This window comes from Acinetobacter sp. CWB-G5, assembly GCF_019209785.1.
GTDB lineage: Bacteria > Pseudomonadota > Gammaproteobacteria > Pseudomonadales > Moraxellaceae > Acinetobacter > Acinetobacter johnsonii.
On the sequence record NZ_JAHUTF010000002.1, the window covers coordinates 403,701 to 461,371 of the forward strand.

The following is a 57,671-nucleotide window of genomic DNA, read 5'->3' on the forward strand; positions in this document are numbered from 1 at the left end:
CATTAAAAATGTGACAAAGCCTGTCGTTTTAGATGCGGTGTTAAATAAACAAGGTGAGCACCCAATGACCAAAGCACAGTCAATTGGTTTTAACGCAACCACTTCATTTGACCGTTCTGCTTTTGGTGTAGGCGCATACGTGCCTAACGTGGGTGATAAAATCACTGTGAATATCACCACTGAAGCATCAGTTCCACAGCCTAAAGCTGCTGCGAAATAAGCGATACCTCCAAAAAAGCACCTTCATAGAGGTGCTTTTTTATGTCTGCTGTAAACTTAAAATTTAGAGCAATAGACCCGCCGAACGGAGTAAGGCTGAATTATTAAACCAGTGCTTTTAAATACGCTGCCAAAACTTGTCCAGAGACATGCTCTAGTTGAGCTGCAAAGCGTTGATTGTCTGCACGCAGTGCTGGAATGTTGATGTTCGCTTGACGAAGTTCAGCAGTATGCCCAATTAGCCATTTTTCTAAACCATCCGCTGCGACTTCAGGATGGAACTGTAAGCCTAGAATATTTTTGCCTACACGAAAAGCTTGGTTGGGATAAGCTTCTGAGCTGGCCAACAGTTCAGCTTGAGCAGGAAGTTCAAAGGTGTCGCCATGCCAATGTAGCACTTCAGTTCCTACCAGTGCTTGTAGTGGGTTCTGTTCAACGGTATTGAGCTGTAACTGACTCCAGCCAATTTCTTTGCTATGACCTGCATATACTTTTGCACCGAGTGCATGTGCAATCAACTGTGCACCTAAGCAAATGCCTAAAGTAGGTAAATTCTTTTCTAAACGAACTTTGAGTAAGTCTATTTCTTGTTGTAAGAAAGGGTAGTCTTCAGTTTCGTATACTCCAATCGGTCCACCTAAAATGACGGTTAGACCTGTGTAGTTCAATGCTTTAGCTAAGTCATTTTTGCCTGCTTCAAAATATCGTACCCGATAACCCAATTGATATAACACATCTTCCCATGCACCCAAATCTTCAAAAGCAAGATGCTGAATCGCGTAAATGGTATCGGGTAGTGTCGTCATAGTTGGCTCGTTCACAGGGGTTAAAGGAGTGTAAAAATGTACAGGGAAATGCGTAGAAGTTGAAGGCAATAAATCAGAAAATATGTATAAAAAAACTATAAATTCAATCCAAGATTTTACTTGAGCTGTAGCATGTTCTTAATCATCCATTTGCTGGAGCTTAAAATTTCTCTTTGTAGATGTTCATCCGCCATGCTGCGCGCCATGACGATTGCACCGACCAGTTGACACAGTACCGCCCAAGCTTGTGTTTCATTGCCTAGATGTTGTGTAAAGAGTGCGTGACCACGAAGCATTTCCTGTTGAAAACACAGTTTTGTTGTTTCACTACTACGTGCTACTTCGGCTGCAAGTGAGGGAATAACACAGCCTTGATCTGGACGTTGCACATGAGACAGCGCTAAATAACGTTCAAGTTCGAAGTCAATCCACTCTTCGAGGTTGTCATGCGGATTGGCTTGCCATGCTTGAAAGCTGTGTTGTAACTCGGACTCGATCAGTGCTTCAAACAATTCATGTTTTGATGAAAAATGCGAATAAAAAGCACCGCTGGTCATTTGAGCCGCTTTCATAAAACCGTCGACGCCAGTATTGGCAAAGCCTTGCTTCTTGGCCAGTTGAGCACTGATTTTAAGCAGCTCTTGACGTTTTTCTTCTTTATAGCCTGTTTTATAGCGCATAGGAGTTTCATCAAAATAAAATTGACTGATGTTGAAAACTATAACATAGTGATCGTTATGATAACGATCGTTATTTTATAAAGGGAGTGTATTTATGGATGGATTACAGCCAGAACAGCAGTTGCAAAAGACTGCTTCTAAAAAGAAAGTCGCGTTAGTGATTGGCGCAGGAGATGCCACAGGGGGCGAAATCGCGAAACGTTTTGCACGCGGTGGATACATCGCCTGCATGACGCGAAGAAATGCCGAAAAACTCCAGCCTTTAATTGCAGAGATAGAAGCTGAAGGTGGCTTTGCATATGGCTTTGCATCTGATGCACGTAAAGAAGATCAAGTCATCGCTTTGGTAGAAGAAATTGAAGCCAATATTGGTGAAATCGATGTTTTAGTGTTTAACATTGGAGCGAATGTGCCATGTAGTATTTTAGAAGAAACTGCACGTAAGTATTTTAAAATTTGGGAGATGGCATGTTTCGGTGCATTTTTGACAGGGCGTGAAGTGGCAAAGCGTATGGTCATGCGTGAACACGGCAGCATTATTTTCACGGGTGCAACCGCAGGCATAAGAGGTGCAGCAAACTTTGCCGCTTTTGCAGGGGCGAAACATGCACTGCGTGCCTTAGCGCAAAGTATGGCACGTGAGCTCGGTCCGAAAAATATTCATGTGGCACACGTGGTGGTGGATGGGGCAATTGATACCGATTTTATTAAAGACACTTTTCCTGAAATGTACGCGCGCAAAGAACAGGATGGCATATTAAATCCCGTGCATATTGCAGAAAATTATTGGCATTTGTCGCAGCAACCGCGCGATGCATGGACGCATGAGTTAGATTTAAGACCTTGGATGGAAACGTGGTAAAAGGACAAAGCATGAAAAGCGTAGAATTTTATTTTGATTTGGGCAGCCCATATAGCTATTTGGCCTACTATCGTTTACTACAAATAGCAGAGCGGCAAGAGATTCAGATTGTGTATAAGCCTATTTTATTGGGCGGGGTGTTTAAAGCAACAGGCAATCGTAGTCCGATTGAGATTCCTGTCAAAGGGGTTTATTCAATCTTAGATATGCAGCGCTGGGCGGAGTATTACCATATTCCAATGCACATGAATCCGCATTTTCCAATGAATACTTTAACCCTAATGAGGATTTTGACAGGCGTTCAATTGTTGCATCTAGAAAAGTTTGAGCAAGTTTTGAAACTGTTATTCGATGCGATGTTTGGTACACTACAAAATCTGAATGAATCTACTGTCTTGGCAGAAGTGCTAAAACCAAGTGGTTTTTCTGTAGAAGATATTATGAGTATGGTTCAGGCGGATGTTGTGAAACAAAAACTGATCACTGAAACAGAACAGGCCATTCAACGTGGCATTTTTGGCGCACCGACATTCTTTGTGGGTGATGAAATGTATTGGGGCCAAGATCGCCTACATTTTGTAGAACAAGCGCTGAATAAAGCGAGCTAAAAAACCTAAGTTAACAGAACGCGCTATTTAGGATCAGCCGTAAAATTACGGCTGATCTGCTTCAATTTAAAATAAACGCTTAGGCGTATGTTCCGTGTCTAGGCTGACCATTTCATGTTCATCTTTTAAGTCTACACCTGAGTAGCCGAGTTTTTTAGAGCCACGCATCAGAGACATTAGTCGTTGTACTGCAACAAGAATACTTAAGCCTGCAGGTCGAACATTTGAAATACAGTTCCGTTTAGCATCCAACATGCCTGAGGCTGCTTTCCATGTATAGTAAATACCCATACTATCAGGTGAGCTTAGGCCAGGCCTTTCGCCAATCAGCATCACGAGCATAGTCGCCTGTAGGCACTCTGCAACTGGATCACCCAAAGCGACTCGGCTTCCAGTAGCAATCACCATCGGTGTAATGCTCCAGCGCTCAGCGTGCAGATGTGAGATCAAATGCTGAATAAAAGGCACTGCATTTTCTTCAATCGCCCGTGCGGATAGTCCATCACCAATTACAATACAGACATCATAGTTTTGCGGGTTACTGGATTTAAAAACCTCTAAGCCATGTTGTGAAGCTGGACTTAACAGGCGACCTAAGTCAGGACGTTTTAAGTATTCTTTTTTGTTTTCAGCTTGACTGTGTACCGTTAGACTATCTAAACCTAGTGTATTAAAACTTGCAACTAAGTGTTCGACATCTAAAGCTTGATGTACCGCATCTTGCGCTTCCGCATGCGCCAGTTGAAATTTCAGCAGTTCATGGGTCGGAATACTACAGCCAGCGCGACCAATGGCGATACGAGCATCGGTAAATTGCTTTAAGTTTTCCCAAACATCCTGATGCTGTTCAGATTGATAGTTTTCTAGAGGAACAAGTGACATAAGTTGCTCCTTATATATGCAAAAGTTTTTCAAATTGCGGCGGGATATGTTCTGGCCAGAGAATGTGCTGCTGCTGTTGTTTAAAGATGCCTTGTTCCGCCAACCACAGATCAAATTCAGGTGCGGCTTTTAAGCCCAAAAGTTGCCTTAAATACAGCGCATCATGAAATGACGTGGTTTGATAGTTCAGCATGACGTCATCCGAACCTGGAATGCCCATAATAAAGTTCAGACCTGCTGCACCGAATAGGGTGAGTAGTACATCCATGTCGTTTTGGTCGGCATCGGCATGGTTGGTATAGCAAATGTCACAGCCCATAGGTAAGCCTAGGAGCTTTCCACAAAAATGGTCTTCCAAGCCTGCACGAATAATTTGTTTGCCATTGTATAAATACTCTGGCCCAATAAACCCAACTACAGTGTTCACCAGTAGTGGGTTAAATTTACGAGCCACAGCATAGGCACGGACTTCTAAGGTTTGCTGATCTACGCCGTGATGCGCATTACTAGATAAAGCACTACCTTGACCTGTTTCAAAATACATCACATTTTGTCCCACAGTCCCACGCTTGAGAGCCAGTGTCGCTTCATAGCCTTCACGCAGTAATTCAAGGTTAATGCCGAAACCTTCATTGGCGCGCTGAGTGCCTGCAATCGACTGAAACATTAAATCAATCGGCACATTTTTCTCTGCCAATTGAATCCCCGAACTGATATGCGTCAGCACACAGGACTGGGTTGGAATATGATGCTCTTGGATCACATGATCGAGTAGTTTGAGTAGCTCCGATAAATTTTGTAGGTTATCGGTTGCAGGGTTAATCCCAATGACGGCATCACCATTGCCATACATCAAGCCATCCAAAATACTGGCCGATATTCCCAAGAGATCATCAGTGGGATGATTGGGTTGTAAACGGGTCGAGAGATGACCTTTCAATCCGATGGTGTTGCGAAATTGGGTGATGACTTCACATTTACTTGCAACCAAGATGAGGTCTTGGTTGCGCATAATCTTACTCACCGCAGCCACCATTTCAGGGGTTAAACCGAGCGCAAGTTGTTGTAATTTCTGCGTAGTCGCATCTTCACTGAGTAGCCAGTTACGAAAGTCTCCTACGGTAAAATGTGAAATTGGTGCAAATAAATCACTACGGTGCTCATCGATAATCAGGCGGGTTATTTCATCCTGTTCATAGCTGATCAGCGCTTCAGTTAAAAACTGCTTCAATGGAACATCGGCCAATGCCATTTGTGCGGCAACACGTTCAGTGGCATTTTCCGCCGCAACACCTGCAAGTTGATCACCTGAGCGCAGCGGGGTTGCTTTTGCCATTAAAGTTTTTAAATCATTAAACACATAGTGCTGATGTCCAATCAACGTTTTATAAGCCATGTCATAGGTCCTTCTATAAGTCTTGTTCGGCCTTACGAATACTTTCAAACTCTTCTTCAGGTGTACCTTGAACGAGTCGATGGCGACTATGGAAAATAAAGTAGGCAATAAAGACCGCATAAATAGCGGCAGCCATAAACCAAACTTTAGGATCCACTACAAAACCAGCTATCACCGCAATACTGGCTAAAATCAAAGCAATTGATGAGGTGACAATCCCACCTGGGGTTTTATAGGGACGATGCAACTCTGGACGGCTGATGCGCAGTTTAATGTGAGAAAGCATCATCAAGACATAAGAAATAGTCGCACCAAATACCGCCATCAGGATGAGCAGATCACCTTCACCTGTTAGGGACAATAAAAAACCAATGATGCCGGGAATAATAATCGCTAAATAGGGCGCTTTGTTTTTATTGGTCAGGGATAACGAGGTTGGTAAATAACCCGCACGGGATAAGGCGAAAATTTGACGTGAATAGGCATAGATGATGGAGAAGAAACTCGCAATTAAACCTGCCAGACCGACAAAATTGACAAAGCTGCCTAACCAGCTGTTTTGACCATAGACGGCTACTAGTGCATCAACTAAGGGTGCGCCTGATTCTTTAAGTTGTTCTGCACCAGCAGCACCAGCACCTAAGAACAGAATAAGTAGGGCAAAAGCGGCCAAAATCAGCATCGAACCGATCAAACCACGCGGTAATGATTTAGATGGATCTTTAGCTTCTTCTGCTGCCAGTGGAACACCTTCTACCGCTAAAAAGAACCAAATGGCATAGGGCACTGCCGCCCAAATGCCGATATAACCCATCGGGAGCAAGCTACTTGCACCGATATTTTCAGTCGGTGCAATGTTAAATAAGTTGGCGCTGTTAAAATGTGGTGCCATTGCGATGATAAAGACAAAAAGAGCTACGGCTGCAATGGCGGTAATGACAAACATAATCTTGAGGGCTTCACCTGCACCTTTAAGATGAATGCCCATAAAAACCAGATAGCAGATGAGATAAATGATCCATCCACCGACACCAAATAAGGACTCGCAGTAGGCACCAATAAAGCATGCGATAGCCGCAGGGGCGATGGCATATTCAATTAGAATCGCCGTGCCTGTGAGATAGCCACCAAATGGGCCAAATGCGGTACGTGCAAAGCTATAGCCACCTCCTGCAGTGGGCAGCATGGTGGCCATTTCAGACATCGACAGGCACATGCATAAGTACATGATGGCTACAACAACCGTTGCGATAAACATACCGCCCCAGCCACCTTGCGCGAGGCCGAAGTTCCAGCCAGCAAAGTCGCCTGAAATGACATACGCTACGCCTAAACCGACTAATAATAGCCAGCCTACAGCACCTTGTTTCAGTTGCCTTTTTTCAAAATAGTCGTCAGATGTGCTTACCGTTGAAGTAGAGAGCGGAGTTGTTGGGCTGTTAATGGGAGAATCGGTCATGTGAAGCTCCATATCTTGAGTTTTTATAGATGGCTTGATGGATGCAATATTTATGCAATTTCAGTACCAAGCGATTAGACGTCCTGTCTAATGTTTATATGACACAGTTTTGAATTATTGTTTTGATGGTTGATGGTTGATGGTTGATGGTTGATGGTTGATGGTTGATGGTTGATGGTTGATGGTTGATGGTGAGAGTGTTCAGGGTAACGAATCACCCTAAACACATAGAGAACTGTATACGAATAAGCTAAGTGCTTAGAAGAAGCCCATAGGCTTGGTTGCATAGCTCACAAGTAAGTTTTTAGTTTGTTGGTAATGATCGAGCATCATTTTGTGGTTTTCACGACCAATCCCTGACTTTTTATAACCACCGAAAGCGGCATGCGCAGGGTAGATATGGTAACAGTTGGTCCAAACGCGACCCGCTTGAATTGCACGACCTGCGCGGTAAGACGTATGTGCTGAACGTGACCATACACCAGCGCCTAAACCATAAATGGTGTCGTTGGCAATTTTAATGGCATCGTCAAAGTCTTTGAATGTTGCCACTGAAAGTACAGGCCCAAAAATTTCTTCTTGGAAAATTTTCATGTCATTGGTGCCTTTGAAGATGGTTGGTTCAATATAGAAACCAGAACCTACTTCATTACGCTCACTACCGCCTGTCAGTACTTGTGCACCTTCACCGCGACCTGTTGCGATACAGCCCAAGATTTTCTCTTGTTGTTCCAGTGAAGCTTGCGCACCAATCATCGTTTCTGTATCGAGCGGGTGACCCGTTTTAATGCGTTTCACACGTTCAACTGCCATTTCAAGGAATTTATCCGCAATACTTTCTTGAACTAAAGCGCGTGATGGACACGTACAAATTTCACCTTGGTTAAGGGCAAACATGGCAAAACCTTCAAGGGCTTTGTCTAAGAACTCATCGTCTTGATCCATAATGTCTTCAAAGAAGATGTTTGGAGACTTACCACCTAATTCCAAAGTCACAGGAATTACGTTTTCAGTGGCATATTGCATGATCATTTGACCCACAGCAGTAGAGCCAGTGAATGCAATTTTAGCAATACGTGGATTGGTTGCGAGTGGACGACCCACTTCAACACCATAACCGTTGACGATGTTTAAAATACCGGGTGGTAGTAAGTCTTGAATGAGTTCAATTAAAACCAAAATACTCGCAGGCGTTTGTTCAGCAGGTTTTAAAACAATACAGTTCCCAGCAGCTAGTGCAGGAGCAATTTTCCATGTCGCCATCAAAATTGGGAAGTTCCATGGAATGATTTGCCCTACCACACCCAATGGTTCGTGGAAGTGATAGGCAATGGTATCTTCATCAATTTCAGAAATGCCACCTTCTTGCGCACGGATACAGCCTGCGAAATAGCGGAAATGGTCAATGGCTAAAGGAATGTCCGCTGCGAGCGTTTCACGAATCGGTTTACCGTTATCCCATGTTTCAGCCACAGCCAATTTTTCTAGATTCTGTTCTAGACGATCTGCAATTTTAAGGAGTAAATTTGAACGTGTAGTAGGAGAAGATTTGTTCCATTGTTCTTTGGCTTTGTGCGCAGCATCCAGTGCAAGTTCGATGTCTTCGACAGATGAGCGAGGGACTTTTGTAAAAACTTTACCGTCGACAGGGGAGATATTTTCAAAGTATTCACCTTTTACTGGAGCAACCCACTCGCCACCAATAAAGTTGTCATACTGTGCTTTAAATTCTACTTTAGAACCAGATTGGTTAGGGTCTACATAGCGCATATTGAAGTTCCTTTGCTTATTGATTTTTTAAAAGCATCTACAGCTTTGGTATAAGGTACATCTGTACAATATTTAAGTAGCATAACTAATATAAGGTTGGAAAAAGGTTGGAAGGAAGGAGGTTTACAAGCCTTTGACAAATGTTTACAACCAAGTAATACAGTGGACGTATATCAGGAATTGTTTTGAGAATAAGGAATGATGGCAATGCAACATTTAATACAGAAAAGACAAGAAATAGAAAAGCTTAGAACCAGTAGCAGTATTTCGACGGTACAAGCTGAACAATTGGGAAAAAGTATTGCAAGTTCATGGCAGCGCTCTAACTCAGCAGAAATTCCAAAGGATCGCTTTGCTGCGCCCATTTCTGAAGGTTCTATGTCACAAGGTTCAGCGCTACAGCACGCTTTAAGTTATTGTGCAGATGAACTAAGACATATTGCACAGCAGTCGTCTATGGTTGTCGCTGTAGGCGATATTGGTAGTACCATTATTTGGAGTGCATCCAGTAGACAAATGCGTAATGCGGCAGAAAGTGTACATTTTGTTGAAGGTGGACAGTGGCGTGAGGAATTGGTGGGAACCAATGCATTGGCCTTGTCCTTAAAAACGCAACAGTCAAGTTGTGTCTTTTCAAATGAGCACTACATGAGCTCCATCCATGATTGGGTCTGTTATGCTGCGCCGATCATCGACCCTTACTCAAAACACGTCCTTGGGGTGATTGATTTATCCACCACATGGAAAAACCACAATAGCCTTGGTCTACTCGCAGCAGAGCGCTGTGCATCTATCATTCAAACGGCACTGTTAGAATACCAGCGTCAACAATTATATATCCGTGCTTTTGGTGTGCCACAAGTACATTTCAATGGCAAAGTGATGGTCCTCACACCGCGACAAATTGAAATTTTGACCATCTTGGCGTTGTGCCCACAGGGTATGACTTTAGATACTTTGCATCAGGCCTTATATGGTGAGCGCAAGGTGAGTGTGGGAACACTTAAGGCCGAAATGTCACAATTGCGTGACTTGCTCGGTGGAATGTTGGGATCTCGTCCCTATCGGATTTTGGCGCATATTGAGGCCGATTTTTTACAAGCCGAGCAGGCCTTAGATGCTGCCTATATCGAGACTGCATTAAAACTTTGTTCAGGGGTTTTACTGCCTAAAACGGAAAGTCCATTTCTATGCGCATGGCGCGACTGTTTGGAGTCACGTTTAAGCAGTGCGATTTTTAAAGCCAATGAAACCGATATGTTGTTTAAACATGTCGCACGTTACCCAGAAGCGATTGATGCCGTTGAGCGACTCATTGAGCTGACTCCGGATGGACATCCTGCGCATCAGCTACTTGAGAAATATAAAATTTAAAGATTATGAATTGTGTTAGAAAGGTGTAGTTACACTATTTTTTGCTCGAGCCACTGGAACAGCTCAGCATAGACTTCGGCACGAACTTCAGGTGCGGAGAGGACTAAGTCGTGTAAACCATTTTGAATGGTCACGACACTGACGTCACCTTGTAAATTTTTGGCCTGCTTTTCAATGTCTTTAACATCTAAAATCACATCACTGGTTTGCGCGGCTGCGCCCCATTTCTTTGGGTTGAGCGTTTGATGTGAATGCATGATGAGTGCAGGAACAGAGAGCTTTAAACCACCGCGATGAATTTCTTTCTGTGCTTCATGGATTGCACGTACAAAGCTGATCCGAACCATAGAATAGCTTGGTTGTTTCCACTCCAAATCAAAGTTCCATTCACCATGCTCGTTTTGATGCAGGCTCGGTACATACCATTTATTCAGTTCACTTGGAAACTTGAGGTCAGGAAAACGCTTTGCGAGTCGACTGAGCTGCGGCACGCCAAGTTTGCGCTTAATAGGATGCATATTAAAATCATAAAAAGGGCTATTGGCCCAAAGTGCTTTGATCAGCGGATGCTTAGGATTGTGCGCAGCGTATAAAGTCGTGATTAAGCCACCCGTAGAGTGCCCTGCAAGTAGCACAGCAGTATGGCCTTCATTGCCAATGATCTCTAAGGCTTGGGTAATTTCAGCATCGTATTCGCTGAGATCACGGACGTTGTAATATTTTTGATGGCTCAAGTGAGAACGACCATATTTTCTTAAATCGAGCGCATAAAAATCATAACCATGCTGATTAAATTGTTCAGCCATTTCGGTTTGGAAAAAGTAGTCAATAAAGCCGTGGATATACAACACAGCTTTTTGAGTATTTTGTGAGGCTTTTTTGCGCACGAGGGTTGCGCAGACTGCACCTTCATAATCGTCTGGAAAACTGAGTTTTAATTGTTCATAACCTTCGCCGAGGACATCAGGTTGATAAGCAGGATGAGTTTGATTTGCTGACATAATTTGCTCTGGTTGTTATTGTCATGAGTTTTCTTATCCTTGATGAACTGCAAAACTTTGTCAACCACAAATAAAAAAAGACAATTTAAGTGCACAGGTAAGCAAGGATTAGGCTTACCAGAATGAAACAGTATGGACGTCTGTTTCATTCCACTTAAATTGTCAAAGCAAACAAAAAGTTAAGGAGAGAACTTAGACCGCTGCTTTAAAATCGACCACTGAAGCACTTGACTTGAGTGCAGCTTTGAAGATGTCGACCACTTGAGCATGGTTTGCTTTACGTGGATTCGTCAGCATGCAGGCATCTTTTTGCGCATTTTCAGACATAACACCCAAATCTTGCTCTTTCACACCCAGTTCAGACAAGCTCGATGGAATACCAATCGATGCAGATAATTCACGAATCGCGTCAATGGCAGCATATCCAGCTTCTGTCACAGTTAAACCTGTGATGTTAACTCCCATCAGTTCGGCAATACGTGCATAACGGTCAGGGCAGGCAATTAAGTTGAACTCGCAGACGTGTGGAAGTAGAACTGCATTACATACGCCGTGAGGTAGGTTATAGAAGCCACCGAGTTGGTGAGCCATAGCATGGACATAACCTAGAGATGCATTATTAAATGCCATACCTGCTAAATATTGTGCATAACTCATGGCATCACGTGCTTCTAAGTTTTCGCCGTTCGCAACTGCTGGACTTAACCATTCGCTAATCATTGAAATGGCTTTTTCAGCACAGGCATCAGTGATTGGGTTTGCGGCTGTTGAAACATAGGCTTCTACCGCATGGGTTAATGCATCCATACCTGTTGCTGCCGTTAAACTTGCAGGTTTTGCAATCATCAGTTTAGGGTCATCAATAGCAATTAGTGGAGTGCAGCGCCAGTCTACAATTGCCATTTTTACATGGGTATCTGTATTGGTAATAATACAGAAGCGTGTCATTTCTGATGCTGTACCTGCCGTGGTGTTGATGGCAATAAGAGGAGTCATTGGAACCGTACTTTTATCAATTCCTTCGTAGTCACGAATATGACCACCACCCGCAGTCACGAGTCCAATACCTTTAGCGCAGTCATGCGAAGAACCACCACCTAAGGAAACAATAAAGTCACAACCTTGTTCGTTATAGGCAGTCACGCCGTTGTGGACATTGATGTCAGTTGGGTTCGGTTCTGCACCTGGGAAGATGTGGCTATCAACACCTGCATCTTTGAGATATCCTGCAATGGTGTCGGCTACGCCAAATTTAAATAAACCTGCGTCGGTCACAATCAGTGCTTTCTTTGCACCGAGGTTTTGTGCTTTACCACCAATTTCTTTGGCACAGCCTGGGCCAAAAAGTGAAACACAAGGGATATAAAAACCGTTCGTTTGATCTGCAATATTTTTAAAAGCCATGGTGCGATTCCTTTTACCATTATTTATGTTGTTATCGGTGCTCATTACCGTTTTTAGAGTATTGAATGATTCAAAAAACTTGTGTACCTACCAAATACCTACCATGAGTAAGGGAATGATGAGAAATGGCTTCAACGAACAGAATAGCTATCGATAAAAGGCATAGCCTGTGGTTCAGGATTTGTTTATATTGGTTTTGAAGTTGTGGTGAAAATAGCCAAATTCAAAGAGGAAAAGCCGTGGAGCAAAATGATAAGGTTAAGCAATATCAAAGTCTTGCTATACAGTTAAGACAAGTTGTTCCAAGTATTCAGCAGCTTTATCACGAGCAATTCGCTTTTCTTTCCACACTCAATGTGCAAAACGTTTTAAGTGTCGACGTAAAAACACAACGGATCCAAATTTTAAATCATTGTTTTCATATTCAGTTTTATGCGCCAGCTGAACAGATGGAGCTGTGTGTTCCACAGTTTATCTATCAAGGGCACTATGCGGAAGCGCTCGAAGAGTTTTGTTTACACGACATTGTGTTTTTAGTGGGTGATCAGTCCCCACAACATTCTTTGTATTTGCGCAATAAAGTTAAACAGTTGCGGCAGTTGATTCTACAACAGGTGTTTGTTTTGTTCGATGGGCCGAGTCGCGTGCAAACGATTTTGACTGAAATACGGGAAACGCAATCAGAACTCTTTCAACAGTTATGCCAGCAAGTTGAATTCAATGCAGCTGATCCAGCTTCTGAGCGAAGTTTGCTGGCCGAGTTGCAGTGCTTATGCTGCTTAGATGCAGATCAGGCTGAAGATATTTTACCCTTACAGTCTTTGATGAATAGTTATGATGAGCTGTGTTGCAGTGCTAGTCAACTCTTAGATCCGTATGTTTATCGCATTGTGCAAACGGCATTTCCTGAACGATTTTCGCTACAAGAGTTGATGGATCATACGCACGACATTCACTTGTTATATCCGCATGCTAAAGAGCAGTCCCATATGCTCGGCTTTGTGCGGCTTATGCATCGGGATCTTTGGACATCGCGTGATTTGTTGTCAAAGCAGCATTTTTTAAAAACTGAAACCAAGCTATGGCAAAAGAAGGTCGCCAAGCTCCCGATTTTTGATGAAAGCCGTACCGTAAACTGGTTATTCAAACAAAAAGCGGTGGTGACAGACTGGGTTAGTCAAAATATTCAGCACAGTAGTATACGCGTTGCCGTAACGGCCTTGAGTTATCTCGATACGCAGTCTTATCATCCTGAAATTATTGTGACCACCTTAAAGTACTTCCAACATGTGGCGGCTCGCTTATTTATACAAAGTTGCTATGAACATGCCTTACAACAGCATTGGTTTGAGCTGGAGGCCAACCAGCATGTGGTCTTAAAAAATAGACGCCAAGATATGGATGATCAGCGGATAGCGATCAGTCCGTCTATTTTGTATTTAGATGAATGGCTCGAACTGCTACGCCGTGTGGTCGAACAACAGCCTGAATGGGGGAAAAGGGTCTACACAAAATTGAGTCGTGTAATGCAGGCCTATATTCAGCATTTAGATAAAATTGCGCAGGAACTTCCTGAAGACTTAGTGATTTATTTTAGCGAAGATAAGCAACAACACCGTGATTTTTATCTTCAGTTAAAGCAACATAAACTGCATATTGAAAGCTTTCGACAGTTGTTTTATTTAAATCGGCCTCCTTTACGAATTTCGGTGTTTGATGCTTATGTGCGAGATTATTTGCCTGAACATTTTGAGACGCAAAAGGAAGTTTTAAAAAATGTCACATGGAAGAGCCTATTTCATCAGGCTACGCAGTGGCATGATCAGTTGCATAGCCAAGAGCTACTTGCGGAACTGAAACGAAAGCTTGGTTATGTCTCATGGCAACCGATCAGCCATGAAGCTTATTATTTTATTGAGAGTTGGGTGCTTGAGGAGCTCAAAGATATTGATCGCATCATTGCTGAATCACGTCGCTTTCAACATTGTTTAGCAGCCAGTTTTGCTGAGCGAATCATTGTACGTGAATATGCTGCATTTCATATGAGTCATACCGACGCACAGCGGCACTTGACGCTCGGTTGTCACTATATTGCAGGGCAACTGTTATTTGATCAGCTTGAATATCCAAATAACCAAAAAGCGCTACCTGATGATGTTGTCGTCGCTGAACAATTCATTGCCATGCTGAATCAAACCCAATAACCAAGCTCTTAAAAATTAAACAACAATGGACCTAATTTGTCGCACATCATTTACTGTATGACGAGATCTGCTTAACTTTTTAGCAAAAACTCGGTAGGCTATAGCCGTTCATCAATGGTATAGGTCTTATGAAGCAAGAAACTGCACTCAAACTCTTAAAAGCGGGCGAAAATGTCTTTTTAACCGGTTCCGCTGGTGCAGGAAAAACCTATACGCTGAACCAATACATTAACTATTTAAAAGCCCGTAAAGTGCCTGTGGCGATTACTGCTTCCACAGGTATTGCCGCGACGCATATGAATGGGATGACCATTCATACTTGGGCTGGCATTGGAATTAAAGATGCGTTGGGGGAAGATGAACTCAAACGCATGAAAGAACGTAAATACTTAAAAGAGCATTTAGAAAATGCCCAAGTCTTAATCATTGATGAAATTTCGATGTTACATGCTAAGCAACTCAATTTGGTCAATAAAGTTCTTAAGTTCTTTAAAGAAAGTGAAGAGCCATTTGGCGGAATTCAAGTGATTGTTGCAGGTGATTTCTTCCAGTTACCGCCAGTTGGTAAAAATGAAGAACGCAATCGCGATAAATTCTGTTTTATGTCTGATGCTTGGGTCGAAGCCAAGTTTCGTGTGTGTTATTTGACTGAGCAGCACCGTCAGGGCAATGATTATCTCAATGATATTTTAAATGCCATCCGCAGTCAGAGTATTAACGCTCAGCACTTGCAGGCTTTACAAGCCACACGTCAGCAAGATATTGGAGAAATCTTTACACGTTTATATACGCACAATATGGATGTGGACACCATCAACTTTAAACATTTGAATGAAATTGAAAATGAAGGCCGACAGTTTGAGGCGGTGTGTGATGGCAATGACAAGCTTATTGAAACCTTAAAGTCTTCTGTGCGCGCACCTGAAAACCTAACCCTCAAGAAAAATGCCAAAGTGATGTTTGTAAAGAACAACTTTGATGTGGGGTATATCAACGGTAGCTTAGGCGAAGTGGTGGGCTTTGAAGAAGATGATGACTTTGGAATCTTGCCGAAAGTGAAATTGACTGATGGCACGGTACTGGTGGTTGAGCCTGAAACTTGGTCAGTGGACAATGATGCAGGCAAAACCATTGCCAGTTTTCAGCAAATTCCATTGCGTTTGGCATGGGCCATTACCATTCATAAGTCGCAAGGGATGACTTTAGCGGCAGCGGAAATTAACCTCAGCCATACTTTTGAAAAAGGACAGGGCTATGTGGCTTTGTCGCGCTTAAAGACTTTGGATGGTTTAAGGCTACTGGGTTTTAATGAACAAGCTTTGGAGTTAGATAGTCTTGCCATTAAGGCAGACCGCCGCTTCCAAGAACTCTCCGATGAAGCCGAAACACATTTTGAGGCCATTGATCTTGAGCCACAGCACAAGGCCTTTATTCGTCACTGTGGTGGAACGCTCAATGAAGTTGAGATTGAGCGTAATGAAAAGAAAATTGCCCGTAATGCAGGTAAAGCCAACTATGCTTCTGCAACACTTGATGAAACACGTGAGTTGTTTGAAGGTGGTTATGAAATTGCAGATATCGCACAAGAGCGCGGTTTGACAGCTGCAACCATTATCAACCATTTGGCAAAGTTGCATAAAGAGCAAGGCTTAGATATTTCCGTGGCACATCCTGGAGAAGAAGTAGTTGAGCAAGTGCGGAAAATTTATAAACGTTTAATGAAGCGTCAGCAAACAGAACATTTTAGTGAGGATGGTGCGATTAAGCTTCGTCCTATTGTGGAGCTGACTAATCCACGTATGGGCTATGACCAAGTTCGTTTAGCGCTGTTATATATTGAATAACATCTTAAAACTAGGGCATTTCGCGCAGAAATTTCTTACTTACTTTGCCCGGAACTTCAGTTAAACTGAATTTTAAGGGATAAGAATAACTTAGAATCGTAATGAAATTGACAGCTTGGTACACGCTACGCAAATTTGTTTATAACAATTTGCATAATGAAGATTATGAGACGCCCTTAAGTCGAGGGTTGAACTATTTTCTCATTGCACTGATTATGAGTAATGCTGCTGCGGTCTTGCTGGAGTCGGTGCAAAAGTACTATGTGTTGTATCAAGACTTTTTCTATTATTTTGAAATCTTTTCTATTATCGTTTTTAGCGTCGAATATCTTTTACGTTTTTGGTCAATTGCTGAATCTAATAGTTTTGAGTCGGATTGGAAAAACCGTCTAAATTGGGTCAAAAGTGGTGGGGCGATTATCGACCTTTTGGCTATTCTACCTGCGTATTTAAACTTCTTTGTTCAGTTCGACTTACGATTCTTAAGAATTGTTCGTTTGCTCCGACTTCTCAAGCTCACCCGCTACTTTGTCTCTCTACAAATTTTATTACGTGTCATTGAGCGCGAAAAAGGCTCATTTCAAGCGGTTATTTTCATCTTAATGATTATGATCATTATGGCGGCTGCAGGGGTGTATTTGATTGAAAGTCAGGCACAACCTGAAGTTTTCAGCTCCATTCCAGCTTCAATGTGGTGGGCCGTGGTTACACTGACCACCGTCGGTTATGGTGATGTGACACCTATCACGCCGTTAGGACGCTTTCTTGGTGCGATTATTACCATTTTAGGGGTTGGTTTAGCCGCATTACCTGCGGGTATTTTGGCGAATGGTTTGGCCAATGAACTTGAGCAGCGTAAAGAAAAACTTGAACTTAGATTTCGAGAATTAATCCAAAATAGCGATATTGATTTTGTCTTGGAGACAGAAAAAATTGAAGAAGTTCGTAAAGAAGTTGGGCTGACCAAAGAGCAAACACACGATATTATTTTACAGCTCATTCGTGAACAAAAAGAAGAATCTTTAAGGCAAGAGCGTGAGCAATATGCTTATTGTCCACACTGCGGGAAGAAACTACCTGAATGATTATGCCAGTCAATTAAGGAGTTTCGTATTGAACTTCTTAATGCGGATGACGTTATCGCATATCGAATAAAACCTAGAGTTTAAAAAAATACCAGTAAGATTCTTAACGGCCTGATATTAATCTGAATGATGGATTGTAAAAGCGTGCATAACAATACGATTGAATTTTTATGCACGCTTATTGTTTTTAGATAAAAGTCATTTATACGGGGTTAACAAGTCTGATTTGCATCGCTTTTACATGCGGATATCGACTTTTTCTCATGCTGAAAAGCCATCAGCAAAATAATTAGTCCACCTAAACTTAGTAGAACCCCGACCCAGATTGGAGCTAACCAACCTAAACCTTGGCTAATTAACCAGCCGCCCAGGAAAGCACCAAAAGCATTGGCAATATTAAATGCAGAGTGATTGAGTGAAGCTGCTAAGCCTTGTGCATTGCCAGCAACATCCATTAATCGGGTTTGTAGTAAAGGTCCCAAACCTGCAATACTGAAGCTGACTAAGAAGAGTGCAATAAAAGCAGTGGCAAGGTGATCCATAGACAGGGCACAAAGTACATAAGAGCAGGCATTGGAAACTAAGACCCAAATAATTGCCTTGTTTAAATTTTTATCGGCAAAGTGTCCTGCGACAACACCACCAATGACCAACCCGAGCCCAATACATGCCAGTGCAAACGGAATGACTTGAATGCTGGCATGGGTATATTCAGTCAAAATAGGCGATACATAACTATAGACAGAAAACAGCCCACCAAATCCAATTGCACCGACAGCAAGCGTGATCCACATTTGTGTGTTTTTAAGGCCACGCAGTTCATTTTGAATGCTGGCTGTGTGATCCAGCTGCATTTTAGGTAGGCCAAAACAAATCGCGACCACGGTCAAAAATGCGATAGATGCAGAAAACTCAAAACCTGCACGCCAACCATACAGCTGACCCAGCCATGTCGCAAAAGGTACACCAATCACGGTCGCGACATTCAGCCCCATCATGAGCATGGCGACTGCCGAAGCACGCTTTTGTTTTCCAGCAAAATCGGCAACCACCAAAGCGGCAATACCAAAGTAAGCGCCGTGAGGGAAACCTGCAATAAAACGCGATATCAGCATAGACTCATAGCTGTTTGCGAGAGCTGTACTGGCATTGGCGATACCATAAAATAGCATGAGACCAATTAAGAGCGTTTTACGCGGAACCTTTGCGGCCAGAATGGCAATTACAGGCGCGCCAATAGTCACACCTAAAGCATAGGCACTAATAAAATGCCCTGTGACAGGAATGCTGAGATTGAAACTTTGTGAGATCTCTTGGATGAGTCCCATCGCAACGAACTCAGTAGTTCCAATACAAAAACCACCGAGTGCCAATGCCAAAATAATGACAGATAAGTGGTGGGTTGGCGGGGTGCTATTTTCTTGAGAGGACATAAATAGACGAGAAAATGAAAAGTATTATACGTTCTTTATCACATTAAAATTTGGTTGTTCAAAAAAGTTATAAGTGAACTAAGCAAGCGTATATTCATATGAACTCTGAAGGTTCTACACGATGAATATTTATTCATAGCGCTATATTGAGTGGACTTTCTATAAAAAGAAGTCAAATTTAAAGGCAGCAAATACAGATTAATCTGACCTAGTTTGAGAGTTTGGATTTGTTAGGCTAGGGCTGTCCTGTACCAATGATTAGGGTAAGTAACCCAGCCGCAATGAGTGGACCGACTGGAACGCCACGTAGTAAAGCCACTCCTGCAACGGTTCCGACTAGTAAGCCTGCAACAACATCGGGTTGGTTTGACATCAGTTTTACGCCGCGCCCGCCTAGCCATGCAACCAAAACACCAATGGCGATAGCAAGTAACGATTTAACACTTAAAAAAGATTTAAAAATACTTTCACCGCTAATTCTACCACTTGCAATAGGCACTAAAACTGCAATGGTTAAAATGATAATCCCGATATTCAATCCATGTTGTTGAATTAGTGGAAAGTATTCATTCAGTGGTGTCATCCGCAAAATAATGAGGACTGCAGCAGCAATGGTTACCGCAGAATTGTGACTAAAAATACCGCAAGCCAGTAGGATCAGGAGGACGATCAGATTCAAATCTAAGTTCGGCATAGGGGAGAGACTGGTCAAAAAAACATGTGCATTGTAACGTTTTTTTAGCCACTCTGCTGAATGATCCGAGTCCTTTGATTGATGTTCCTGTATTTCAGTATAAAATGAGCCTTTATTTAAAAATGTGGTGTGCTGATGCTGTTGGAAAAAATGTTGCAGTCGCAAGGATTTGGTTCGCGAAAGCATTGCCAACAGTTGATTAAAAATGCAGCCATTGAAATTGATGGGCAGATCATTACTGACCCTAAACATAAACTCAAATTGGATGCGCTGCACTACAAGGTACACGGCAAGAGCTTTGAATACCGTGAAAAAGTTTATATTGCCTTGAACAAACCTCAAGGCTATGAATGTTCACATCAGGCGACGCATCATTTTAGTGTTTTTGATTTGTTTGACGATGTGCTCTTGAATCGTGGTATTCAGTGTGTGGGTCGTCTAGATCAAGACACCACAGGTTTATTGTTACTCACCGATGATGGTCAGTTTTTACAAGCGCTGACACACCCTAAAAAGCATGTGGCAAAGGTGTATCGCATGCAAACGGTCGACCCTGTTACAGATGAACAAGTTCAACAGCTGGAGCAAGGGGTTGAACTGCGAAATGAAAAAGGGAGTTTTGCTGCAACAGATGTAAAACGCTTAGCTGAATGTGAACTGCAAATGACCGTGCATCAAGGGGTATATCATCAAGTGAAACGTATGCTTGCGGCAGTGGGAAATAAAGTTGAGAGCTTGCATCGTCAGCAAATTGGAGCGCTCGACTTAACGGGGATACCAGATTTAGTCGAGGGACGTTGGACCTATTTAAATGCTGAACAAGTGGCTTTAGCCAAGACACGCAATGATCTTGAGAGTGAAGGTCTTTAGACGCTGAATGCTATAGAAAGCAATGATAGGTCTTAAATTCATTATCCGCTACAAAGCCCATGGCTTCATATAAGCTGTGGGATTGATAATTATTTTTTTGCGTTTCAAGTGTAATACGAATGGCTTTTTCGTGTCGCGCAAACAAAATCGCGGTATCGATCAATTGTTTTGCTGAACCATGGCGACGGTGCGGTGGAGAAACGTAAACATCATCTAAAATATAGTAAGTTGCACAGGCCACAGAAGAAAAGCCTAAATACAGCAGCACAAAACCTGTAATCACATCGTCTTTGACATGAATGAAGATGACGCTTTGTTCGTTTTCAAGGCGAAGTTTAAGGAACTTTTGAGAAAGGGCTAAGTTGGAAGATGCACCATAAAATTGGCGATATTCATCAAATAATACAGCAAGTTTTTCTAAGTCTTCTAAAGTGGCACGTCTAACGATCATGTATTACTCCATGCTGTATTTATAATGTTTACATGAAGCATACCTAAGTTTTGAAAGGGATATTTCTAAAATTTGTTTAGAAATGCAACACTGTTAAGTTTTGTCACTTTCTCCCAAGATTGCAGCTAATTCCTCAAATAGATCAATATGTTCATCGTCTGCAAATAAATCATTGGTTGCAGTTGAGTCTGCGCTGGTGATGTGTTCAACCGCTTTTTGTTCTTGCTTAAGCTTACGTAGTTTAATCAGCTGTTCAAGATTGATGTTCTGGTTTTCGATTGAGAAAGGGATGGATTTGGTTAAAACCACTTGTTTGAAGAACAAACGAACGGCTTGTGCAGGTGTAATTCCCAGTTGTTTAAACACTGCAAAAGCTTGTTTCTTTTCTTGGGAATCGAGTCGAATTTGATAGACTTCTGTTTTTCTCATGATTTTTTAAATAATTTGAACGACTTAAGGGTAGAAGTTATTTTAATCAATTCCATTGTAATTTCAATATTCATACAATGGAATTTTAAATTATTTTGTAATGACAAGTAGATTACAGTGTCAATTCAAAATTGGAGATAAACTGCATAAGCTGTTGAGTTATTGGGTCTTTAAATGAAAGATGCTTGGCTAAGAGCTGTAAAGGCTGACTAAAATCATCGTCGGCTTTATGTACAACTTTAGGATAGAACGGATCATTTTTAATCGGCAGGCCTAAGAAGTTAAGGTGTACACGGAGTTGATGTTGCTTCCCTGTCTCGGGTTTAAGCTCATATTTTGCCCATGTTGCATCATGCTCTAAAAGCATGATTTCAGTTTCACTGTTCGGTGCTTTGTCCAAAACCTGCATGGTGTAGAACGGCTCACCTTTTTGCATATGCAACTTTACAGTATGTGGAAAGTTGAGTTCGCGATGAAAAGGAGCAATTGCATGGTAGGTTTTTTGAACCTGTCGATCTGCAAACATCTGCTGATACATCCCTCGACTGTGAATGCATTTGGAAAACATCACTAAGCCAGCGGTTTCACGGTCAAGGCGGTGGATGGGCGTTAAATGCTCAATGCCTGTTTGTTTTTTCAGGCGCACCAATAGGGTTTGTTGAACATATTGCCCCGTGGGACTGATGGTCAGAAAGTGCGGCTTATCCACCACTAAGAAATGATCGTTTTCAAATAAAATGTCATGCTGAAATGGCACTTCAATTTCATACGCTAAAAAGCGGTAATAAAACACATGCTGATTTTCAAGATATGCCGAATCTGTATGGAGGATATTACCTACAGCGTCATAGACCAAACCATCATGAAAGCGTTGCTGCCACTCAGTTGCTTCAATATGCGGAAATTGGTCAGATAAGTATGCCAATACGGTGTGTGGTGCTGGCTTTAATTTAGGCAGAAACACTTTACTTGCACTCACGCCATTGAGCATGGGAGGGCAAAATTCAGCAGGTTTTATGTTGAGCATGATGTGCAGGCAATATCTAATCGGTTGGCGCAGTTAAATACGAGATTTCAAGCTTGTGGCTTGGGCATTTTGTGAGTCCAGTGCTATCATAATTGTTCTTTTGTCACTTGTCGTGAGTATTATGCAGTATTCATTTAATTTAACGCTCAATAATGAACAAGATACCCAAAATTTAGCGCAAATTTTGGCACAGCATTTTACGACGGGTGTAGTGTATTTAATTGGCGATTTGGGGGCAGGTAAAACCACCTTAACGCGTCATTATTTACAGCATTTAGGCCATCAGGGTTCCGTAAAAAGTCCAACCTATACTTTGGTTGAGCCGTATCAAATTCAAGGACGTGATATTTTTCATTTTGACTTGTATCGTTTAAACGATCCGTATGAGTTGGAATTAATGGGCATCCGTGACTATTTGGAAACGCCCAATGCACTGTTTTTGTTTGAATGGCCGTCTAAAGGGGGCGATGAGATCCCTGAGGCGGACTTAATTATTGATATCCAAAAATCGGAAGATGAAATGACACGGTCTGCTACCTTAAGTTTCCATTCAGTAGCATTATTACAAGCATTAGAGAGCCAATTAAACAATGCATGATGATTTAAAGATACGTCGTATTCATACTTTGAATCCTGCTCTAGCCAACCAAATTGCAGCAGGTGAAGTCATTGAGCGTCCAGCGTCTGTGGTCAAAGAGTTACTTGAAAACTCGATTGACGCAGGTGCGACAGAGCTGATTATTCGGGTAGAGCAAGGCGGCAGTACTTTAATTGAAATCATGGACAATGGTCGAGGGATTCACGCTGAAGATCTCCCTTTGGCGGTGATGCGACATGCGACCAGTAAAATCCAAACCGCTGAAGATTTACATGCAATTGTCAGTTTAGGCTTTCGCGGAGAGGCTTTGGCTTCTATTGCAGCGGTGTCGCGTTTAACCTTGACCAGTAGTCAAGCGGATGATGGAATTGGCTATCAAGTTGAAGTCAATGGAACTGCATTTGACCGTCAAGAGATTCAGGCTGTAGCTGCGCCTAAAGGTACGCATATTCGGGTACAAGATTTATTTTTTAATGTGCCTGCACGTCGAAAATTCCTCAAAAAACCTGGCACAGAGTTTGGTCATATTGAGGAAATCGTCCGACGTTTAGCGCTGACGCATTTCGATATTCGTTTTGTGCTTGAACATAATCAAAGCATCAAATTGAATTTGCCGATTGCAGATAGTGGTGAGCTACGTTTTCAGCGCGTACAGCAATTGCTAGGGCGCGCATTTACCGAAAATGCTTATTGGATGGATGCAGATAGCATCAACATGCGTTTAACAGGTTGGTTGGGACATCCCTCGGATGCGCGGGCTCAGGCTGACTTACAGTATGTTTATGTGAATGGTCGAATTGTTAAAGATAAAACCATCTCTCATGCGCTGCGTATGGCTTATGATGGTATTTTGCATGGGCATCAGCATGCGGGTTATTTGCTTTTTCTGGAAGTAGACCCTGAAAATATTGATGTCAATGTACATCCGACCAAACATGAAATTCGTTTTTTGAATCAACGTGAAGTACATGAATTTGTACGTCACTATGCCAAAGAGACTTTATCGCAGTTTCAAACGGCAACCGCAGATTTATCTGATGCAATGAAAATTGCAGAGAATCAAGCTTTGATGTCTGTGCAGCCTCGCTATCAAGAGCCTTTGCAGTTGCATCGTCATGTTGAGTCTGCACAAACTGGTGAGCAAGCCCCATCGGATGTGCTCACTGACTTTAGTTCAGGTCAACCACAAGGTGTCCATTATTCGGCGCAATCTTCACGCTATCAGGGCTCACAACAACTCAATAATGCCTTGCAAAGCTATTTAGCACCTCTGCGTGATACTTCATCTGCTATTGATCAAGCTCAGCCTTTGGCTGATGTTACAGTGCAAAGCCCTAAAGTCGATGAACATCCGTTGGGGATTGCAATTGCACAATTGCATGGTATTTATGTGCTGGCTCAAAATACAGAAGGGCTGATTATTGTTGATATGCATGCAGCGCATGAGCGTATTCTGCTACAGCAAATGAAGTCCGCATGGGATAAACCAGAGTTTTGGACTTCTCAGCAGTTACTTATTCCCAAAGTGATTAATATCACGCGGATGCAAGCTACACGCGTGGAAGAGCTCAAAGATCAATTGGCGCGTTTAGGTCTTGAAATTGATCAATATGGCGATGAGCAGGTCATTGTTCGTGGTGTGCCTGCGATTTTACATAAAGCCAATTTTGAGGCGCTGGTACCTGAATTACTGAACGATTTGGATCCAAATGATGAAGCGCAGGGCTTACTGCAAAAGCGTGATCAAATTTTAGCGGGTATGGCCTGTCATGGTGCTGTTCGCGCGCATCGCATTTTAGGTCTTTCTGAAATGAATGCTTTGCTTCGTCAAATGGAACAAACTGAATTTGCCAGCCAATGTAACCATGGTCGCCCAACTTGGCGTGCGTTTCCATTGGCTCAACTAGATAAGCTTTTTGCTCGAGGAGAGTAGTTGTACATGTCAACTCAATTGCCGGTCATCAATTTAATGGGGCCAACTGCAAGTGGTAAAACTGCTTTGGCATGTCAGCTCTATGAGCAAGGAAATTTTGAACTGATATCTGTAGATTCAGCATTGGTCTTTAAGCATATGGATATTGGTACAGCAAAGCCGACCAAAGAAGAGTTACTGCAATATCCACATCACCTTATCGATATTATTAGCCCATTAGAAGTCTACTCGGCTGCAAACTTTGTTGAAGATGCATGTGGTCTAATTGATGATATGCATGCACGAGGTAAAACCCCGATTTTGGTGGGTGGAACCATGCTCTATTTCAAGGCACTTTTAGAAGGTCTTTCAAGCAATTTACCGAGCGCAGATTATACTGTTCGTGCTGACATAGAAGCCAAAGGTGAAAGTGAGGGGTGGTCTGCGGTCTATGCTGAATTATGTAGCGTGGATCCACTGGCGGGCGAAAAATTTAAAGTGAGTGATAAACAACGGATTATTCGCGCTTTAGAAGTTTACAAATTGACAGGGCAGCCTATTACTAAACTTCAAGCTGAGCAACCTAAAAACGTGCCTTATCGCTATAATTTTCATAATTATGCTTTGATGCCAGACCGTGCCGAATTGCACCAAAGAATTGCACAACGCTTGAAAATTATGTGGGACATCGGATTTTTGAATGAAGTGGAAGCACTTATGAAAAAATACGATTTAGACGAAAATTTACCCTCTATGCGCTCAGTTGGGTATCGACAAGCACTCGAATTTTTACAAAAAGGAGATAAAACTGTCGAAAAACAACGTGAAATGGAGGATAAAGCACTTTTTGCGACACGACAACTTGCCAAACGTCAATACACTTGGTTAAGATCTTTGCAAGAGGCACATAAATTTACAACGTATTCTACTATCACGCAGGCACAAGAAGACTTGCGAAACTGCTACGGATAAAGCAAAATTTAGCTACTATCTTTTTTATAATTTTTAATTGAAAAATAAAGATAGTTTTTTGCGCTGATTTTTAAATTTTTTTGGAGTTATAACATGTCTAAAGGTCAAACTTTGCAAGATCCGTTCTTAAATTCTCTCCGTAAAGAACGTATTCCTGTCTCTATCTTCCTTGTAAACGGTATTAAGTTACAAGGTCATATTGAATCTTTCGACCAATATGTTGTTTTATTAAAAAATACAGTAAGCCAAATGGTTTACAAGCATGCAATTTCTACAGTTGTTCCTGCACGTAACCCACGTCCTGCTGGTGCACCTGCCGGTGCTGGTCAACAAGGCGGCTTTGGCGGTCAACAAGGCGGCTTTGGCGGTCAACAAGGCGGCTTTGGCGGTCAACAAGGCGGTTTTGGTGGTCAACAAGGCGGTTTTGGTGGTCAACAAGGTGGCTTTGGTGGTCAAGGTGGTTTCGGTGGTCAAGGTGGTTTCGGTGGTCAAGGTGGCTTTGGCAGTCAAGGTGGCTTCGGCGGTCAAGGTGGCTTCGGCGGTCAATCGACTGGTTTTGATGGCGAATCAAAATTTGAAGACACTCAAGATGACGAAAATAATCGTTAATTGATTGTTTAAAAAAGCCTCTCACATGAGAGGCTTTTTTTATACCTAATTTTTAGTTTTCATCCAAGTGGAAAATAAAAGACCAGCATAAATGCTGGTCTTTTATGTGTTCAAACTTATGACTTATTATTCTTACGGTCTAAGTTTGGATCTTTGATTTCGACAAAAGCTCTGTTGCGTGTTTCACGTAACCAGCTATCAAGCTCTGCATCAAATTGACGCTCACCTAAAATTTGACGTGCCATACGTTCTTGATATTCAGCAGTCATGTCTTGTTGACGTGTTTCAGTCACTTGAAGAATATGCCAGCCAAATTGGGTTTGGAAAGGTTTACTGGTTTGACCTACCGGTGTATTTTTCATGGTTTCTTCAAACTGAGGAACCATCACACCTGGGCTGACCCAACCCAAGCTTCCGCCATCACGTGCTGAACCTGTGTCATTAGAGTAGGTGGAAGCTAAGACTGCAAAGTCTTCACCTTTTTGAACGCGGTTATACAGGCTTTCGATCATTTGTTTAGCATTTTCAGGGCTAACCACTTCAGACGGTTGGATCAAAATATGGCGTGCTTTGTATTGGGGCACAATCGCTTTTTGCTCAGCACCTTTGCGTTCAACTAACTTTAAAAGATGCACACCATCTCGTACTGTAATTAAATCTGTGATTTGTCCCACTTGGAGTGGACTCACACGTGCTGCAAGCTCGCTAGGGATGTCAGAAAGTGCTCTAAAGCCCATATCTGCACCTTCAACTTTAGTGCCAGCAGTACTGAACTTTTTAGCAATTGCAGCGACATCGTTGTCGTTTGCTAGTACCGCTTTAACTTGCTTCGCCACAGCGTCAGCATTGTCACCTGAAACACGCACATGTAGCACATGCACTTGGTTTCCAAGTGCTGCTTGACCTTGTGGGGTATTTAAAAAGTTTTTAACGTCTTGATCTGAAATCTGGATACGAGAGGTAACGATTTGCTGACGCAAACGATTGATGGCTAAATCTTCAGCAACGCGACTACGCAAAGAAGCATAGGTTCCTGGTGCCATTTTATCGAGCTTTTGTTGGAATGTTTCTAGGCTTGTGCTACCAGATTGTTTTGCAACATTTAAAACCGCTTCATTCAAGCTTTTTTCATCAGGTTGAATGTTGTAACGCTTCACTTGTTCAAGCTGAGTCTGACGAATAATCAGTTGCTCTAATGCTTGTTGTGCCAAATATTGCTCTGGTGGGACTTGTTTCTTTTGGCTCTCAAGTTGATGTTTGAGCTCAGCCATGCTTGCTTCTAAGTCACTCTTCAAAATGACACTGTTATCGACTACAGCAACAACTTCATCCGACGCATGTACAAAAGTTGGAATAGCGGTTGCGAGAGCTAAAGCCAAAGCACTCGCTTTAAAAAATTGTTTGAACTGTTTTGTCTTCATTAACGGTCTGTCCAAGTCTGATTAATATTGTTAAAGCCTAGAATACGATTTTCTAGTAATGATGAAAGTTTACTGTTGAGTCCGCCTAAGCCTTTAAGTGTAATTTCGGCCATAATTGCACGTTTAGGTTCTATACCTGCAGCATTGACGTCATCCAAGTCGTTATAGTACTCACGACCATAAACGGAGATCCCCCAACAGCAAGACTCGTAATTGACACCAAGGAGGTATTCACGAGCGACATTGTTGTCTAAGTCATATTGAGCGTGGCCCATAATACGCCAGTTGTTATGGATAGGTTGTACAAAAGATGCAACCACTTGGTCGTAATGTTCTTGGCGGTCTGCAATTTCTTTACGGTAGAAATAGCCAACGTTATAGAGGTTGCCTTTATCACCCGTAAAGTAAAGCTGTAAGTCACGTTGCGCATTATCGCCATTCGCCATCCATGCTGAGTTTGCACCGAGGGTAAAGTTTTGCGAGAGCTGGCTAGATACGCTGACAATCGGACCAGAGTGATTTTCTCTGTCAAAGACATCTGCTGTTTGGTCAAGCGTTACGCGGCGGTCTTCGAAATAATAGCTTTGACCCACACTGGCTTTTAAGCGCTCTAGACCCACCGTATCAAATAGGCTATAGCTTAAGCCCAGTGATAAGAAGTTATTGTCTTCTAGACGGTCATGGCCATAGAAGCGATTTGCACTAAATAACTGATCATAGTTGATCGATGCTGTTGCAGAGTCAAAGTTTGGTGCGCCATCTTGATTTTTATAGGGTGCGTAGGCATAGAACATGCGTGGACTTAAGGTCTGTAAGAAAGTGCCTTCTTTTTCAAAGGTTAAACCTGCATCAAAAGTCACCTGTGGCACGACATAAGATTTGTCGTTCGATGAGCGGTTGGTGTTGTCAAACTCATTGATGGTATCTTGATCGTAGAATGTGTTTACATTACGAATAGAGACTTCAGGAATGGCGAAAGCCCACGGTGTACGGTAGTTATAGCGTACAGAAAAGTCATTATAGACACGGGTGCCGCTTGGTTCAAAGCTATCGTTGGTATCGCCGTCGATAGTCCCAAAGTCCTTTTTAAAGTAAGCCGTATCGTTGTTGAACTCGTATTCTAAGCCCAGTGCATTACCCGCTTTATAGTTGAGTAAGAACTGTGGTAAACGCGCATACGGACGGTCAACGTAGGGTGTGGTTTCGTCTAGTGTTTGGAAGTCTTCAACTTTCAGTTGGGCTTTTAGACCAGGAATTCCATTTTTATAGTTTAACTCCCACGCACGACGCAGGTTTAAGTCCGTTTTGGTGTTTGGGTTGTTGCTTAGGTCAGTAAAGTAGTCTTTGTCTGATGCATAGTTATATTCAAGGTTGGTTGAGAACTGTTCATTGATTTGCCAGTTATGTAAAAAGTGCAAATCTTTACGGTCTTCATCGTCATATTTTCGGTCACCAGCTAAGTACCCCCCCCAAATTTGACCAGAACCAAAGTTTTCGGTCAAATAGCGAAACTCACCCTCAAACATTGGGCCGCGGTCGCTGATATAGCGTGGCGTAACGGTCGCATCGTAGTTAGGTGCTAAGTTGAGATAAACAGGCACTGCAAGCTCGACACCACCATCATTGGTGAAGCCAAAACTTGGTGTCAAAATACCGGTAGTACGACGGTCATCAATTGGGAAGTTGAAATAAGGAACAGCGAGAACGGGTACATCTTTAACATAAAGTTTTGTACCACGTGTTTCACCACGTCCAGTTTCTTGATTTAACTTAATTTCGTCGGCTTGGATTTTCCATGTTGGCGATTGCTCTGGTGGGCAGGTGCTATAAGTTGCATTTTTTAGCGTGGTGGTCGTTTGTGACTCACGTAGGATTTGGTCAGCCCGCCCATGCGCATGTTGTTCTTCTGAAATATAGAAGCTGTTTTTCAGATCGCCTTGTTGAGTTTTTAGGTTGTAATTGATTTGGTCGCTTTGCGCTAATAAACCACTTTGCGCCATTTGCACGCGTCCTTCAGCATTGGCAAAAGTCTGAGTCTGGTCAATGGTGATTTTATCGGCACGAATTTGACGACCTTCTTGATCAATCAGGACATTACCTTCAAGAACAGAGTCACCTTGTGGGTTGTAGTGACCATAGTCCGCTGTAATGGTAGATGTCGCATTGGCTGCGTCAGCGGCTTTGGTTTCAGGGCTTACTGGGGTTAGCCATGTGCCTTGGCAATACGCGGAGCTTAAGTAACGACCTTGGCGCTGTTGAGCTTCAGGAGATGACTTATCGACATAGTATTGTTCGAAGAACTTTTGCCCAGGATAGCTTTCTTGTAGTGCTTGTTTTAGCGATTGTTGTTCGTCTGAAATAGACGTGGTTGGTGTTGCAGCATAGCTTGTGATTGAGCTACCACAAAGAAGGGTAAATATCGCAGTCGCTAAAGGATTAAATTTAAACTGATGCTTCATGTGTCTCATTTACCAAGTATGCTTAAAACGCAATTAATTATTGTCGCATCATAGAGAAAAAGTTGATAAGTGGCTACACTTAGCACTTTAAAAACTCAGCCTGTATTAGAATTTATCGCAAATGAATACACAACGTGAACAATTGATACAAACATGGATTTCATCTGTACTTGGTTCAGATCAATTTGAAATTAACTTTTTAGCAGGCGATGCAAGTTTCCGTCGTTATGCACGAATCAAGTTGAATAATAAAACATTTATGCTGATGGATGCACCACCAGAAAAAGAAGATTGTGTGCCTTTTGTGACGATTGATGAATTTTTTGATACGAACGGTGTTCGTGTACCACATATTGTGGCGAAAGATTTGGAGCAAGGCTTCTTATTGCTTGAAGATTTTGGTGATGTGCTGCTGTCTACACAGCTCGATGACAGGACTGTCGATGCACATTATGAGCAAAGTTTTAAGCAGTTGATTCAATTGCAATCTATTAATGGTGAAGGTCATTTCCCAGCTTATTCTTATGAAAAGTTAATGACCGAAATGTCGTTGTTGACAGATTGGTTATTGCCAAGTTTACAGATTCAACTTTCTGATGATGAGTCTGCACTGATTAAGCGTACATTTGCAATTTTAGCCAATGCTGCTTTGGCTCAGCCTCAAGTGATTGTACATCGTGATTTCCATAGTCGTAATCTCATGCTTTTGGCAGATGAGCAAGAGCAAGGCGTAATTGACTTTCAGGATGCTGTGATAGGTGCAGATACTTATGATCTGATCTCAATTACACGTGATGCGTATGTGCAATGGAATCCTGAGCGCGTTTATCATTGGTTTAAAGTGTTTTATGACTTATTGCCAGCTTCTGCTAAAGAAGGGCGTGACTTTGAGCAGTTTAAGCAAGACGCTGACCTGATGGCAATTCAACGTCATATCAAAATTCTAGGCATTTTTGTGCGTTTATTTGAACGTGACGGAAAATCAGGTTATCTGAAAGATTTACCACGTGTGATGTGGTATTTACTCGAAGAAAGCAAACCATATGCAGAACTACAACCTTTCATGCAATTTATTTGCGATAAAGTGATGCCGAAATTTGAAGCAAAATATGGCAAATATGAGGTTGTTGCAGCATGAAAGCAATGATTTTGGCCGCGGGGCTTGGCAACCGTATGCGTCCTTTAACACTCTATAAACCGAAACCTCTGCTTGAAGTGGGTGGCAAACCACTGATCGTTTGGCATATTGAAAAACTTAAGCAGATTGGGGTCACAGAAATTGTGATCAATTCTGCTTGGTTGGCCGATGTGTTGATTGGTGCGCTTGGGGATGGTTCACAGTTTGGTGTGACTATTCGTTGGACGCGTGAAGTAGAAGGGCTTGAAACAGCAGGTGGTATTATTAATGCTCTACCACTTTTGGGCACAGACCCGTTTATTTTAGTGAATGGCGATGTTTGGACCACTTTTGATTTTGCATCTTTACTTGATGTGCAATTGGACGCCGATTTTGCGCATCTCGTATTTGTACCCAACCCGACACAACATCCCAAAGGCGACTTTATCTTAAATCAAGGGCGTGCTTATACCTTTGAACAAGAGCAGTCAGGCGAAGCACTGACTTATAGTGGTGTTGCAGTTATACATCCACAGATGTTTAAGGGTTTAGAAGCAGGTAAACGTCCACTGGCTCCATTGCTAAAAGAAGCGATGTCTGTTGGAAAAGTTTCTGCTGAGAAAATGCAAGCCGCATGGGTGGATGTTGGCACACCTGAGCGATTAAGTGATCTAGATCTACAGATTCGTCAAGGTATGTACGTTTAAGTGCATAATCACTAAGCGTTAGCTACTGTTCCACGGCTGAGAAATCGGTATACTTCAGTTTAATTTTATTGAGATGTCTTCTTTATGCATCCATTTTTTCAAGACTTAAAGCAAGGTAGTCAAAAGCTTGGCTTAGATTTGAGTGAAGAAGCATTAAATTTATTGCTGAAGTATCAAGACGCACTTGTGCTGTGGAACAAAGCTTACAATTTAACAGCGATTCGCGATCCTAAAGAAATGCTGGTGAAGCATTTATTAGATAGTTTAAGTATTTTAAAAGATTTGCCGAAAGGTCGTTTGCTGGATATTGGTACAGGCGGTGGTATGCCGGGCATGATTATTGCTCTATGCCAACCTGAGCGCCAATGTGTTTTGCTTGATTCCAATGGCAAAAAAATTCGGTTTTTAAAACAGTTTATTGCAGACTTAAAATTAACCAATGTAATTGCAGTTCAAACGCGTGTTGAGAATGAAGATAGCATCCATGATTTGGGTCAGTTTGATGTGATTACCAGTCGTGCATTTGCTTCGTTAACCGATTTTATCAATGCATCGAAGCCTTATATGCACCAAGACAGCATTATTGCGTCGATGAAAGGTTTGGTTCCACATGACGAAGTTGAAGCGTTCAAAAACGAATTTAGTTGTGACATTATTGCGTTAAAAGTTCCACGTTTGGACGAACAACGACACTTACTTTTATTAAAACGTATCTAAAAGAATTCAAAGGATTGGGCGGGTCATGGCACAAATTATTGCGATTGCGAACCAAAAAGGTGGTGTAGGTAAAACCACAACCGCAGTAAATTTGGCTGCATCTTTAGCAGTACTTAAAAAGCGGGTTTTATTGGTTGATATGGATTCGCAAGGCAATGCGACCATGGGTTCAGGCATTCAAAAAAATGACCTACTGTATTCAGTGACCGATGTTTTACTGGGTGAAGTGCCTATAGAGACTGCGATTACCAAGGCGGAAGTGGGTTATAAGGTCTTGGGTGCAAACCGTGATTTGGCGGGAGTTGAACTTGCGATTGCTGAGCAAGAAGGGCGTGAGTTTATTCTGCGTGATGCGTTGCAAGAAATTGAACAAGCATATGATTACATCATTGTGGACTGTGCGCCAAGCTTAAGCTTGATCACGGTTAATGCATTGGCAGCGGTGGATGGTGTGATGATTCCAATGCAGTGTGAATACTATGCTTTGGAAGGCTTGGCAGATTTAACACAGACCATTGATCGCATTCAACAAGCATTGAATCCTGAGTTAAAAATTATTGGTGTTCTACGCACCATGTATGATGCACGTAACGCGCTGACACGTGATGTGTCTGAAGAATTAGAACAATACTTTGGCAAAAAACTCTATGACACGGTCATTCCACGTAATGTGCGTCTAGCTGAAGCACCTGCGCATGGTTTGCCTGTGATTTATTTTGAAAAAAGCTCGAAGGGTGCAGTTGCTTATTTACATTTAGCAGCTGAAATGATTAAGAAAAGCAAAGTGAAAAAAGGAAGTAACGCATGACCGTTAAAAAACGTGGACTGGCAAAAGGTCGTGGTTTAGATGCCTTACTCGGTTCCATTCAAAAAGAGAAATTACAACTTGAAGCACAAGCTCTTGATCACGGTCAGCTAAAACAAATTGATGTACATTTATTACAACGTGGTGAATATCAGCCACGTCGTTTTATTAATGAGCAAGACTTACAAGAGTTAGCGGCATCGATTGAAAAACACGGTGTAATGCAGCCGATTGTGATTCGTCCAATTGATAATGAAAAGCACCCCTATGAAATTATTGCAGGTGAGCGTCGTTGGCGTGCGGCTCAACTTGCTGGGTTAACGCAAGTTCCAGCCATTGTTCGCGATTTAACAGATCAAGTTGCAATTGCACTGGCGTTGATTGAGAACATTCAACGTCAAGATCTCAATCCGATTGATCAGGCGATGGCTTTACAGCGTTTTCATGAAGAGTTTGGTTTAAGTCATCAAGAAATTGCAGATACTGTAGGCAAAGCGCGTACCACGGTGAGTAATTTATTACGTTTATTAAGTCTAGCTGAGCAAGTTAAAGACTTTATGCAACAAGGTTTACTGGACATGGGACATGCTCGTGCCATTTTGACTTTGAAAGGGAAAGATCAACTGAAAGTCGCAGAATTGGTGATAGAGAAGAGTTTATCTGTTCGCCAAACTGAACAATATGTTCGTGATCTCAATGCGCCGAAACAAGAAAAATACAAAACGGAAATTGCACCAGATCTTCAACAATTGACACAGCGCTTAACAGATCGTTTTAGTGCAAATGTCAAAATTGATCATAATAAACAAGGGAAAGGCAAGCTCACGATTCATTATCATTCACTCGACGAGTTGGATGGTATTTTGAATATTTGCTTAGCTGAATAATTTTATTTTCTATTTTTAAATACTTGGGGAAGTGTTATGTGGGAATTGGTAAAAGCAGGTGGGTGGCTTATGCTGCCCCTTGTACTCTGTTCGATTTTTACTGTTGCGATTAGCTTAGAGCGTTTTATTCGCTTGAAGAAATCCACTATTTTGCCGAAAGATTTGCTATTAAATCCAGCACAAAGCGTACAAATGGTTTTGCCTAAACTTAAACAAAATCAGGATTTACAGGCAACGACATTAGGTCGTATTTTGGAAGCTGGTTACCAAAGTAAGGCACAAGGTGAACAGTTTGCACGTGCGCAGATGGAAGCAACGGCTTCTCAAGAAATTGGTTATCTTGAAAAAAATATCAATTTTTTAGGAACATTGAGCGCTGTCGCGCCTCTTTTAGGATTGTTGGGGACTGTATTAGGTATTATCGAGTCATTTTTAATGATTGATATTGGGAATAGTAGTAATCCAACACTGATGATTCCAGGGATTTCTAAAGCACTGATTACAACTGCAGCAGGAATGTTCATTGCGATTCCTGCATTATTTGCTTATCGTTATTTTCAGCGTTTGGTTCAAGAGTACGTTGCTGAATTAGAGCAGCAATCGACTTTGTTTCATGCGGCTTTATTTTATAAGAAAACAGAAACTGTGCTTGAAAACCATGATGATGTTGTTGTGAAACAAGCGAGCTAAGGTGAAGTATGAAATTCAAACGCTCGCAAGTTGAAGATGTTCATATTAACCTTACACCAATGATTGATTGCTTATTATTTATTTTGGTGTTTTTATTGCTGACCACTACATTCAATCAATTTAGTCGTATGAATTTAACCTTGCCTGATGCGCAAGGGGTTCCGCCGAAAACATTTGATCATAAAATCGAAGTGGTGGTAGATTCCACAGGGCATTATTCAATTAATGGTCAGTCTATCGCATCGAAAGATGTTTCAGAATTAAATACCGCAATTAAACAGATTTCCAATGACCGTCGTGATCTAATGTTTGTGATTGCTGCGGATGCAAAAGCAACCCATCAGGATGTGATCCGTGTGATGGATGTGGCCGGTCAGTTGGGATTTGTAAATATCAATATTAGTACCAAAGTGCCTTCTCGAGGTTATTAGTGAAACACGATTTTAAAGTTTATCTACGTCTACTGAGCTATTTAAAACCTTATTGGGGCGTAGCAATTCTTGTGGTGGTCGGTTTTGCTATAAATGCCGCGACAGAAGTTTCTGTTGCTAAATTACTTGAAAAAATTATTGAAGCGATTCAACACCGTGATCAAGGTTTTACAACCTTGTTCCCAATTTTGGTTGTTGTGGTAATGTTTTTCCGTGGGCTGGGTTTGTTCATGGGGGGGTATTTTACGGCTGTCATTTCTAGAAACCTGGTCTTTAATATTCGCCAAGAAGTTTTTGCAAAATTATTGCGTCTTCCTGCACAGTATTATCTGGATAATAACAGTGGTCATATCACTGCGAAGATCATGTTTAATGTGGAGCAGCTTACCGCTGCATCCTCAGAATCATTAAAAACTATTGTTCAACAAGGTCTAATCACCATTGCACTGTTGGGGTACCTGATTTATAGCAATTGGCGTCTGACCTTGTGTATTTTGATTTTTGCACCGTTGATTGGTTTACTTATCCGTAAAGCGGCAAAGCGCATGCGTAAGCTTTCTATTCAAGTCCAAGATACCATGGGTGATGTCAATCACGTGGTACAAGAGACGGTCAATGGTCACTTGGTGGTAAAAGGTTTTGGTGGACAGGCTTATGAACAACAACGCTTTAGAGATACATCTTTAGAGAATTTACGTCGTGGCCTGAAAATGGTGGTTGTGCAACAGCTGAACAGTCCTGTTGTCCAATTAATCATGTCCATTGCTTTGAGCATCGTCATGTGGATCGCACTACGCCCAGAGATTTTACAGGATACGAGTGCAGGTCAATTTGTGGCTTACATTACTGCAGCGGGTATGTTGAGTAAGCCAATTAAAGCGTTGACTGACGTGAATGAAAAGATTCAACGGGGTATGGCTGCAGCACATTCAGTTTTTGAAATTTTAGATTTACCAGAAGAAAAAAATACTGGGGCTTTAACTCCTGTACTGAAAGGTAATATTGACTTTAAACATGTAAATCTGGTTTATACCGATGGCCATCACGCATTGCATGATTTTAATCTGAGTGTAAAAGAAGGTGAAACAGTCGCTTTAGTAGGGCGTTCTGGTGCTGGTAAAACATCTTTAGTAAATTTATTGGTGCGTTTTCAAGATACGACCTCGGGCCAAATTCTCTTTGATGGTATTGATATTCATGATATTGAAATCAATAGCTTGCGTACTCAAGTGGCAATGGTTAATCAGCAAGTGGTTTTATTTAATCGCACTGTACGTGACAATATTGCGTATGGTCAGCTTGAAAATGCCTCGGATGAAGAGGTGATTGCAGCGGCAAAAGCAGCTTATGCACATGACTTCATTATGGCTTTACCACAAGGCTACAATACCAAGTTGGGTGCACAAGGTCTCAATTTATCGGGCGGTCAACGCCAACGTATAGCCATTGCTCGTGCGATTTTGAAAAATGCGCCTGTACTGATATTAGATGAAGCCACCAGCGCGCTTGATAATGAATCAGAGTACTTTATTCAGCGTGCCTTCGACGCTGCAATGCGAGATCGGACCACAATTGTAATTGCGCATCGTTTATCCACTATTGAGAATGCGGACCGTATTGTGGTGATGGATAAAGGGCGTATAGTAGAGCAAGGTACACACGCTGAACTTATTGCAAAGCAGGGTGCTTACTATCAGCTACATCAGCGTAATTTTGAGGAAAACTAAGTCATGTCAGGTGCGCAGTTTATTCAGGATGCTTGGAACTCACAGGCAAAGTGGTTAATTGTGCTTCGTCCGCTGTCTTGGTTATATCGAGGTGGTTTTCTTCTAAACCGTAAGTTGTATCGGTGCAATATTAAAAAAGCCTATACGGCTCCTGTACCTGTCATGGTGATTGGTAATATTACTGTGGGTGGGAGTGGTAAAACCCCTCTGCTCATTCACTTGGTGAGTTATCTGCAAAGTAAGAATATTCGAGTGGGTGTGATCAGTCGTGGTTATGGTGCCAAAGGCCCATTTCCGACTATGGTGGATCTCAACTCATTGCCTGAAAATGTAGGTGATGAGCCAACTCTCATCGTGCAATCCACTGATGTACCGATGGCAGTGGGTCCAAATCGCCAAGAAAGTATTGAACTGCTTTTATCTCACTATCCCATTGATTTGATCATTAGCGATGATGGGCTTCAGCATTGGGCATTGAATCGCCAAATTGAATGGATTGTCCTAGATAATAATCGTGGACTAGGCAATGAAAAGTTATTGCCCGAAGGTTATTTACGAGAGCCAAAGTCTAGACTGGATCAAGGCATAGTGATCGAACATGCAGATCATCCTACACGTAGTATGCACATGCACTTAGAAGTTGCAGAGCCTTACTTGTTGAATAGTACTGAGGCAAAAGCTTTCAATCCGCAAGATGATTTTTATGCGGTCGTGGGGATAGGTTTTCCGCAACGCTTTTATCGGACTTTAGAGCGTATGGGAGTGCAGCAGTTCCAGTGTCATGAGTTTGCTGATCATTATGAATATGAGTTAGAGGATTTGGTCTTTGATGATGCCAATCCCATCATTACCACTGAAAAAGATGCAGTGAAAATTTTAGCGCTGCTCAAACAAAACCCTAGTTTTGCCCGCGATATTTGGGTTGTTCCTGTCGATGCGGTGTTATCGACGGCGTGTTATGACACCTTACATCAACAGCTCGCCGCTGTAGGTATTGAAATTTCTTAAGGTCTATTATGAAGCATATTGTTATCCCTGCGCGTTTTGCGAGCACACGTTTATCTGGAAAACCACTCCTTAAAATTCATGGCCGTGAAATGATTTTACGGGTCGTTGATCAGGCGAAGAAAGTGGAAGGTTTTGATGATCTCTGCGTCGCAACGGATGATCAGCGAATTTATGATCTTTGCATGGCTGAAGGCGTGGATGTAGTGTTGACCTCAGCGGATCATCCTTCGGGAACAGACCGCCTAAGTGAGGTGGCGAAAATTAAGGGTTGGGCCAGCGAAGATATCATTGTTAATGTTCAAGGTGATGAGCCGTTATTGCCAGCGGCTTTGGTCAAGCAAGTCGCGCAACTTTTAGAGTCACAAGCAGATTGTTCAATGTCGACCTTGTGTGAACCAATTCAGCATTTAGATGAATTTAAACGTGATAGCATTGTTAAAGTGGTGATGTCGAAGTACAAGCAAGCACTTTACTTTAGTCGTGCTACTATTCCATATGACCGAGATGCTGCAAAACAAGTGGAGCAAACGTTGCATGAACAAGCCTTCCGTCATTTGGGTTTGTATGCTTACCGCGTGAAATTACTTCAAGAATATGTGACATGGGATATGGGTACACTCGAAAAGCTCGAAAGCCTAGAGCAACTACGTGTTTTGGAAAATGGACATCGTATTGCCATTGATATCGCAGAAGCGAACTTGCCGCCAGGTGTGGATACACAAGAAGATTTAGATCGTTTAAATGCCATGGATGTGGCTCATTTTGCATAATAGAACTTAGGTTGTATACATGAAGCAAACGCTGCCTGAGCAAATTTATCCGTGGCATCAAAATGTTTGGGAAACTTTAACCACACGCTTTCCTAACATTGGTCATGGCTTATTGTTTTATGGTAAAAAAGGTTGTGGTAAAGAGACTTTTGCTGAGCAGTTTCTTGCTTGGGTCTTATGTGCTAAGCGGCAGCCAAATCATTTGGCCTGTGGGGAGTGTGGAAGTTGTCAGTGGTTAAAGGCGGATACACACCCCAATTATGTGCACATCACTACCGATGAAGACAATAAGAAACAAAATGCTAAGATCAAAATTGAGAAAATTCGTGATCTGCTGCCTTTTGTACAGCAAACGGTAGATGGTTGGCGCGTCATCATTATTGAACCAGCCGAAGCTTTAAATACAGCTTCAGCCAATGCTTTATTGAAAACGCTTGAAGAACCAGGTGATCGTGTTGTTATCATTTTATTGGCAGATCATTATTTAAAACTGCCTGCAACCATTCGCAGTCGTTTGCAACATTTTGCTTTGGATCGCATAAATGAACAGCAAGCAGAGCAATTTTTAAATCAGCATTTGTCCCATAGCGATTTGGCACAGCAACATTTGTTGATGAATTTGTCCAATCATATGCCGTTGCAGGCAATTACATTGTCCGAGAGTGAATGGATTCCTCAACGTGCTGAATTTTTAAAAGATTGGCAAAAGTTGGTGATGGATAAAAATATGCCGATGGTAATTGCTACCAAGTGGAATAAAGCGCTGACATTTAGTGATTTTAGTCAAATGTTTGAGTACTTGTTGTCAGATTTGATTTGTGTCAAGCTAAATCAGCAATTAAAAAACACTGACTTGGATTTCAGTGTGCTGGCAGAACGGTATTCACTTGAAACTTTGTTTTCAATTTATGCTGATTTGCAACAGTCAAAACAATATATTGAACAAAACGTACAAACTAATTTAGTGCTCGACCAATTGTGTATTCGGTTGATGGATGTTTAAAACAGGGGAATTTTATGCAACCACGTATGGGCGGAATCATTCAAGCCAATATTCCAGATAAAGCAACGTTATATGCAAGCTACATGCCTTTTGTAGTTGGTGGTGGTTTATTTATTCCATCCAAACAACCTGTAAAGATGGGAGAGGAGGTCTTTGTTTTGGCAACATTGCCAGAGCAAGCACAGAAAATTCCTCTAACAGGCAAAGTGATTTGGATTTCGCAAAAGCAAAATGGAATCAAACTCCAAGGATTTGGTATTCAACTTTCTGGGGAGAAAGGGGTTTATTACAAATCAGAAGCGGAAAAGTTGCTAGCAGGTCTTAAGTCTGAAGGGCGAACTAGTTACACTATGTAATTAAGTATATCAAGTAGGAAACGCCTGTGTTTGTAGATACGCACTGCCATTTAACCATGCTAGATTTAACGCCTTATGATGGGGATTTGGATTTAGCATTAGCGCAAGCACGTGCAGCGGGCGTTCACCGCTTTATGAGTATCTCAGTTGATCTTGATGATTATATTGAGCTAGCAAAAATTGCGGCAAGGCATGACGATGTGGGCTATAGCGTCGGGGTGCATCCTTGTGAAGATCCTGAAACCATGGCCCGCGCGACCACAGACTATTTAATTGAGTTGGCACAGCCTGAAAAAGTTTGGGCAATTGGTGAGACTGGGCTCGATTATTTTCATAGTACAGATTTCATCGCTGAGCAAAAAGACTGTTTTGCACGACATATTCATGCTTCACAAGCTGTAAAAAAACCAGTTGTTGTGCATACCCGTTCTGCCAAGCACGATACTGTCGATATTATTCGCGCCGAAAAATCGACCCATGGAATTTTGCATTGCTTTACAGAAGACTGGGAAACGGCCAAAGCTGTTTTAGACTGCGGTTATTATGTGTCATTTTCAGGGATTGTATCTTTTAAAAATGCGCAAGACCTGCGTGATGTGGCGAAGCAAGTTCCTTTAGATCGCTTATTAATTGAGACAGATAGTCCTTATTTGGCACCGATGCCGTATAGAGGAAAGTCTAATGAGCCAAAGTACGTTCCTTATGTAGCCAAAGCCTTGGCAGATGTATATGATAAGTCCTTGGAAGAGATGGCTTTCATCACAACACAGAACTTTGAAAACCTTCTCAACATGAAGTAAATAAATTGAAACGATAAAAGCGTATAAGAGAGTACTAGGGTGAAAATGGATCGTCAGGCTCAGTTTCGAGCAAGAGAAGCGTTAATTTTCCAAGTGGCTGAACAGTTGCTTTTAGAAAATGGCGAAGCAGGGATGACCCTTGATGCATTGGCTGCAGAATTAGATCTAGCAAAAGGTACGCTTTATAAACATTTTCAAAGTAAAGATGAACTCTATATGTTGCTCATTATTCGTAATGAGCAAATGTTGCTTGAAATGATTAAAGATACAGATAAACAGTTCCCTGAACATCTTGCTTTTTTTATGTTACATCATTTGCATCACCCTGAGCGCACGGTGTTGTTTCATCAAATAGAAGAGCGATTATCGACCACGGGTGTTGGGATCTATCATTTATTTACTGAACTTTATCAAATTCGAAAGCAACGTCTACGTTTAATTATTCGTATGACCGAGCGGTATTTGGAGTCGATAGAGAGTCAAATGACAGTTCGTGATTATTTGGCATCTATTTGGTCTTTGACGCATGGTGCCGCAGCGATTTTGAACTCTAGTTTTTATCAACGATATTTGGGTTCGCGTGATACTTTGCGTGTGGCCTACATTGACCAAGCTCTGGCGATGCCTAAACAAACGGGCGCAGCAGGATACCTTGCTTAGCGGATAGGATGTATGAAACAGAAACCACCTTCAAGGATTCAAGGATTTACACTGGTTGAATTGATGGTGGTTATTGTTATTATGGCCATTATGGCATCATTGGTGATGTTGAATATCAATGGTGTCGACCAACGTAAAGCAGCGCAAGCCCGTGATTTTTTTATCATGGATGTACAGAAAATTGCACGTGAGGCAAATGACCAAGCACGTGTTTTGGCACTAGAGGTTCAGCCTGCGACCGATGTGGCTGATTTTTCTTATGCTGTTGTTGAATATAAAAATCCTCAATTTACCATACCCACAGAACAACAAAATAATGCAATGCTGAATCAACAAAAATGGAAAAAATATAATGAGTTCCCACAGCAAGTGTTAGCTAAAAATGTTTCTTTTGCTGTGCAATCCTTAGACTATGATGTTTCCCAAGCCCGAAACGAGGATTTAATCCAAGAGAATGCGCCTAAACTGATTTGGTTGGGGAATGGCGAAGCAAAACCTGTTCGTATTCAATTTTATTATGCCAATGAGCCCGTGGGTGCCGAAATTGAAATTGATCATTTGGGTAAAATAAATGCGAGCTAAAGATTTAAAGAATAGTCTGCCGTCTTGTGCTCGAATGAAATGCTATTTCATTAATCCTCGCTCAGGATTTACGTTGCTGGAAGTGATGGTGGCATTGGCTATTTTTGCCACGGCAGCGGTCGCTTTAACTAAAGTAGGTATGCAATATACTCAATCTACTGCACATGCCATCTTGCGTACCAAGGCACAATTTGTTGCCTTGAATGAAATTTCTATGATGGAAATCAATCGTGATTGGCTACAAGGCACGGCCTCTAAACAAATCACCCAGCAAGGTGAAACTTGGCAAATTGATAAATCAGCGCAAGCAACGATTAGTGCTAATGTGCAACGCGTCAATGTACAGGTGAGCTTGGTGAATACTGAAACTGGAAAAGTAGATTCAGGTGTTACGAGTTTAGTTTTTTTTAACCATCGTGATGGAAGCCAACCATGACAAAACGCTCAGGCTTTACTTTGGTTGAGTTATTGGTGGCAATAGCGATTTTTGCTGTGCTTTCAGCTTTGGGTTGGAAGGTTTTTGATTATCTGATCAAGATTAAAGAGCGTAATACCCAACATGAACAGCGCTTAGGTCAGCTACAAGAAGCATATCAACAAGTGTTACGTGACACGGTGCAAATTGTACCAGTTACTGCGAATGTTGCGGGGCAGGTTCAACCCGCAGTCATGTTGCAAAATGGTCAGTTGACCTTTAGTAAAACTGGCGTGACTGATCCTTTAATGCAAGGCATACCGCCTGAAGAGCGAGTTGAATATATTTACAAAGCAGATGAAAAAAAACTGTACCGTTATAAATATAAAAATTTAAATCAAACAGGTAATGATCAACCTGAAACCAGTGTTCTACTTGATTCAGTTGATCAATTTCAAATTATGTTACTCAATCCCAATGAAATGGCACAATGGCCTGAGGTGGCATTGAGTGAAAATGATGTAACTCAGGCAAAAATACTACCGCGCGGTTTAAAAATAAACCTCACTGTCAATGAAGTGAGTTATGAATGGGTGTTTAGTTTATTAAATACAGACTTTTTAAAACAAAAAAATTAAGTTGCAGGATATGAAACTCACGGACTCTATGCAAAACCATTTTTCCTTAAATGTATTCGTTGTAAATAGGTGGGTGTTTTGAAGCGCTCTCAGCATGGCATTGCATTGATCACCATTTTGGTGATGGTGGCTTTAGCAACTATCCTTGCTGCTACGATTGCGAAACATCAGCGCAATACCGCAGAGAGTACGGCTTATTTAATGCGACAAAACCAAGCTCTGTTATACGCAAAAAGTGCTGAAGCTTTTTTTTCTGAGCTGTTGGTGGATGATGCTCAAAATGCAGCAGAAGTCGATCATCTACAAGAAACCTGGGCGAAGCCCATGCCTGCTTTTCCAGTGGAAGATGGTTTTGTTTCTGGGCGTTTAGAAGATGAATCGGGTAAATTTAATTTAAATGCTTTAGTTAAGTCGGATAAAAAGCCGAATGAGGCTGCAAAACTTTGGTTTGAAAAGCTGTTGGTACGTGTGGGGTTGCCTGCGCAACTTTCAGAAGCAGTGATTGATTGGCAAGATGAAGATGATGAAGTCAGTGGGCCGATGGGTGCTGAATCTGCTTATTATCAAAGTTTAGCTCAGGGTTACTTGGCGCCAAATCGTGCTTTTTATAATGTTGAACAGTTGAAGTTGGTACGGGGTTTTGAGGGGCGCAACTATCAACTGATTGCACCTTATGTGAGTGCTTTGCCGAGCAATGAGTTAAAGGTGAATATCAACACTGCACCTGCGCTGGTGTTGGCCAGCATTGATCCCAAGTTGGATGTATCTGCTATTCAAAATTTACAAAAGCAAAGACAGGCCAATTTGGAACATTTTTCCAATATGAATGAACTGTGGGAAGTTGATCCATTTAAGCAAGTGGACGAGGCTCAGCGGGCTGCTGTTAATGATTTTCTCGGAGTTCAATCGAACTATTTTAAAGCCAGAATTGAAGTGTTGCTGAGTGAGCGTAAGCGTCAGTTTAGTAGTGATTTGGTGCGAAAAGATCAAGCGGTATATGTGGCTTATCGGAGCATGTCACCGTTTTAAAGGGTAAATATAAGACTGATATGATTTACCAATTGGATTGAACAATAAAATAAATGAGCATAGGTTAACTTTTGCTTTATAATTAAAGTCAATTCTCAGAAAGTTTGATTGCATTACGGCATATGTTAATTCGTAAGTTATTTAAGTTTGAAAATGCCCATATTGTACGCAACTGTACATCGGATCGTTGTAAACGCTCCATTCATGGTCATAGTTATAAAGTTGAATTACTCCTCAAAGCATCGAAATTAGATCATGGTCAAATGGTTTATGACTTTGGCTTGCTGAAAGGGGTGATTAAAGACCTTTATGACTCTTTTGATCATGCGATTTGTTTTTGGCAAAACGATGATCCAGAATATATCCTAGCATGTAAAACCTTTAGTGCACGTTGGGTGTCGTTACCTGTTTCGCCATCGGCTGAACAATTTTCACGTATTTTCTTTTATCTTGCACAGCAAGTACTTGCGTCGACCGTGACTCAAAACGGTGAAGGCGATGTGGAAGTGTACTCGGTGATTGTGCATGAGACCGATACGGGCTATGCGCAGAGTTTTATTGAAGATATTGAAAATACACAGATGGGGCTTTTAGATTTAAGCCAGATTGAGTTTTCAGAACAAATCCAAGCGGAATGGGCGGACACTGAAATGTATACCAAATTAAAAGAAGGTATCCAATTTCACAATCCGAATGTAGAATTACAAGTCAAACTGTGAAATTTGTCACGGAATATACAGTAAGGGAATAAGGCGCAAGTATGTCTTTAACAGAACAACAGCAAACCAAGCTTGATAAAATTCAGCTGGATGCCAGTTGGAAGCATGGATTAAGTGACTTTTTGCTTAGTACTAAGATGGATGCGTTAAAGCAGTTTCTTGTTACAGAAATAAAAGCGAATAAAGTGATTTATCCGCCAAATGCGCTGATTTTTAATGCATTTAATACGACGCCTTTGGCGAATGTAAAAGTGGTAATACTCGGACAAGACCCATATCATGGGCCGAATCAGGCACATGGGCTCAGTTTTTCTGTGCAAAAGGGGCTTGCTTTACCACCATCTTTACGTAATATTTTTCATGAGTTAAATAAAGATTTAGGAATTGATATTCCTAAACATGGGGATTTAACTCGTTGGGCGCAGCAAGGTGTTTTGCTGTTGAACAGTGTATTAACCGTTGAAGCTGGTCAACCCACATCACATCAAAAACAAGGTTGGGAAGATTTTACCGATCATGTGATTGATGTTTTAAATGAACAGCGCGAGCATATTGTTTTTATTCTTTGGGGAGCATATGCGCAGCGGAAAGGACAACGGATTGATCAAGAAAAGCATTTGGTGTTAAAGGCGGCACATCCGTCACCTTTAGCAGCAAACCGTGGTGGATTCTTCGGTTGTAAAGTTTTTTCAAAATCCAATAATTATCTTAAACAACATGGCATTGAGCCTATAGATTGGCAGCTGGACGCATGACATATTCTCCCGTTTCTAAAAACTACCATCCAGATTTGATTGTAGAAGAAGCAAAAAATGGTTGGCGCATTGTTCGTCTGAATAGACCAAAATCACTTCACGCTTTAGATGAAACGATTGTTTCAGCTTTATTTGAAGTGTTTCAAGATTTTCATAGCGATGACGCAGTAAAAGCCATTTGGTTGGATTCAACCACACCAAAAGCATTCTGTGCGGGTGGTGATGTACGTAAACTTCGTCAACTGGTGATTAACGATGAAGTTGAAACAGCCAATCAGTTCTTTGAGCAAGAATATGCTTTAGATTTATTACTACACAACTATGCTAAGCCTGTCTTGGTCTGGGGTGAAGGTTATGTCATGGGCGGTGGTTTAGGTCTGTTTATGGCCGCGCCATTTCGTTTGGTGACACCGCATTCACGTTTAGCGATGCCTGAAATTAATATTGGTTTGTACCCAGATGTGGGTGCAACGCGTTTCTTGGCGGATCGTGGAGCAATTGGTTTGTTCACGGGCTTAACGGGTTCAATCATGACGGCTGCGGGCGCATATGGTATTGGTTGGGCAACACACATCTGTGATGCGCAGCGTAATACGGTGCTTGAGAAAGTTATTAATATCGACTGGAGTCATTATCCAGCAGGTGATTTTAGAGCCATTGATGACACATTAAACAGTATGCATCGTCCGGTAGGTCCAGGCCCATTACAGAACTCTTTGGATGTCATTCATAGTGTATGTCGTGGTGTGAACTTCGAGCATGATTATGATGCTATTGTTGGTTTAAGTGATGCGCGTAGCGATTGGCTTCGTCAAGCCAGTGAGAACTTACAAAAAGGCTCACCAACAACGGCTGCATTAACATGGTTGCTATGGCAGTGGGGCAAGCAGGTTCATTCTTGGAATGAAGTGTTTGAGCTTGAAACGCAAATTTCGGACTGGAAAATTCGTCATGCAGACTTTGTTGAGGGTGTGCGTGCGCGTTTAGTGGATAAAGACTTGTCACCAGCATGGAAACAAGGGGCTAGTAATAGCTTAAAGGGTATTTTCGCTGGTAATCCACCAACAACGAGCATTGAAAGCTGGAATGAACTCCTTAAACATTACGATGTAATCTAATCTTTATGACTGATGTTTTAAAAATAGATAGTGAATGGATGCAGCTTGCTTTAGAGCAGGCTGCTATTGCAGCGTCAAAAGGTGAAGTCCCGGTCGGGGCAGTCATTGTGAGTCAAAATAAAATTATTGGTTCGGGCTTTAATGCGCCTATTACGCTAAATGACCCTACCGCGCATGCTGAGGTTCAAGCACTTCGCGATGCTTGCCAAAATACACAAAATTATCGTTTACCTGATGATGCGGTCATGTATGTGACGCTTGAGCCTTGTACCATGTGTGTAGGTGCTTTGGTGCATGCACGCGTTTCAAAAGTAGTATTTGGTGCGACAGAGCCGAAAGCGGGCTCTCTTATAAGTGCACGTAAATTATTTGAAACGGGCTATTATAATCATCAGTTCTTGGTTGAGTCGGGTTGTTTACATGAGCAATGCTCACAGCAGCTCAGTCACTTTTTTAAAATGCGCCGCGAACAAAAGCGACTATCCCGTCTACAAGAAAAGGGATGAATGAATTCGTAAAATAATAATTTCATGTAAAATGAAATGACAATAATTATTGTCAAATAAGGCGTTGGAACCACCATGAATAATATTCAGATTAAAAAAGAATTTAATGCACCCGTAGAGCAGGTATTTGATTTACTTTCTAAACACTCAACCTATAACGTCGCTTTTGCACCAGTTCAAGTGGTGCGAGTGAAAGATTCAGCAGATCCAGAACGTCCGGATGGACTTGGTTCTGTACGTCGTATGGGTTTTGGTCCAATTAAACCGTTGCAAGAGCAAATTACATTAATGAATGTGAATGAGCGTATTGAATACAAGATTATTAAAAATCCACTCATCAAACATCATTTGGGTATTATTGAGTTTGAGCCGATTGACTCGAATAAAACGTTAGTGACCTATACGATTGAATTACAGGCACGTGCACCTTTTGTAAGTAAATTAATCCTTGCACAGCTTAAATCTGCGATTAAACTAGGTTTTTCAAAACTCGCTAAATCTGTATAACAAACTTTGGGTAAGCAATGACAGTTCAAATAATCACAATTGATGGTCCAAGTGGTTCGGGTAAGGGCACACTGGCTGCAAAAATAGCAGCCCATTATCAATTTCATTTACTTGATTCGGGAGCGTTATATCGCTTGTTGGGCCTGTCATTGCATCAACAAGATTTGTTGGATGCTTTGTCAAGCGAACTGAGTCAGTGTGTCGAAATTGCTAAACATTTAGACATACAATTTTTAAGTTCCGCACAAGGCACACAAGTCTTGCTTAATGGTGAGGATGTTAGTCAAACCATTCGAACTGAGCGGGTTGGTGAGTTTGCATCAAAAGTTGCAACAATTCCTGAGCTTAGAACTGCGCTGGTCGATCGCCAGCATGCTTTTGCACAAGCGCCAGGCTTGGTTGCAGATGGCCGAGACATGGCCACATCCATCTTTCCAGAGGCTCAAGCCAAGATTTATTTAACCGCTTCAGCCCAATCTCGTGCTGAACGCAGAGTAAAGCAGTTGCAGGGTATGGGGCTGGATGCTAAAATAAACGATATTTTAGCTAATATTGAGGCGCGTGATAAACGTGACATGGAGCGTGAAGTTGCTCCACTCAAACCAGCAGCTGATGCCTACATCATTGATAGTTCTGAATTGAACATTGATGAGGTATTTCAGCTTATGACGGCTTATGTCGATAAGCAATTAGCAAACTAACGAATTTTTATATTCAGCAGAAGCATAGCTTGATCAGTTCAAAATGGACTATGTAGACGCTTAACTAAACCGGCCTTGTCTGATCCAAGACCGCTGACTTTATCAGGTATATCATGACCGAATCTTTTGCAGCCCTCTTTGAAGAAAGCGAATTAAACCTCAACGTTGAAAAGGGTGCTGTCATCCAAGGCGTTGTAGTAAACATCGATTCTGATTGGGTAACAGTTGACACTGGCCTTAAATCAGAAGGTATTGTTGACCGCGCTGAATTCTTAAATGAACAACGCGAACTTGAAGTTCAAGTTGGCGACACTGTTGATGTTGTTGTTGAAGCGCTTGACAACGGCATGGGTCAAACAGTTTTATCACGTGAAAAAGCGAAACGTGCTGAAACTTGGACTAAACTTGAAAAAATCTTTGAAGACGGCGAAATCGTTACTGGTGTTATCTCTGGTAAAGTTAAAGGCGGTTTCACTGTTGACATCGGTCCAGTTCGTGCGTTCCTTCCAGGTTCTTTAGTTGATACTCGTCCTATTCGTGATACTACTCACTTAGAAGGCAAAGAGTTAGAATTTAAAGTAATCAAACTTGATGCTAAACGTAACAACGTTGTTGTATCTCGTCGTGCTGTTATGGAAGCTGAATCTTCAGCTGACCGTGAAGCTCTTCTTGCTCAGCTTGAAGAAGGTCAAACAGTTACTGGTACTATCAAAAATCTTACTGACTACGGCGCATTCGTTGACCTTGGCGGTATTGATGGTCTTCTTCACATCACTGACATGGCTTGGAAGCGTATCAAGCACCCATCAGAAGTTGTTGAAGTTGGTCAAGAAGTTACTGTTAAAGTACTTAAGTTTGACAAAGAACGTAACCGCGTATCTTTAGGTCTTAAGCAATTAGGCGAAGATCCATGGTTAGCGATCATGAACCGTTATCCTAAAGGTTCAATCGTTAAAGCTCGCGTAACTAACTTAACTGACTACGGCTGTTTCGCAGAAATCGCTGAAGGCGTTGAAGGTTTAGTACACGTTTCTGAAATGGACCACACGAACAAAAACATCCACCCATCTAAAGTTGTTCAGATTGGTGATGAAGTTGATGTTATGGTTCTTGAAGTTGACGAAGAGCGTCGTCGTATTTCTCTTGGTATCAAACAAACTCGTGCTAACCCATGGGAAGAGTTTGCTAAGAACCACGACAAAGGTGAAAAAGTTTCAGGTACTATCAAGTCAATCACTGACTTCGGTATCTTCATCGGTTTACCAGGCGGTATCGATGGTCTAGTTCACTTGTCTGACATTTCTTGGAACGAACAAGGCGAAGAAGCTATCCGTCGTTACAAGAAGGGTGACACAGTTGAAGCGGTTATCTTGTCTGTAGACGCTGAAGGCAACCGTATCAGCCTTGGCATTAAGCAAATGAACAGCGATCCGTTCAACGATTTCTTAGCTGCTAACGAACGCGGTGCACTTGTAAAAGGTACTGTAACTGCTGTTGACGCTCGTGGCGCAACACTTAAGTTAGCTGACGAAGTTGAAGCGACTCTTAAAGCATCTGAAATCAACCGCGACCGCGTTGAAGATGCAACTAAGTTCCTTGAAGTTGGTCAAGAAGTTGAAGCGAAAATCATCAACGTAGATCGTAAATCTCGCTCTATCAACTTGTCTATCAAAGCGAAAGACGAAGCTGAAGAGAAAGAAGCAGTTGCTAACTTGAAGACAGCAACTACTGGTCAAGACAATGGTCCTAAGACTATTGGTGATTTGATCAAAGCTCAAATGGGCAACTAAGTAGATGTTTGAATTGTATTGTTAATGTAAGTTAACTAATACTTTTTACACAAATACAATAAACGGTAGCGTAGTATTCACTTATTACGCTACCGTTTTGTATTTAAACAGGTTATTATCAATCTATCTACAAGGTAGCTTGATAATTAAAGAGGTCGCAGATGACTACTGAAGCACTTAATAAGTCTGACTTAATAGAGCGTATTTCTCTTAAAAACCCGCACTTAGCAGAGCCATTAGTGGAAGAAGCTGTTAAGATTATGATTGATCAAATGATTGCATCTTTGTCTTCTGATAATCGTATTGAAATTCGTGGTTTTGGTAGTTTTGCACTCCATCATCGTGAGCCTCGTGTTGGGCGTAATCCTAAAACGGGTAAGTCGGTAGAAGTGGCTGCTAAAGCTGTTCCACATTTCAAACCAGGTAAAGCATTACGCGATGCAGTAAACGAGACTGCAGGCGAATAAAATTTATTGGGGTGCTTATGCGTTACGTATTATTCGCATTATTAATTGTACTGTTTGGCTACTGCCTAGCTTTGGTACTACAAAACGGAACTGAGTTAACCGTTGATCTGTTGTTTATACAGGTTCCAGCAATGCGTTTAGGTCTATTGTTATTATTGACAATGGCTTTAGGGATTGTGTTGGGTTTGTTAATTGGTGTTCAGGTATTTCGTGTATTCCAGAAAGGTTGGGAAATTAAGCGACTACGTAAAGACATTGATCACCTTCGTAAAGAGCAGATTCAATCCGCTCAGTTGGCTGCTGCAGAAGCTGCAGCACATACAAGACATGAAAAAACGGTGTTAGATATCAATCCTAATGATCGTCCATCTACACCGCTTTAAGCCACAATACTTGTTAAGATTTTTATCTTACCAAGTATTGAAGCAAGTTTGATTTAAACGCCTTTGGATATATAACCAAAGGCGTTTTTTATTGTGCTTTAAAATATTGATAACTATATAAAAAGTATATGAATAAAGAACTTAGTTTGAATTTTAAATAGTTTTTAGAAAAATAGTCTTGGTCGTTTTAGGCTTAATCCGTATAATGCCATAATTTTGTGAGTTTGAAGGGTCTCCCCATGAGTATTATTGTTGCCTTAGATGCAAAAAGTCATTATGACGCAATGACGATTGCTGGGCAATTAGACCCTCAATTATGCCGTGTAAAAGTCGGTAAAGAATTATTTACCCATGAAGGCTCATCTATTGTTAAAGCTTTACATGGTGAAGGCTTTGAAGTCTTTTTAGATCTAAAATTTCACGATATCCCAAATACGACTGCGCAAGCGGTATGTGCTGCTGCAGATATGGGGGTTTGGATGGTAAACGTCCATGCTTCAGGTGGCCGTAAAATGATGGAAACCTGCGTTGAGCGCTTAAAGGCTGGCAATTATAATACTCAACTAATTGCAGTAACGGTGTTAACCTCGATGGGCCGTGAAGATTTAGCCGATATTGGTCTGGATATTGAACCATTTGAACAAGTCAAACGTTTAGCAAAATTGACTAAAGACAGTGGTTTAGATGGTGTGGTATGTTCAGCGCAAGAAGCAAAAATGCTGCGTGAGACTTTAGGTTCAGAGTTTGCATTGGTGACACCGGGCATCCGCCCTGAGGGTTCAAGTGCGGATGACCAAAAGCGTATTGTAACGCCAAAACAAGCAATGTTAGACGGTGCAACACATCTAGTGATTGGTCGACCAATTACACAGTCTGTAAACCCGTGTCAGATGCTCAAAGATATTTTAGCGACGCTTTAAGCGACCAGAAATCTAAAAAGCCTTTCATTCGAAAGGCTTTTTTATGGATTAAATTTTAAAAAGAATTGTTGGTGAGCGAAGTGGCAATAGCAAAATAAAAAGACGGCATCGAATAGAGCGCTATGCTTTACAGAGCAGCCAAGACACTCACAACAATCGGCGCCAAAACTGACAGGATGAAACCACTCACCATGGCATGTGGAATAAAGTCATTCCCACATGCTTGTTTGACCATCGGTAGAGTGACATCCATTGCTGTAGCTCCTGCGGATGAAATTGCAGAGCGAGGGTAACGCCAGCCAATGATGTACATAAATACAATCGCAAAAATTTCTCTGAACAAATCATTCATCAGTGCAATACTGCCTAAATGTGCATTCTTTAACTCCGTGACCACAATGCCAGTCATAGAGTAGAAACCATAACCTTGAGACAACATAATCAGGTCTTTTAATTGAATGCTCGGTACAAAATAGGCCGTTACAAACGCCCCAATAATTGAACCCAGAATACAACCAAGTGGAACGAGTAGGATTTGCCAGTTCAACCATGAGTGATCTAGTGGGGAATAGGCTAAATCAAGCCCGATCAGGAACATGAAAACCAGTAACAAGTTCCATGTGCTGATATGAAGGGTATAGCCGAAACCTGAAGATAGTTCCGCCAAACCATAACCCAAGGCCAGTGCGATAAATGCATAACTGATATTGATTAATGATTTGCTCACAAGGCTCATGGACACTTTGCCATGACTCGGTTGATAGCCCAAAAGTTTAAATAATATGTAACAACAGACAAAAGCACCGATACTGGTCATAACTGCTAAAAGCGCTGCATGATTGAGTATTTGCCAAGGCTGGGCAATGCTATGCAAAGTCGTTGAAAACTCAATCGCAATTGCAATTAAGAGAATATAAGTAAAATAGGGCAGGATTTGAAAGGCAAGTCGTTCAAGCCATTTGGGTAAACGACGCGCCAAAACAAATCCAAGTGCTAAACAAATAAGAAGCTGAAAAATCAACCAAAATGATTGCATGTCAAATAAAGTGTGAATAAATACTAACTTATTATGACCGTGATCTTAATTTATTGCTTGACTATCTTGCTTAGAGTTTAAAAAACGATAGTCTGCTGGATTGGCTTTTCGTGTTTTTAGCCAATACTTCCATGTATAGCTGGGCCATAAAGAGAAATTTTTCCCGTCCGCTTGTTGATACCAGCTGACACAGCCAGATTGCCAAATGGTATCTGTAAATTGACTTTGTACATGGTGATTAAATTGGTCTTGAGTATCTGCTTTCACAACGATTGCTTGAGATTGGGTTTTTTCTGTCATCTCGATGAGCTGTAGAATGTAATTTACTTGTGACTCAATCATAAAAATAACCGAGTTATGACCTAAGACTGTATTGGGCCCTAAAAGCTGAAATAAGTTTGGGAAACCTTTGGTGCTAATTCCATAGTAACTTTCGGCCCCATCTTGCCATGCGTCTGTAAGCTCGACATGATTCAGTCCTGTACAGCTAAAGGATTTAAGATAAATACGTGGGTCAGTCACAAAACCTGTGCCATAGATGAGGCAGTCAATTTTACGCTTTTTCCCATCTTTGGTGATGATACTGTCCTCAGTCAATTCCAAAATATCATCGGTAATCAACTCCAAATTTTTACGGTTGAAGCTTGGATAATATTTGTTGGAGACCAAAATGCGTTTACAACCCATAATATAGTTGGGAATCAGCTTATCTGCGGTTACAGGATCTTTGACTTGATGGCGAATATAGGCTTCTGCTAGTTTTTGTGCATATTTCATGACCTGTGGTTTCATAATAGGAACAACACGAGATTCATTTGTCCAATACAGACGAGCTCGATGAATTTTTCGAAACCAATCAAATCGATTAAACAGTGTTTTCTCAATGGGTAAATAACGACGTTCGTCCCGAGGAATAACCCATGCGGCTGTCCTTTGCAGTACGTAAAGTTGTTTCACTTGTTCTGAAATTTCAGGAATATATTGAATCGCGCTACCCCCAGTGCCAATCGAGGCAACATTTTTACTGCTGAGGTCATAGTCATGATCCCACTGTGATGAATGGAAAACTTTGCCTTTAAACTTCTCGATACCCGCAATATGCGGAATTTGCGGTACATGCAACGGACCAGATGCGAAAATGACAAATTGAGCGGTCAGAGTTTCATTTTGATTAAGGGTGAGTTGCCATAAACACTGATTGTCTAAGTAATGTGCAGCACTGACTTCGGTGTGAAAGCGGATATAAGGCTGCAATTGATTTTCAGTGGTAAGTGTTTGCATGTATTGATAAATTTCAGGTGCTTCAGCATAACGTTTAGACCAGTCGGTCTTGGGTGAAAAAGACAAGGAATAGAGATGTGACTGTACATCACAAGCAGCGCCCGGATATTGGTTTTCACGCCATGTGCCACCTATTTCACTGGCTTTTTCCAAAATGACAAAATCACGAATATTGTTTTGTAAAAGGCGAATAGCCATAGCTAAACCGCCAAAGCCTGCACCAATAATGGCGATTTTTACCTGAGGGGTTGTTGAATTTGCTGCCTGCATTTGTTTTTCCTTTTTGTTTTACTTTATTGTAGAGCAACTATCCAGAAGGTCTATGATAGCCTTGACAAGAAAATTGATAGATTCGGCAATTGTTGTGCGCTAGGCGGCTGTAGTAAAACATAGGCCAATATTTTGCTTTTAATTGATTATGAAACGTTCTGTACTTGGCTTGATGTATTTGATTCAAGGAATGCGTAAAGCAGGAGTCGCAGTCGATCAAAAGTTACAAAGCATTGGCTTACGTGTGGAGTCGCTTGATCCGAATGCGATCATTCATCCTGCCCTAGAGTGGGATATTTTGAAAATCATTGCAGAGGATATTGAGCCTGAGCAAGGCTTGTTCATTGGTCAGCATTATGTCTTGGCAGGATATGGCCCTTTACTGATGTTATTGATGACCAGTCCAACGACACATACCGCGTTAGAACAGGGTATTCGCTATCAAAGTTTGACACATTTGAGTGGTTTATTGGGTTTGAAAAAACAAAATGATCAAGTCGCACTGTGTTATCTACCGCGAGACCTACAAACGTCTGTGGGACAGTTGCGTGCACACTCTGAGATAGCGGGAACCTATAAGTTTTTACAAGATATTTATAAGATGATTGGGCTGGAAATGCCTGAGATTCGAATTACTTTACCTATTTCACGACCTGATGATGCGAAAAAACTGGCGCTCTATCAGCAGGTTTATGGTCAACAAGTGAGTTTTGGTACGCAGCAAGCTGAATTTTGGTTTGATGAATGGGTTTTAAATGTACCAATTCCTTCTGCAGATTTGATGACATTTAACGTTTATGCAGGTAAATGTCAGGCGGAATTACAACGTTTGGAAGAAACGGCAGAGCAACCAAGTCTGATTCAACGTGTACAGGATTATTTGGAGTTACAACGTGGTTTACTGCCGACCATGGCTGAAACCGCACAAGCGTTGAATTTGCCAGAGCGAACCTTAAGACACCAGTTGCAACAGTTAAATAGCAGTTATAAACAAATTCGTGAGCAATTAATGAAAGACCGTGCACTACATTTGATGGAATATCAGGAATATTCCATTGAAATGATTGCAGAGTTATTGGGTTACTCGGAGCCTGCAGCCTTTAATCATGCATTTAAACGGTGGTTTGGTTACAGTCCACGACAATATGGGAAATAGCCTAAGCATAATTATGCCAAAGTGTTATATATTAACTTTTCCACTCCGCTATAATTGATATAGCCTAAAAACAGTATTAAATGATATGTCAGATTTTAATTCACCTACCGCATTCAGTCCCTTATCTCCTGCAGAGCGTTATGCTCAAGCCTTAGCATCCGGGCAGTTCATGTCTGATGAGGCACAAGCTCAGGCCGTTCATGAGTTGGATCGCGTTTGGCATGAATTAATTCAACGTTTTAAGGCATCTAAAAAAGCATTCCGTCGTTTTCGCCGTCAAACTTCTCCCCGTGGTGTGTATATGTGGGGTGGTGTAGGCCGTGGTAAAACATGGTTGATGGATCAGTTTTATGACTCAATTCCATTTCGTCGTAAAACACGGATGCATTTTCACCATTTTATGCAACATGTACATCGTGAGCTCAACAAGCTTTCAGGTCAGCGTAACCCTTTAGATGCGGTTGCGGATCAAATTTATAAAGAAGCGGTGGTCATTTGTTTTGATGAGTTTTTTGTCTCAAACGTCACAGATGCTATGATTCTCAGTGATTTGTTCCAAAAGCTTTTTGCACGTGGCATTACCTTGGTGGCAACCTCAAACATTGCGCCAGATGGTTTATATAAAAACGGTATTCACCGCGATCGTTTCATTCCAACCATTGAAATGGTGAAACAGCAGTGTGTGATTTTAAATGTAGATGCAGGCGTGGACTATCGTTTGCGTGTTTTAAAGCAAGCGCAACTCTTTAAATCTCCTTTAACACATGAGCACCAACGTTGGATCGCACAGCGTTTTAGTGCATTGACACAAACCCAAACTATTTCAGATGAGCCGATTATTATTAATAATCGTATTGTAGAAACGGTCGGGCATACTGAAGATGTTTTATGGTGTGAGTACTCAGAGTTGTGTTTAAAACCACGTAGTCCTGCTGACTTTATCGAAATTGCAAATATTTATAATACGGTGTTGGTGAGTAATGTTCCGCATTTGACCGATTATCTTTCTGAAGGGACACGTCGTTTTATTTATCTGGTCGATGAGTTTTATGACCGTGGGGTAAAACTGATTTTAACCTCAGAAGATACAATTATCGATTTGTACTCTGGTGATAAATTAGCCTTTGAAATTGAACGCACGCGTTCACGTTTATTGGAAATGCAATCAGATGATTACTTGAATGAAGCGCATCGACAAATACAAGCTGAAGCAAGTAAACAACAAGAAGAAATTTAAAAATATAAGCACCC

Annotated in this window: 59 protein-coding genes (1 of these 59 only partly in view); 42 read left to right on the top strand and 17 right to left on the bottom strand. The window is 41.6% G+C overall.

Translation table 11 applies throughout. The features are described 5' to 3' along the window. Nucleotides 1-220, top strand: the 3' portion of a protein-coding gene (locus tag KVY11_RS05965; RefSeq protein WP_004696771.1) for a YceI family protein. Its footprint begins 377 nt before the window's first position; 220 of the gene's 597 nt are visible here — the last part of the coding sequence; its start codon lies beyond the left edge, outside the window; it ends in the stop codon at nt 218-220. Nucleotides 221-323: 103 nt separating this feature from the next. On the opposite strand, the gene KVY11_RS05970 is transcribed toward KVY11_RS05965, so the two are convergent. After that, the gene (locus KVY11_RS05970; protein WP_218288418.1) at nt 324-1,025 is read right to left on the bottom strand and encodes a glutamine amidotransferase; all 702 of its coding nucleotides are present in this window, start codon (nt 1,023-1,025) and stop codon (nt 324-326) included. Between the two features lie 116 nt (nt 1,026-1,141). Then, nucleotides 1,142-1,705, bottom strand: coding sequence for a TetR/AcrR family transcriptional regulator (locus KVY11_RS05975; protein ID WP_218288419.1), 564 nt, complete (start codon nt 1,703-1,705; stop codon nt 1,142-1,144). Nucleotides 1,706-1,799: 94 nt separating this feature from the next. Between KVY11_RS05975 and KVY11_RS05980 the strand changes: the two genes are divergently transcribed. Together KVY11_RS05980 and KVY11_RS05985 are read left to right on the top strand one after the other, a co-directional pair. Next, nucleotides 1,800-2,567: an SDR family oxidoreductase gene (locus KVY11_RS05980; protein ID WP_205666766.1), complete on the top strand. Its 768-nt coding sequence runs from the start codon at nt 1,800-1,802 to the stop codon at nt 2,565-2,567. Nucleotides 2,568-2,578: 11 nt separating this feature from the next. Continuing rightward, the gene (locus KVY11_RS05985) at nt 2,579-3,175 is read left to right on the top strand and encodes a 2-hydroxychromene-2-carboxylate isomerase (protein WP_218288420.1); all 597 of its coding nucleotides are present in this window, start codon (nt 2,579-2,581) and stop codon (nt 3,173-3,175) included. 66 nt (nt 3,176-3,241) lie between these two features. Here the strand turns inward: KVY11_RS05985 and eutC are convergent, their stop codons facing one another. From eutC to KVY11_RS06005, 4 genes are all read right to left on the bottom strand, one after another. Beyond that, nucleotides 3,242-4,057 (bottom strand): ethanolamine ammonia-lyase subunit EutC, encoded by an 816-nt coding sequence (gene eutC, locus KVY11_RS05990; protein WP_218288421.1) that lies wholly within the window; start codon nt 4,055-4,057, stop codon nt 3,242-3,244. Nucleotides 4,058-4,067: 10 nt separating this feature from the next. After that, nucleotides 4,068-5,453 (bottom strand): ethanolamine ammonia-lyase subunit EutB, encoded by a 1,386-nt coding sequence (locus KVY11_RS05995; RefSeq protein WP_010326876.1) that lies wholly within the window; start codon nt 5,451-5,453, stop codon nt 4,068-4,070. A 13-nt stretch (nt 5,454-5,466) separates the two neighbouring features. Beyond that, nucleotides 5,467-6,912 carry an ethanolamine permease gene (gene eat, locus KVY11_RS06000; RefSeq protein WP_256350684.1) on the bottom strand — a complete coding sequence of 482 codons (1,446 nt, stop codon included), beginning with the start codon at nt 6,910-6,912 and terminating at the stop codon, nt 5,467-5,469. A gap of 258 nt (nt 6,913-7,170) precedes the next feature. Next, entirely contained in the window at nt 7,171-8,682 is a 1,512-nt protein-coding gene (locus KVY11_RS06005; RefSeq protein ID WP_005401131.1) for an aldehyde dehydrogenase family protein, read from the bottom strand. A gap of 198 nt (nt 8,683-8,880) precedes the next feature. Here KVY11_RS06005 and KVY11_RS06010 point away from each other — a divergent pair, with 198 nt between their 5' ends. Beyond that, on the top strand, nt 8,881-10,056 hold the full coding sequence (locus tag KVY11_RS06010; RefSeq protein WP_010326873.1) for a transcriptional regulator: 1,176 nt from the start codon (nt 8,881-8,883) through the stop codon (nt 10,054-10,056). 29 nt (nt 10,057-10,085) lie between these two features. Here the strand turns inward: KVY11_RS06010 and KVY11_RS06015 are convergent, their stop codons facing one another. Both KVY11_RS06015 and KVY11_RS06020 read right to left on the bottom strand, forming a co-directional pair. Further along, nucleotides 10,086-11,057, bottom strand: a complete 972-nt coding sequence (locus KVY11_RS06015; protein WP_218288422.1) for an alpha/beta hydrolase — start codon at nt 11,055-11,057, stop codon at nt 10,086-10,088. Nucleotides 11,058-11,249: 192 nt separating this feature from the next. Continuing rightward, nucleotides 11,250-12,461: an iron-containing alcohol dehydrogenase gene (locus KVY11_RS06020; RefSeq protein WP_148825925.1), complete on the bottom strand. Its 1,212-nt coding sequence runs from the start codon at nt 12,459-12,461 to the stop codon at nt 11,250-11,252. Between the two features lie 239 nt (nt 12,462-12,700). Here KVY11_RS06020 and KVY11_RS06025 point away from each other — a divergent pair, with 239 nt between their 5' ends. The 3 genes from KVY11_RS06025 (at nt 12,701) to KVY11_RS06035 (ending at nt 17,594) form a co-directional block, all read left to right on the top strand. Next, nucleotides 12,701-14,665 (top strand): hypothetical protein, encoded by a 1,965-nt coding sequence (locus KVY11_RS06025; protein ID WP_218288423.1) that lies wholly within the window; start codon nt 12,701-12,703, stop codon nt 14,663-14,665. A gap of 128 nt (nt 14,666-14,793) precedes the next feature. Then, entirely contained in the window at nt 14,794-16,509 is a 1,716-nt protein-coding gene (locus KVY11_RS06030; protein WP_218288424.1) for an AAA family ATPase, read from the top strand. Between the two features lie 101 nt (nt 16,510-16,610). Then, entirely contained in the window at nt 16,611-17,594 is a 984-nt protein-coding gene (locus KVY11_RS06035) for an ion transporter (protein ID WP_004984887.1), read from the top strand. 212 nt (nt 17,595-17,806) lie between these two features. Here KVY11_RS06035 and KVY11_RS06040 read toward each other — a convergent pair whose 3' ends face one another. Both KVY11_RS06040 and KVY11_RS06045 read right to left on the bottom strand, forming a co-directional pair. Beyond that, nucleotides 17,807-19,027, bottom strand: coding sequence for an MFS transporter (locus KVY11_RS06040; protein ID WP_218288425.1), 1,221 nt, complete (start codon nt 19,025-19,027; stop codon nt 17,807-17,809). Nucleotides 19,028-19,262: 235 nt separating this feature from the next. Beyond that, nucleotides 19,263-19,721, bottom strand: a complete 459-nt coding sequence (locus KVY11_RS06045) for a DUF441 domain-containing protein (RefSeq protein ID WP_168159265.1) — start codon at nt 19,719-19,721, stop codon at nt 19,263-19,265. A gap of 135 nt (nt 19,722-19,856) precedes the next feature. Here KVY11_RS06045 and KVY11_RS06050 point away from each other — a divergent pair, with 135 nt between their 5' ends. Continuing rightward, nucleotides 19,857-20,591 carry a pseudouridine synthase gene (locus tag KVY11_RS06050; protein ID WP_168159264.1) on the top strand — a complete coding sequence of 245 codons (735 nt, stop codon included), beginning with the start codon at nt 19,857-19,859 and terminating at the stop codon, nt 20,589-20,591. Nucleotides 20,592-20,601: 10 nt separating this feature from the next. Here KVY11_RS06050 and KVY11_RS06055 read toward each other — a convergent pair whose 3' ends face one another. The 3 genes from KVY11_RS06055 to KVY11_RS06065 all read right to left on the bottom strand — a co-directional run bounded on the left by KVY11_RS06055 (nt 20,602) and on the right by KVY11_RS06065 (nt 22,498). Further along, nucleotides 20,602-21,042 (bottom strand): GNAT family N-acetyltransferase, encoded by a 441-nt coding sequence (locus tag KVY11_RS06055; protein WP_004696801.1) that lies wholly within the window; start codon nt 21,040-21,042, stop codon nt 20,602-20,604. A 93-nt stretch (nt 21,043-21,135) separates the two neighbouring features. Further along, entirely contained in the window at nt 21,136-21,471 is a 336-nt protein-coding gene (locus KVY11_RS06060; protein WP_004696803.1) for a type II toxin-antitoxin system RelB/DinJ family antitoxin, read from the bottom strand. Nucleotides 21,472-21,583: 112 nt separating this feature from the next. Beyond that, nucleotides 21,584-22,498, bottom strand: a complete 915-nt coding sequence (locus KVY11_RS06065; RefSeq protein ID WP_218288426.1) for a pseudouridine synthase — start codon at nt 22,496-22,498, stop codon at nt 21,584-21,586. A gap of 121 nt (nt 22,499-22,619) precedes the next feature. On the opposite strand from KVY11_RS06065, the gene tsaE reads away from it, so the two are divergent. The 4 genes from tsaE to hfq all read left to right on the top strand — a co-directional run bounded on the left by tsaE (nt 22,620) and on the right by hfq (nt 26,589). After that, a complete protein-coding gene (tsaE, locus tag KVY11_RS06070; RefSeq protein WP_218288427.1) occupies nt 22,620-23,096 on the top strand; it encodes a tRNA (adenosine(37)-N6)-threonylcarbamoyltransferase complex ATPase subunit type 1 TsaE in 477 nt (158 codons plus the stop codon). Beyond that, nucleotides 23,089-25,029, top strand: a complete 1,941-nt coding sequence (mutL, locus tag KVY11_RS06075; protein WP_218288428.1) for a DNA mismatch repair endonuclease MutL — start codon at nt 23,089-23,091, stop codon at nt 25,027-25,029. The genes tsaE and mutL overlap by 8 nt, the downstream gene beginning before the upstream one ends. A 6-nt stretch (nt 25,030-25,035) precedes the next feature. Next, the gene (gene miaA / locus KVY11_RS06080) at nt 25,036-25,980 is read left to right on the top strand and encodes a tRNA (adenosine(37)-N6)-dimethylallyltransferase MiaA (protein ID WP_126036815.1); all 945 of its coding nucleotides are present in this window, start codon (nt 25,036-25,038) and stop codon (nt 25,978-25,980) included. A gap of 93 nt (nt 25,981-26,073) precedes the next feature. After that, entirely contained in the window at nt 26,074-26,589 is a 516-nt protein-coding gene (hfq, locus tag KVY11_RS06085) for an RNA chaperone Hfq (protein WP_058951861.1), read from the top strand. Between the two features lie 116 nt (nt 26,590-26,705). On the opposite strand, the gene KVY11_RS06090 is transcribed toward hfq, so the two are convergent. Together KVY11_RS06090 and KVY11_RS06095 are read right to left on the bottom strand one after the other, a co-directional pair. Further along, nucleotides 26,706-28,010: a peptidylprolyl isomerase gene (locus KVY11_RS06090; RefSeq protein WP_218288429.1), complete on the bottom strand. Its 1,305-nt coding sequence runs from the start codon at nt 28,008-28,010 to the stop codon at nt 26,706-26,708. Next, the gene (locus tag KVY11_RS06095; RefSeq protein ID WP_218288430.1) at nt 28,010-30,469 is read right to left on the bottom strand and encodes an LPS-assembly protein LptD; all 2,460 of its coding nucleotides are present in this window, start codon (nt 30,467-30,469) and stop codon (nt 28,010-28,012) included. Before KVY11_RS06095 ends, KVY11_RS06090 begins: the two co-directional genes overlap by 1 nt. A 121-nt stretch (nt 30,470-30,590) precedes the next feature. Between KVY11_RS06095 and KVY11_RS06100 the strand changes: the two genes are divergently transcribed. The 28 genes from KVY11_RS06100 to pyrF all read left to right on the top strand — a co-directional run bounded on the left by KVY11_RS06100 (nt 30,591) and on the right by pyrF (nt 52,677). Further along, entirely contained in the window at nt 30,591-31,607 is a 1,017-nt protein-coding gene (locus KVY11_RS06100; RefSeq protein WP_218288431.1) for an aminoglycoside phosphotransferase family protein, read from the top strand. Further along, entirely contained in the window at nt 31,604-32,293 is a 690-nt protein-coding gene (gene murU, locus KVY11_RS06105; protein WP_218288432.1) for an N-acetylmuramate alpha-1-phosphate uridylyltransferase MurU, read from the top strand. The genes KVY11_RS06100 and murU overlap by 4 nt, the downstream gene beginning before the upstream one ends. 84 nt (nt 32,294-32,377) lie before the next feature. After that, nucleotides 32,378-33,010: a 16S rRNA (guanine(527)-N(7))-methyltransferase RsmG gene (rsmG, locus tag KVY11_RS06110; RefSeq protein WP_004984861.1), complete on the top strand. Its 633-nt coding sequence runs from the start codon at nt 32,378-32,380 to the stop codon at nt 33,008-33,010. 25 nt (nt 33,011-33,035) lie between these two features. Beyond that, nucleotides 33,036-33,818, top strand: coding sequence for a ParA family protein (locus tag KVY11_RS06115; protein WP_004696827.1), 783 nt, complete (start codon nt 33,036-33,038; stop codon nt 33,816-33,818). Further along, nucleotides 33,815-34,702: a ParB/RepB/Spo0J family partition protein gene (locus KVY11_RS06120; RefSeq protein WP_218288433.1), complete on the top strand. Its 888-nt coding sequence runs from the start codon at nt 33,815-33,817 to the stop codon at nt 34,700-34,702. Before KVY11_RS06115 ends, KVY11_RS06120 begins: the two co-directional genes overlap by 4 nt. A 36-nt stretch (nt 34,703-34,738) precedes the next feature. Continuing rightward, nucleotides 34,739-35,392: a MotA/TolQ/ExbB proton channel family protein gene (locus KVY11_RS06125; RefSeq protein WP_218288434.1), complete on the top strand. Its 654-nt coding sequence runs from the start codon at nt 34,739-34,741 to the stop codon at nt 35,390-35,392. An 8-nt stretch (nt 35,393-35,400) separates the two neighbouring features. Next, the gene (locus tag KVY11_RS06130) at nt 35,401-35,823 is read left to right on the top strand and encodes a biopolymer transporter ExbD (RefSeq protein WP_004696832.1); all 423 of its coding nucleotides are present in this window, start codon (nt 35,401-35,403) and stop codon (nt 35,821-35,823) included. Then, the gene (gene msbA / locus KVY11_RS06135; RefSeq protein ID WP_218288435.1) at nt 35,823-37,550 is read left to right on the top strand and encodes a lipid A export permease/ATP-binding protein MsbA; all 1,728 of its coding nucleotides are present in this window, start codon (nt 35,823-35,825) and stop codon (nt 37,548-37,550) included. The genes KVY11_RS06130 and msbA overlap by 1 nt, the downstream gene beginning before the upstream one ends. Before the next feature lie 3 nt (nt 37,551-37,553). Beyond that, complete coding sequence (lpxK, locus tag KVY11_RS06140) at nt 37,554-38,558, top strand: tetraacyldisaccharide 4'-kinase (protein ID WP_218288436.1); 1,005 nt, start codon at nt 37,554-37,556, stop codon at nt 38,556-38,558. 8 nt (nt 38,559-38,566) lie between these two features. Then, entirely contained in the window at nt 38,567-39,328 is a 762-nt protein-coding gene (gene kdsB, locus KVY11_RS06145; protein ID WP_058869741.1) for a 3-deoxy-manno-octulosonate cytidylyltransferase, read from the top strand. 19 nt (nt 39,329-39,347) lie between these two features. Beyond that, nucleotides 39,348-40,331: a DNA polymerase III subunit delta' gene (locus KVY11_RS06150; RefSeq protein ID WP_058869740.1), complete on the top strand. Its 984-nt coding sequence runs from the start codon at nt 39,348-39,350 to the stop codon at nt 40,329-40,331. 14 nt (nt 40,332-40,345) lie between these two features. Beyond that, nucleotides 40,346-40,687: a PilZ domain-containing protein gene (locus KVY11_RS06155; protein ID WP_058869739.1), complete on the top strand. Its 342-nt coding sequence runs from the start codon at nt 40,346-40,348 to the stop codon at nt 40,685-40,687. A 26-nt stretch (nt 40,688-40,713) separates the two neighbouring features. Further along, nucleotides 40,714-41,487: a TatD family hydrolase gene (locus KVY11_RS06160; protein ID WP_168159252.1), complete on the top strand. Its 774-nt coding sequence runs from the start codon at nt 40,714-40,716 to the stop codon at nt 41,485-41,487. A 45-nt stretch (nt 41,488-41,532) separates the two neighbouring features. Continuing rightward, nucleotides 41,533-42,147, top strand: a complete 615-nt coding sequence (locus tag KVY11_RS06165; protein ID WP_004696845.1) for a TetR/AcrR family transcriptional regulator — start codon at nt 41,533-41,535, stop codon at nt 42,145-42,147. 12 nt (nt 42,148-42,159) lie between these two features. Next, complete coding sequence (locus KVY11_RS06170) at nt 42,160-42,729, top strand: type II secretion system protein (protein ID WP_218288437.1); 570 nt, start codon at nt 42,160-42,162, stop codon at nt 42,727-42,729. Between the two features lie 34 nt (nt 42,730-42,763). Next, nucleotides 42,764-43,165 carry a type II secretion system minor pseudopilin GspI gene (gene gspI / locus KVY11_RS06175; protein ID WP_218288510.1) on the top strand — a complete coding sequence of 134 codons (402 nt, stop codon included), beginning with the start codon at nt 42,764-42,766 and terminating at the stop codon, nt 43,163-43,165. Continuing rightward, nucleotides 43,162-43,782 carry a type II secretion system minor pseudopilin GspJ gene (gene gspJ, locus KVY11_RS06180; RefSeq protein ID WP_218288438.1) on the top strand — a complete coding sequence of 207 codons (621 nt, stop codon included), beginning with the start codon at nt 43,162-43,164 and terminating at the stop codon, nt 43,780-43,782. The genes gspI and gspJ overlap by 4 nt, the downstream gene beginning before the upstream one ends. Before the next feature lie 78 nt (nt 43,783-43,860). Continuing rightward, nucleotides 43,861-44,811 (top strand): type II secretion system minor pseudopilin GspK, encoded by a 951-nt coding sequence (gspK, locus tag KVY11_RS06185; RefSeq protein WP_218288439.1) that lies wholly within the window; start codon nt 43,861-43,863, stop codon nt 44,809-44,811. 122 nt (nt 44,812-44,933) lie between these two features. Then, a complete protein-coding gene (locus KVY11_RS06190) occupies nt 44,934-45,530 on the top strand; it encodes a 6-carboxytetrahydropterin synthase (RefSeq protein WP_004984830.1) in 597 nt (198 codons plus the stop codon). Nucleotides 45,531-45,571: 41 nt separating this feature from the next. Then, a complete protein-coding gene (ung, locus tag KVY11_RS06195; protein WP_004696856.1) occupies nt 45,572-46,285 on the top strand; it encodes a uracil-DNA glycosylase in 714 nt (237 codons plus the stop codon). After that, nucleotides 46,282-47,403: an enoyl-CoA hydratase/isomerase family protein gene (locus KVY11_RS06200; RefSeq protein ID WP_058951874.1), complete on the top strand. Its 1,122-nt coding sequence runs from the start codon at nt 46,282-46,284 to the stop codon at nt 47,401-47,403. Before ung ends, KVY11_RS06200 begins: the two co-directional genes overlap by 4 nt. Before the next feature lie 5 nt (nt 47,404-47,408). Next, nucleotides 47,409-47,909, top strand: a complete 501-nt coding sequence (gene tadA, locus KVY11_RS06205; RefSeq protein ID WP_005401161.1) for a tRNA adenosine(34) deaminase TadA — start codon at nt 47,409-47,411, stop codon at nt 47,907-47,909. Nucleotides 47,910-47,984: 75 nt separating this feature from the next. Then, nucleotides 47,985-48,416, top strand: a complete 432-nt coding sequence (locus KVY11_RS06210; RefSeq protein WP_004696860.1) for an SRPBCC family protein — start codon at nt 47,985-47,987, stop codon at nt 48,414-48,416. Nucleotides 48,417-48,433: 17 nt separating this feature from the next. Then, complete coding sequence (gene cmk, locus KVY11_RS06215) at nt 48,434-49,117, top strand: (d)CMP kinase (protein WP_218288440.1); 684 nt, start codon at nt 48,434-48,436, stop codon at nt 49,115-49,117. 113 nt (nt 49,118-49,230) lie between these two features. Next, a complete protein-coding gene (gene rpsA, locus KVY11_RS06220) occupies nt 49,231-50,907 on the top strand; it encodes a 30S ribosomal protein S1 (protein WP_004696863.1) in 1,677 nt (558 codons plus the stop codon). Between the two features lie 161 nt (nt 50,908-51,068). Beyond that, nucleotides 51,069-51,374 (top strand): integration host factor subunit beta, encoded by a 306-nt coding sequence (locus tag KVY11_RS06225; protein ID WP_004696865.1) that lies wholly within the window; start codon nt 51,069-51,071, stop codon nt 51,372-51,374. 17 nt (nt 51,375-51,391) lie between these two features. Beyond that, nucleotides 51,392-51,757 (top strand): lipopolysaccharide assembly protein LapA domain-containing protein, encoded by a 366-nt coding sequence (locus tag KVY11_RS06230; protein ID WP_004696867.1) that lies wholly within the window; start codon nt 51,392-51,394, stop codon nt 51,755-51,757. A 239-nt stretch (nt 51,758-51,996) separates the two neighbouring features. Next, entirely contained in the window at nt 51,997-52,677 is a 681-nt protein-coding gene (gene pyrF / locus KVY11_RS06235; RefSeq protein WP_371315980.1) for an orotidine-5'-phosphate decarboxylase, read from the top strand. Between the two features lie 127 nt (nt 52,678-52,804). Here the strand turns inward: pyrF and KVY11_RS06240 are convergent, their stop codons facing one another. Continuing rightward, nucleotides 52,805-53,713: a lysine exporter LysO family protein gene (locus tag KVY11_RS06240; protein WP_184118353.1), complete on the bottom strand. Its 909-nt coding sequence runs from the start codon at nt 53,711-53,713 to the stop codon at nt 52,805-52,807. Nucleotides 53,714-53,758: 45 nt separating this feature from the next. Beyond that, nucleotides 53,759-55,264 carry an NAD(P)/FAD-dependent oxidoreductase gene (locus KVY11_RS06245; protein ID WP_218288441.1) on the bottom strand — a complete coding sequence of 502 codons (1,506 nt, stop codon included), beginning with the start codon at nt 55,262-55,264 and terminating at the stop codon, nt 53,759-53,761. A gap of 148 nt (nt 55,265-55,412) precedes the next feature. Between KVY11_RS06245 and KVY11_RS06250 the strand changes: the two genes are divergently transcribed. Together KVY11_RS06250 and zapE are read left to right on the top strand one after the other, a co-directional pair. Continuing rightward, nucleotides 55,413-56,420, top strand: coding sequence for an AraC family transcriptional regulator (locus KVY11_RS06250; protein ID WP_218288442.1), 1,008 nt, complete (start codon nt 55,413-55,415; stop codon nt 56,418-56,420). A gap of 85 nt (nt 56,421-56,505) precedes the next feature. Continuing rightward, nucleotides 56,506-57,657 carry a cell division protein ZapE gene (gene zapE, locus KVY11_RS06255; protein ID WP_004696878.1) on the top strand — a complete coding sequence of 384 codons (1,152 nt, stop codon included), beginning with the start codon at nt 56,506-56,508 and terminating at the stop codon, nt 57,655-57,657. Nucleotides 57,658-57,671 lie beyond the last annotated feature (14 nt).

Coding starts and splice junctions, on each gene's coding strand:
- KVY11_RS05970 (WP_218288418.1), bottom strand. CDS start 1,025: ATGACGACACTACCCGATACCATTTACGCGATTCAGCATCTTGCTTTT.
- KVY11_RS05975 (WP_218288419.1), bottom strand. CDS start 1,705: ATGCGCTATAAAACAGGCTATAAAGAAGAAAAACGTCAAGAGCTGCTT.
- KVY11_RS05980 (WP_205666766.1), top strand. CDS start 1,800: ATGGATGGATTACAGCCAGAACAGCAGTTGCAAAAGACTGCTTCTAAA.
- KVY11_RS05985 (WP_218288420.1), top strand. CDS start 2,579: ATGAAAAGCGTAGAATTTTATTTTGATTTGGGCAGCCCATATAGCTAT.
- eutC (WP_218288421.1), bottom strand. CDS start 4,057: ATGTCACTTGTTCCTCTAGAAAACTATCAATCTGAACAGCATCAGGAT.
- KVY11_RS05995 (WP_010326876.1), bottom strand. CDS start 5,453: ATGGCTTATAAAACGTTGATTGGACATCAGCACTATGTGTTTAATGAT.
- eat (WP_256350684.1), bottom strand. CDS start 6,912: ATGACCGATTCTCCCATTAACAGCCCAACAACTCCGCTCTCTACTTCA.
- KVY11_RS06005 (WP_005401131.1), bottom strand. CDS start 8,682: ATGCGCTATGTAGACCCTAACCAATCTGGTTCTAAAGTAGAATTTAAA.
- KVY11_RS06010 (WP_010326873.1), top strand. CDS start 8,881: ATGATGGCAATGCAACATTTAATACAGAAAAGACAAGAAATAGAAAAG.
- KVY11_RS06015 (WP_218288422.1), bottom strand. CDS start 11,057: ATGTCAGCAAATCAAACTCATCCTGCTTATCAACCTGATGTCCTCGGC.
- KVY11_RS06020 (WP_148825925.1), bottom strand. CDS start 12,461: ATGGCTTTTAAAAATATTGCAGATCAAACGAACGGTTTTTATATCCCT.
- KVY11_RS06030 (WP_218288424.1), top strand. CDS start 14,794: ATGAAGCAAGAAACTGCACTCAAACTCTTAAAAGCGGGCGAAAATGTC.
- KVY11_RS06035 (WP_004984887.1), top strand. CDS start 16,611: ATGAAATTGACAGCTTGGTACACGCTACGCAAATTTGTTTATAACAAT.
- KVY11_RS06040 (WP_218288425.1), bottom strand. CDS start 19,027: ATGTCCTCTCAAGAAAATAGCACCCCGCCAACCCACCACTTATCTGTC.
- KVY11_RS06045 (WP_168159265.1), bottom strand. CDS start 19,721: ATGCCGAACTTAGATTTGAATCTGATCGTCCTCCTGATCCTACTGGCT.
- KVY11_RS06050 (WP_168159264.1), top strand. CDS start 19,857: ATGCTGTTGGAAAAAATGTTGCAGTCGCAAGGATTTGGTTCGCGAAAG.
- KVY11_RS06055 (WP_004696801.1), bottom strand. CDS start 21,042: ATGATCGTTAGACGTGCCACTTTAGAAGACTTAGAAAAACTTGCTGTA.
- KVY11_RS06060 (WP_004696803.1), bottom strand. CDS start 21,471: ATGAGAAAAACAGAAGTCTATCAAATTCGACTCGATTCCCAAGAAAAG.
- KVY11_RS06065 (WP_218288426.1), bottom strand. CDS start 22,498: ATGCTCAACATAAAACCTGCTGAATTTTGCCCTCCCATGCTCAATGGC.
- tsaE (WP_218288427.1), top strand. CDS start 22,620: ATGCAGTATTCATTTAATTTAACGCTCAATAATGAACAAGATACCCAA.
- mutL (WP_218288428.1), top strand. CDS start 23,089: ATGCATGATGATTTAAAGATACGTCGTATTCATACTTTGAATCCTGCT.
- miaA (WP_126036815.1), top strand. CDS start 25,036: ATGTCAACTCAATTGCCGGTCATCAATTTAATGGGGCCAACTGCAAGT.
- hfq (WP_058951861.1), top strand. CDS start 26,074: ATGTCTAAAGGTCAAACTTTGCAAGATCCGTTCTTAAATTCTCTCCGT.
- KVY11_RS06090 (WP_218288429.1), bottom strand. CDS start 28,010: ATGAAGACAAAACAGTTCAAACAATTTTTTAAAGCGAGTGCTTTGGCT.
- KVY11_RS06095 (WP_218288430.1), bottom strand. CDS start 30,469: ATGAAGCATCAGTTTAAATTTAATCCTTTAGCGACTGCGATATTTACC.
- KVY11_RS06100 (WP_218288431.1), top strand. CDS start 30,591: ATGAATACACAACGTGAACAATTGATACAAACATGGATTTCATCTGTA.
- murU (WP_218288432.1), top strand. CDS start 31,604: ATGAAAGCAATGATTTTGGCCGCGGGGCTTGGCAACCGTATGCGTCCT.
- rsmG (WP_004984861.1), top strand. CDS start 32,378: ATGCATCCATTTTTTCAAGACTTAAAGCAAGGTAGTCAAAAGCTTGGC.
- KVY11_RS06115 (WP_004696827.1), top strand. CDS start 33,036: ATGGCACAAATTATTGCGATTGCGAACCAAAAAGGTGGTGTAGGTAAA.
- KVY11_RS06120 (WP_218288433.1), top strand. CDS start 33,815: ATGACCGTTAAAAAACGTGGACTGGCAAAAGGTCGTGGTTTAGATGCC.
- KVY11_RS06125 (WP_218288434.1), top strand. CDS start 34,739: ATGTGGGAATTGGTAAAAGCAGGTGGGTGGCTTATGCTGCCCCTTGTA.
- KVY11_RS06130 (WP_004696832.1), top strand. CDS start 35,401: ATGAAATTCAAACGCTCGCAAGTTGAAGATGTTCATATTAACCTTACA.
- lpxK (WP_218288436.1), top strand. CDS start 37,554: ATGTCAGGTGCGCAGTTTATTCAGGATGCTTGGAACTCACAGGCAAAG.
- kdsB (WP_058869741.1), top strand. CDS start 38,567: ATGAAGCATATTGTTATCCCTGCGCGTTTTGCGAGCACACGTTTATCT.
- KVY11_RS06150 (WP_058869740.1), top strand. CDS start 39,348: ATGAAGCAAACGCTGCCTGAGCAAATTTATCCGTGGCATCAAAATGTT.
- KVY11_RS06155 (WP_058869739.1), top strand. CDS start 40,346: ATGCAACCACGTATGGGCGGAATCATTCAAGCCAATATTCCAGATAAA.
- KVY11_RS06165 (WP_004696845.1), top strand. CDS start 41,533: ATGGATCGTCAGGCTCAGTTTCGAGCAAGAGAAGCGTTAATTTTCCAA.
- KVY11_RS06170 (WP_218288437.1), top strand. CDS start 42,160: ATGAAACAGAAACCACCTTCAAGGATTCAAGGATTTACACTGGTTGAA.
- gspI (WP_218288510.1), top strand. CDS start 42,764: ATGAAATGCTATTTCATTAATCCTCGCTCAGGATTTACGTTGCTGGAA.
- gspJ (WP_218288438.1), top strand. CDS start 43,162: ATGACAAAACGCTCAGGCTTTACTTTGGTTGAGTTATTGGTGGCAATA.
- KVY11_RS06190 (WP_004984830.1), top strand. CDS start 44,934: ATGTTAATTCGTAAGTTATTTAAGTTTGAAAATGCCCATATTGTACGC.
- ung (WP_004696856.1), top strand. CDS start 45,572: ATGTCTTTAACAGAACAACAGCAAACCAAGCTTGATAAAATTCAGCTG.
- KVY11_RS06200 (WP_058951874.1), top strand. CDS start 46,282: ATGACATATTCTCCCGTTTCTAAAAACTACCATCCAGATTTGATTGTA.
- tadA (WP_005401161.1), top strand. CDS start 47,409: ATGACTGATGTTTTAAAAATAGATAGTGAATGGATGCAGCTTGCTTTA.
- KVY11_RS06210 (WP_004696860.1), top strand. CDS start 47,985: ATGAATAATATTCAGATTAAAAAAGAATTTAATGCACCCGTAGAGCAG.
- cmk (WP_218288440.1), top strand. CDS start 48,434: ATGACAGTTCAAATAATCACAATTGATGGTCCAAGTGGTTCGGGTAAG.
- rpsA (WP_004696863.1), top strand. CDS start 49,231: ATGACCGAATCTTTTGCAGCCCTCTTTGAAGAAAGCGAATTAAACCTC.
- KVY11_RS06225 (WP_004696865.1), top strand. CDS start 51,069: ATGACTACTGAAGCACTTAATAAGTCTGACTTAATAGAGCGTATTTCT.
- KVY11_RS06230 (WP_004696867.1), top strand. CDS start 51,392: ATGCGTTACGTATTATTCGCATTATTAATTGTACTGTTTGGCTACTGC.
- pyrF (WP_371315980.1), top strand. CDS start 51,997: ATGAGTATTATTGTTGCCTTAGATGCAAAAAGTCATTATGACGCAATG.
- KVY11_RS06240 (WP_184118353.1), bottom strand. CDS start 53,713: ATGCAATCATTTTGGTTGATTTTTCAGCTTCTTATTTGTTTAGCACTT.
- KVY11_RS06245 (WP_218288441.1), bottom strand. CDS start 55,264: ATGCAGGCAGCAAATTCAACAACCCCTCAGGTAAAAATCGCCATTATT.
- KVY11_RS06250 (WP_218288442.1), top strand. CDS start 55,413: ATGAAACGTTCTGTACTTGGCTTGATGTATTTGATTCAAGGAATGCGT.
- zapE (WP_004696878.1), top strand. CDS start 56,506: ATGTCAGATTTTAATTCACCTACCGCATTCAGTCCCTTATCTCCTGCA.